51 protein-coding genes and 5 pseudogenes (1 of these 56 running past the window's edge) are annotated in these 56189 nt (G+C 71.1%); 17 read left to right on the top strand and 39 right to left on the bottom strand.

Features of this window, described 5'->3' with window-relative positions; translation table 11 throughout:
* Positions 1–274: 274 nt before the first annotated feature.
* The gene (locus tag ACIQZN_RS33730) at positions 275–1525 is read right to left on the bottom strand and encodes a glycoside hydrolase family 10 protein (RefSeq protein WP_404002331.1); all 1251 of its coding nucleotides are present in this window, start codon (positions 1523–1525) and stop codon (positions 275–277) included.
* A gap of 235 nt (positions 1526–1760) precedes the next feature.
* On the opposite strand from ACIQZN_RS33730, the gene ACIQZN_RS33735 reads away from it, so the two are divergent.
* Positions 1761–2621: a 3-hydroxybutyryl-CoA dehydrogenase gene (locus ACIQZN_RS33735; RefSeq protein WP_404002334.1), complete on the top strand. Its 861-nt coding sequence runs from the start codon at positions 1761–1763 to the stop codon at positions 2619–2621.
* 433 nt (positions 2622–3054) lie between these two features.
* Positions 3055–3144, top strand: a pseudogene (locus ACIQZN_RS33740) (DUF4031 domain-containing protein); the annotation flags it as partial.
* 194 nt (positions 3145–3338) lie between these two features.
* On the opposite strand, the gene ACIQZN_RS33745 reads toward ACIQZN_RS33740, so the two are convergent.
* Both ACIQZN_RS33745 and ACIQZN_RS33750 read right to left on the bottom strand, forming a co-directional pair.
* Positions 3339–4109 carry a transposase gene (locus ACIQZN_RS33745; RefSeq protein WP_404002337.1) on the bottom strand — a complete coding sequence of 257 codons (771 nt, stop codon included), beginning with the start codon at positions 4107–4109 and terminating at the stop codon, positions 3339–3341.
* Between the two features lie 29 nt (positions 4110–4138).
* Positions 4139–4672, bottom strand: a pseudogene (locus ACIQZN_RS33750) (hypothetical protein); the annotation flags it as partial.
* Positions 4673–4921: 249 nt separating this feature from the next.
* On the opposite strand from ACIQZN_RS33750, the gene ACIQZN_RS33755 reads away from it, so the two are divergent.
* From ACIQZN_RS33755 to ACIQZN_RS33780, 6 genes are all read left to right on the top strand, one after another.
* On the top strand, positions 4922–5260 hold the full coding sequence (locus ACIQZN_RS33755) for a lanthionine synthetase LanC family protein (protein WP_404002340.1): 339 nt from the start codon (positions 4922–4924) through the stop codon (positions 5258–5260).
* 384 nt (positions 5261–5644) lie between these two features.
* A complete protein-coding gene (locus tag ACIQZN_RS33760) occupies positions 5645–6232 on the top strand; it encodes a thiopeptide-type bacteriocin biosynthesis protein (protein ID WP_404002343.1) in 588 nt (195 codons plus the stop codon).
* A 316-nt stretch (positions 6233–6548) separates the two neighbouring features.
* The gene (locus tag ACIQZN_RS33765) at positions 6549–7460 is read left to right on the top strand and encodes a hypothetical protein (protein ID WP_404002345.1); all 912 of its coding nucleotides are present in this window, start codon (positions 6549–6551) and stop codon (positions 7458–7460) included.
* Positions 7457–8683: a hypothetical protein gene (locus ACIQZN_RS33770; RefSeq protein ID WP_404002348.1), complete on the top strand. Its 1227-nt coding sequence runs from the start codon at positions 7457–7459 to the stop codon at positions 8681–8683. Before ACIQZN_RS33765 ends, ACIQZN_RS33770 begins: the two co-directional genes overlap by 4 nt.
* Positions 8680–10455 (top strand): Hsp70 family protein, encoded by a 1776-nt coding sequence (locus ACIQZN_RS33775; RefSeq protein ID WP_404002350.1) that lies wholly within the window; start codon positions 8680–8682, stop codon positions 10453–10455. The genes ACIQZN_RS33770 and ACIQZN_RS33775 overlap by 4 nt, the downstream gene beginning before the upstream one ends.
* A 1-nt stretch (position 10456) precedes the next feature.
* Positions 10457–11794, top strand: a complete 1338-nt coding sequence (locus tag ACIQZN_RS33780; protein WP_404002351.1) for a hypothetical protein — start codon at positions 10457–10459, stop codon at positions 11792–11794.
* Between the two features lie 25 nt (positions 11795–11819).
* Here ACIQZN_RS33780 and ACIQZN_RS33785 read toward each other — a convergent pair.
* From ACIQZN_RS33785 to ACIQZN_RS33805, 5 genes and pseudogenes are all read right to left on the bottom strand, one after another.
* Positions 11820–12059, bottom strand: a pseudogene (locus tag ACIQZN_RS33785) (transposase); the annotation flags it as partial.
* Between the two features lie 252 nt (positions 12060–12311).
* Complete coding sequence (locus ACIQZN_RS33790; protein ID WP_266412414.1) at positions 12312–12662, bottom strand: hypothetical protein; 351 nt, start codon at positions 12660–12662, stop codon at positions 12312–12314.
* On the bottom strand, positions 12659–13825 hold the full coding sequence (locus ACIQZN_RS33795) for a hypothetical protein (RefSeq protein ID WP_404002354.1): 1167 nt from the start codon (positions 13823–13825) through the stop codon (positions 12659–12661). The genes ACIQZN_RS33790 and ACIQZN_RS33795 overlap by 4 nt, the downstream gene beginning before the upstream one ends.
* Before the next feature lie 791 nt (positions 13826–14616).
* The gene (locus tag ACIQZN_RS33800; protein WP_404002460.1) at positions 14617–14973 is read right to left on the bottom strand and encodes a hypothetical protein; all 357 of its coding nucleotides are present in this window, start codon (positions 14971–14973) and stop codon (positions 14617–14619) included.
* 325 nt (positions 14974–15298) lie between these two features.
* A pseudogene (locus ACIQZN_RS33805) lies at positions 15299–15742 on the bottom strand (HNH endonuclease family protein); the annotation flags it as partial.
* Between the two features lie 351 nt (positions 15743–16093).
* Here ACIQZN_RS33805 and ACIQZN_RS33810 point away from each other — a divergent pair.
* Entirely contained in the window at positions 16094–17206 is a 1113-nt protein-coding gene (locus tag ACIQZN_RS33810) for a hypothetical protein (protein ID WP_404002356.1), read from the top strand.
* A 77-nt stretch (positions 17207–17283) separates the two neighbouring features.
* Here the strand turns inward: ACIQZN_RS33810 and ACIQZN_RS33815 are convergent, their stop codons facing one another.
* From ACIQZN_RS33815 to infC, 9 genes are all read right to left on the bottom strand, one after another.
* The gene (locus tag ACIQZN_RS33815; RefSeq protein WP_404002358.1) at positions 17284–17814 is read right to left on the bottom strand and encodes an NUDIX domain-containing protein; all 531 of its coding nucleotides are present in this window, start codon (positions 17812–17814) and stop codon (positions 17284–17286) included.
* A gap of 50 nt (positions 17815–17864) precedes the next feature.
* Positions 17865–19217, bottom strand: a complete 1353-nt coding sequence (locus ACIQZN_RS33820; protein WP_404002360.1) for a transcriptional regulator — start codon at positions 19215–19217, stop codon at positions 17865–17867.
* A 314-nt stretch (positions 19218–19531) separates the two neighbouring features.
* Positions 19532–22042 carry a phenylalanine--tRNA ligase subunit beta gene (gene pheT / locus ACIQZN_RS33825; protein ID WP_404002362.1) on the bottom strand — a complete coding sequence of 837 codons (2511 nt, stop codon included), beginning with the start codon at positions 22040–22042 and terminating at the stop codon, positions 19532–19534.
* On the bottom strand, positions 22042–23169 hold the full coding sequence (gene pheS / locus ACIQZN_RS33830) for a phenylalanine--tRNA ligase subunit alpha (RefSeq protein WP_404002364.1): 1128 nt from the start codon (positions 23167–23169) through the stop codon (positions 22042–22044). Before pheS ends, pheT begins: the two co-directional genes overlap by 1 nt.
* A gap of 155 nt (positions 23170–23324) precedes the next feature.
* A complete protein-coding gene (locus ACIQZN_RS33835) occupies positions 23325–24437 on the bottom strand; it encodes an ATP-binding protein (RefSeq protein WP_404002366.1) in 1113 nt (370 codons plus the stop codon).
* Between the two features lie 120 nt (positions 24438–24557).
* Entirely contained in the window at positions 24558–25400 is an 843-nt protein-coding gene (locus tag ACIQZN_RS33840) for a TrmH family RNA methyltransferase (protein ID WP_404002368.1), read from the bottom strand.
* A 113-nt stretch (positions 25401–25513) separates the two neighbouring features.
* Positions 25514–25897, bottom strand: coding sequence for a 50S ribosomal protein L20 (rplT, locus tag ACIQZN_RS33845; protein ID WP_003970214.1), 384 nt, complete (start codon positions 25895–25897; stop codon positions 25514–25516).
* 107 nt (positions 25898–26004) lie between these two features.
* Positions 26005–26199, bottom strand: coding sequence for a 50S ribosomal protein L35 (gene rpmI, locus ACIQZN_RS33850; RefSeq protein WP_003970213.1), 195 nt, complete (start codon positions 26197–26199; stop codon positions 26005–26007).
* Positions 26200–26319: 120 nt separating this feature from the next.
* Positions 26320–27033 carry a translation initiation factor IF-3 gene (infC, locus tag ACIQZN_RS33855; RefSeq protein WP_404002370.1) on the bottom strand — a complete coding sequence of 238 codons (714 nt, stop codon included), beginning with the start codon at positions 27031–27033 and terminating at the stop codon, positions 26320–26322.
* A gap of 341 nt (positions 27034–27374) precedes the next feature.
* On the opposite strand from infC, the gene ACIQZN_RS33860 reads away from it, so the two are divergent.
* Positions 27375–27737 carry a DUF1844 domain-containing protein gene (locus ACIQZN_RS33860; protein WP_404002372.1) on the top strand — a complete coding sequence of 121 codons (363 nt, stop codon included), beginning with the start codon at positions 27375–27377 and terminating at the stop codon, positions 27735–27737.
* Positions 27738–27821: 84 nt separating this feature from the next.
* Here the strand turns inward: ACIQZN_RS33860 and ACIQZN_RS33865 are convergent, their stop codons facing one another.
* The 4 genes from ACIQZN_RS33865 to ACIQZN_RS33880 all read right to left on the bottom strand — a co-directional run bounded on the left by ACIQZN_RS33865 (position 27822) and on the right by ACIQZN_RS33880 (position 31283).
* Positions 27822–28529, bottom strand: coding sequence for an MIP family channel protein (locus tag ACIQZN_RS33865; RefSeq protein ID WP_404002374.1), 708 nt, complete (start codon positions 28527–28529; stop codon positions 27822–27824).
* Between the two features lie 84 nt (positions 28530–28613).
* Positions 28614–29342: an SseB family protein gene (locus ACIQZN_RS33870; RefSeq protein WP_404002376.1), complete on the bottom strand. Its 729-nt coding sequence runs from the start codon at positions 29340–29342 to the stop codon at positions 28614–28616.
* Between the two features lie 34 nt (positions 29343–29376).
* A complete protein-coding gene (gene mycP / locus ACIQZN_RS33875) occupies positions 29377–30549 on the bottom strand; it encodes a type VII secretion-associated serine protease mycosin (RefSeq protein ID WP_404002378.1) in 1173 nt (390 codons plus the stop codon).
* Entirely contained in the window at positions 30546–31283 is a 738-nt protein-coding gene (locus ACIQZN_RS33880) for a hypothetical protein (RefSeq protein WP_404002452.1), read from the bottom strand. The genes mycP and ACIQZN_RS33880 overlap by 4 nt, the downstream gene beginning before the upstream one ends.
* A gap of 306 nt (positions 31284–31589) precedes the next feature.
* On the opposite strand from ACIQZN_RS33880, the gene ACIQZN_RS33885 reads away from it, so the two are divergent.
* On the top strand, positions 31590–32792 hold the full coding sequence (locus tag ACIQZN_RS33885; protein WP_404002380.1) for an amino acid deaminase/aldolase: 1203 nt from the start codon (positions 31590–31592) through the stop codon (positions 32790–32792).
* On the opposite strand, the gene ACIQZN_RS33890 is transcribed toward ACIQZN_RS33885, so the two are convergent.
* From ACIQZN_RS33890 to ACIQZN_RS33905, 4 genes are read right to left on the bottom strand one after another with little or no spacing between them, the layout of a single operon-like run.
* A complete protein-coding gene (locus ACIQZN_RS33890; protein ID WP_404002381.1) occupies positions 32789–33748 on the bottom strand; it encodes a DUF2510 domain-containing protein in 960 nt (319 codons plus the stop codon). The genes ACIQZN_RS33885 and ACIQZN_RS33890 overlap by 4 nt on opposite strands.
* Before the next feature lie 22 nt (positions 33749–33770).
* Positions 33771–34559 (bottom strand): 3-oxoacyl-ACP reductase, encoded by a 789-nt coding sequence (locus ACIQZN_RS33895; RefSeq protein WP_404002454.1) that lies wholly within the window; start codon positions 34557–34559, stop codon positions 33771–33773.
* A 5-nt stretch (positions 34560–34564) separates the two neighbouring features.
* Positions 34565–35929: an aldehyde dehydrogenase family protein gene (locus ACIQZN_RS33900; RefSeq protein WP_404002383.1), complete on the bottom strand. Its 1365-nt coding sequence runs from the start codon at positions 35927–35929 to the stop codon at positions 34565–34567.
* A gap of 7 nt (positions 35930–35936) precedes the next feature.
* Positions 35937–37304: a glutamine synthetase family protein gene (locus tag ACIQZN_RS33905; protein ID WP_404002385.1), complete on the bottom strand. Its 1368-nt coding sequence runs from the start codon at positions 37302–37304 to the stop codon at positions 35937–35939.
* Positions 37305–37414: 110 nt separating this feature from the next.
* Between ACIQZN_RS33905 and ACIQZN_RS33910 the strand changes: the two genes are divergently transcribed.
* Positions 37415–38098, top strand: a complete 684-nt coding sequence (locus ACIQZN_RS33910; protein WP_404002387.1) for a gamma-glutamyl-gamma-aminobutyrate hydrolase family protein — start codon at positions 37415–37417, stop codon at positions 38096–38098.
* Here ACIQZN_RS33910 and ACIQZN_RS33915 read toward each other — a convergent pair.
* From ACIQZN_RS33915 to ACIQZN_RS33925, 3 genes are all read right to left on the bottom strand, one after another.
* Positions 38095–39054, bottom strand: coding sequence for an aminoglycoside phosphotransferase family protein (locus ACIQZN_RS33915; protein WP_404002389.1), 960 nt, complete (start codon positions 39052–39054; stop codon positions 38095–38097). The two genes, ACIQZN_RS33910 and ACIQZN_RS33915, sit on opposite strands and share 4 nt — an antisense overlap.
* On the bottom strand, positions 39051–39542 hold the full coding sequence (locus tag ACIQZN_RS33920) for a GNAT family N-acetyltransferase (protein ID WP_404002391.1): 492 nt from the start codon (positions 39540–39542) through the stop codon (positions 39051–39053). The genes ACIQZN_RS33915 and ACIQZN_RS33920 overlap by 4 nt, the downstream gene beginning before the upstream one ends.
* Positions 39543–39614: 72 nt before the next feature.
* A complete protein-coding gene (locus ACIQZN_RS33925) occupies positions 39615–40547 on the bottom strand; it encodes a LysR family transcriptional regulator (protein WP_404002393.1) in 933 nt (310 codons plus the stop codon).
* A 70-nt stretch (positions 40548–40617) separates the two neighbouring features.
* Between ACIQZN_RS33925 and ACIQZN_RS33930 the strand changes: the two genes are divergently transcribed.
* Positions 40618–41766: a TDT family transporter gene (locus tag ACIQZN_RS33930; protein ID WP_404002395.1), complete on the top strand. Its 1149-nt coding sequence runs from the start codon at positions 40618–40620 to the stop codon at positions 41764–41766.
* Here the strand turns inward: ACIQZN_RS33930 and ACIQZN_RS33935 are convergent.
* The 4 genes from ACIQZN_RS33935 to ACIQZN_RS33950 form a co-directional block, all read right to left on the bottom strand.
* Positions 41705–42412: a helical backbone metal receptor gene (locus ACIQZN_RS33935; protein WP_404002397.1), complete on the bottom strand. Its 708-nt coding sequence runs from the start codon at positions 42410–42412 to the stop codon at positions 41705–41707. The two genes, ACIQZN_RS33930 and ACIQZN_RS33935, sit on opposite strands and share 62 nt — an antisense overlap.
* A gap of 8 nt (positions 42413–42420) precedes the next feature.
* The gene (locus tag ACIQZN_RS33940; protein WP_018103775.1) at positions 42421–42966 is read right to left on the bottom strand and encodes a helix-turn-helix domain-containing protein; all 546 of its coding nucleotides are present in this window, start codon (positions 42964–42966) and stop codon (positions 42421–42423) included.
* A gap of 173 nt (positions 42967–43139) precedes the next feature.
* A complete protein-coding gene (locus ACIQZN_RS33945) occupies positions 43140–45773 on the bottom strand; it encodes an ABC transporter permease/substrate binding protein (protein ID WP_404002400.1) in 2634 nt (877 codons plus the stop codon).
* Positions 45766–46830 carry a glycine betaine/L-proline ABC transporter ATP-binding protein gene (locus tag ACIQZN_RS33950; RefSeq protein WP_404002402.1) on the bottom strand — a complete coding sequence of 355 codons (1065 nt, stop codon included), beginning with the start codon at positions 46828–46830 and terminating at the stop codon, positions 45766–45768. The genes ACIQZN_RS33945 and ACIQZN_RS33950 overlap by 8 nt, the downstream gene beginning before the upstream one ends.
* Before the next feature lie 320 nt (positions 46831–47150).
* Here ACIQZN_RS33950 and ACIQZN_RS33955 point away from each other — a divergent pair, with 320 nt between their 5' ends.
* Both ACIQZN_RS33955 and ACIQZN_RS33960 read left to right on the top strand, forming a co-directional pair.
* Positions 47151–48059, top strand: a complete 909-nt coding sequence (locus ACIQZN_RS33955) for a 5'-3' exonuclease H3TH domain-containing protein (RefSeq protein WP_404002456.1) — start codon at positions 47151–47153, stop codon at positions 48057–48059.
* An 89-nt stretch (positions 48060–48148) separates the two neighbouring features.
* Entirely contained in the window at positions 48149–48991 is an 843-nt protein-coding gene (locus ACIQZN_RS33960; protein ID WP_404002404.1) for a siderophore-interacting protein, read from the top strand.
* 48 nt (positions 48992–49039) lie between these two features.
* Here ACIQZN_RS33960 and ACIQZN_RS33965 read toward each other — a convergent pair.
* The 4 genes and pseudogenes from ACIQZN_RS33965 to ACIQZN_RS33980 form a co-directional block, all read right to left on the bottom strand.
* A pseudogene (locus tag ACIQZN_RS33965) lies at positions 49040–49153 on the bottom strand (MerR family transcriptional regulator); the annotation flags it as partial.
* Positions 49154–49242: 89 nt separating this feature from the next.
* Entirely contained in the window at positions 49243–50022 is a 780-nt protein-coding gene (locus ACIQZN_RS33970; RefSeq protein WP_404002406.1) for an ABC transporter permease, read from the bottom strand.
* Entirely contained in the window at positions 50019–51029 is a 1011-nt protein-coding gene (locus ACIQZN_RS33975) for an ABC transporter ATP-binding protein (RefSeq protein ID WP_404002408.1), read from the bottom strand. Before ACIQZN_RS33975 ends, ACIQZN_RS33970 begins: the two co-directional genes overlap by 4 nt.
* Positions 51030–51223: 194 nt before the next feature.
* Positions 51224–51859 (bottom strand): PadR family transcriptional regulator, encoded by a 636-nt coding sequence (locus ACIQZN_RS33980; RefSeq protein ID WP_404002410.1) that lies wholly within the window; start codon positions 51857–51859, stop codon positions 51224–51226.
* A 207-nt stretch (positions 51860–52066) separates the two neighbouring features.
* Here ACIQZN_RS33980 and ACIQZN_RS33985 point away from each other — a divergent pair, with 207 nt between their 5' ends.
* Positions 52067–52651, top strand: coding sequence for a sigma-70 family RNA polymerase sigma factor (locus ACIQZN_RS33985; RefSeq protein ID WP_404002412.1), 585 nt, complete (start codon positions 52067–52069; stop codon positions 52649–52651).
* Positions 52648–53409: an anti-sigma factor domain-containing protein gene (locus tag ACIQZN_RS33990; RefSeq protein ID WP_404002414.1), complete on the top strand. Its 762-nt coding sequence runs from the start codon at positions 52648–52650 to the stop codon at positions 53407–53409. The genes ACIQZN_RS33985 and ACIQZN_RS33990 overlap by 4 nt, the downstream gene beginning before the upstream one ends.
* Positions 53410–53443: 34 nt before the next feature.
* Here ACIQZN_RS33990 and ACIQZN_RS33995 read toward each other — a convergent pair whose 3' ends face one another.
* The 3 genes in view from ACIQZN_RS33995 to ACIQZN_RS34005 are tightly spaced (each overlapping or abutting the next) and all read right to left on the bottom strand, a layout consistent with a single transcriptional unit that may run on beyond the window.
* A complete protein-coding gene (locus tag ACIQZN_RS33995) occupies positions 53444–54247 on the bottom strand; it encodes a DUF1295 domain-containing protein (RefSeq protein WP_404002416.1) in 804 nt (267 codons plus the stop codon).
* On the bottom strand, positions 54244–55575 hold the full coding sequence (locus ACIQZN_RS34000; protein WP_404002418.1) for a class I SAM-dependent methyltransferase: 1332 nt from the start codon (positions 55573–55575) through the stop codon (positions 54244–54246). Before ACIQZN_RS34000 ends, ACIQZN_RS33995 begins: the two co-directional genes overlap by 4 nt.
* Positions 55572–56189: the 3' portion of a class I SAM-dependent methyltransferase gene (locus ACIQZN_RS34005; RefSeq protein ID WP_404002420.1), read on the bottom strand. The gene runs 666 nt beyond the window's last position; the window shows 618 of its 1284 coding nt (coding positions 667–1284); its start codon lies off the right edge, out of view; it ends in the stop codon at positions 55572–55574. The genes ACIQZN_RS34000 and ACIQZN_RS34005 overlap by 4 nt, the downstream gene beginning before the upstream one ends.

Below are 56189 nucleotides of genomic sequence, written 5' to 3' on the forward strand. Positions count from 1 at the left end.
GTCGCAATCCACACCGAACCCGGAAGGCCCTCACCCGTTCAAGATCCCTCAGCCGAGATATGACTCACCCGTCCACAACCTCCTCGGACAGAACAGCTAGGGCCTGTCGTCACATTCCCGTCGTCCGCCCGGAGGGCGGGCCGGGCGGCGTCAGGTGCGTGCTCTCGGCGTGCCGGCCCCAGACCCCAGTACTGGACGTACTGGGGTCTGGGGCCGGTGCGGCGAGAGTGCGTGCATGGCGTCGCCCGGCAGACGGGAATGTGACGACAGGCCCTTAAAGCGGCGGCCTCGCGCGCGACCGGTAGTGGTCGGCGACCACCCGGTCCATCGCGCCGATCCGGTCCGCCGCCACGCTCTTCGCCGAGAAGTACGCGTGGCCGCGGACCTGGTCGTGCCGGGCGGCGAGGTCGATGTGGCGGGACAGCTCCGCCGGGTCCTGCCAGGCGGCGGGCTGGGCCGGGTCGCCGCACTTGTACAGCGCCTCGCCGATGAACAGGTCGACGCCCGTCCCGCGCACGGTGTCGGACCACCACGGCACGAGCTCCGCGTAGTCGGCGGCGGCGTTGCCGATGTGCCAGTACAGCTGCGGGACGACGTAGTCGAGCCAGCCCTTCTTGATCCAGCCGCGCGTGTCCGCGTACAGATCGTCGTACGTCTGCACCCCCGCCCTCGTCCGCGAGCCCGCCGGGTCGGTGTCCGCGTTGCGCCAGACGCCGAACGGGCTGACGCCGAAGCGGACGCCGGGCTTCAGCGCCTTGACGCGCTCGGACATCTCGCGCACCAGCCGGTCCGTGTTGTAGCGGCGCCAGGCCGCCCGGTCCGGGAAGCCGGCGCCGTACTTCTCGTAGGCGGCGCCGTCCGCAAAGCTCTGGCCGGCCACCGGATACGGGTAGAAGTAGTCGTCCCAGTGCACGGCGTCGATGTCGTAGCGGCGGACCGCGTCGAGCATCGCGTCCTGGACGAAGGTCCGGACCTCGGGCAGGCCCGGGTTGTAGTAGAGCTTGCCGCCGTACGGGAGCACCCAGCCGGGATTGCGGCGCGCGGGGTGGGCGGAGGTCAGCCGGGACGGGTCGGTGTGGTTGGCGACCCGGTACGGGTTGAACCAGGCGTGCAGTTCCAGGCCCCGGTCGTGCGCCTCCCGGACGGCGGTGCCCAGCGGGTCCCAGCCGGGGTCCTTGCCCTGCGTCCCGGTCAGGCACTCGGCCCAGGGCTCGTACGCGGAGGGCCAGAGCGCGTCGGCGGTCGGGCGGACCTGGAGGATCACCGCGTTCAGCTTCCGCTCCACGGCCCGGTCGAGGAGGGCGGCCAGCTCGTCGCGCTGCGCGGCGGCGGACAGGCCCGGCTTCGACGGCCAGTCCGTGTTGGCCACGGTCGCCACCCACACCCCGCGCAGCTCGCGTCGCACCACGTCGCGCGCGGCGGCCGGCCCGGGCAGGGCCCGCGCCCGCCCGGGCCCCGCGACCGCGTCACCGGCCATCGCCGCCGCTCCCACCACCCCGGCGACCGCACCGGCCGCCCCCGTCACGAACCCTCTCCGGTCCCTGCCTCGCATCGCGTCGCACCCGCTCTCTCTCCGTACACGTCGAAGCCCCGCCGTATCCCCGCATTCCGGGCACAGGGGGTGTCCAGAGCCGAGCATGCACGCCCCGGCCTGCTATCCCTGGTAAGGCGCGGAGTAACGTCGGGGAGTCGTGGTGGAGCCCGGAACCAGACGGAAGCCGCCGAACGGGAACAGCGAAAGGCACGAGGTGACGGACTCTATGGCCGACATTGCACGCGTCGGAGTGGTGGGCTGCGGCCAGATGGGCGCGGGCATCGCGGAGGTGTGCGCGCGCAGCGGCCTCGACGTCAAGGTGGCCGAGACGACCGGCGAGGCGCTGGAGATCGGCCGGACCCGGCTCCACAACTCCCTGTCGAAGGCCGCCGAGCGCGGCAAGATCACGGCGGAGGAGCGGGACGAGACCCTGGCCCGGCTCAGCTTCACCACGGACCTCGGCGAGTTCGCCGACCGCGACCTCGTCATCGAGGCCGTCGTGGAGAACGAGCAGGTCAAGACCGAGATCTTCCAGGTGCTCGACCAGGTGGTGACCCGCCCGGACGCGATCCTGGCCTCCAACACCTCCTCGATCCCGCTGGTGAAGCTGGCCGTCGCGACCTCCCGCCCGGACCAGGTCATCGGCATCCACTTCTTCAACCCGGCGCCGGTGCAGCGGCTCGTGGAGCTGATCCCCGCGCTGACCACGTCGGACGAGACGATCAAGCGCGCGGAGGCCGTGGTCCAGGACATACTGGGCAAGCACCCGATCCGCGCCCAGGACCGCTCCGGCTTCGTCGTCAACGCGCTGCTGATCCCGTACCTCCTCTCGGCGATCCGGATGTTCGAGTCGGGCATCGCCAGCCGCGAGGACATCGACAACGGCATGGAGATGGGCTGCGCCCACCCGATGGGCCCGCTCAAGCTCGCGGACCTCATCGGCCTGGACACGGTCGCCTCGGTCGCCGACTCCATGTACGCCGAGTACAAGGAGCCGCTGTACGCCGCTCCCCCGCTGCTCCAGCGCATGGTCGACGCGGGCCGGCTCGGCCGGAAGTCGGGGTCGGGGTTCTACCCGTACGCATGACCGCCCGTCGGCGGGCCCGGCGCGCACGCCGCCGGGCCCGCCAGAACACGTTCTCCGAGGTAAGGACCGTGTGCGGCCCCGAAGGGCCTCTTCTTCTACTGCCGACCCGGTGCCCTGCCGGAGCGCTACGGAGCGACTGCGCGGATGCGCGAGCCCGAAGCCCTGAGCCTTTCAGCGCTGTCGCAGCCTTCCGTGCTTGTACTGCGAAAACGCCCTCGTATGTCCCTCAGACAAAGCTGAAAGTCCCTGAAAAGTCCCTGGCAGCTTCGCCTCGAGACCAACGCATTACAAGAGCCGTGAGCGATCACGTCACTGGGTGCTGCGTGGTGCCGCCGAGTAGCATCGTGCCTCGTCAGAGGACTTGTGGCAGGTTGCCCCCTGCGACCTCGTGCTGCTCCGTCCGAAGGCATCCGGCCACTGGATCGGGCACTCCCGAAGCGGGGCGTGGGAGATCGGCTCGAAGGAACTGCTCCGCCGCATCACTGAGGCGGGGCTGCGCCGGCCGAAGGGACGACCCGCGCCGGGCGCGGCGCGGCTCGAATCATCGAGGTTGTTGGACTCGGACGAAGCCCCCACCCCACAACTATCTGAGCCAGAGGCGCCCGAAGCTGACGTCCCGGCAACATGGTCAATCCGGGTTCCCTGCGGCGCTAAAGAGGGCTAAGCGCTGTCCCGTAAATGATCTACGGGATGCCGGTTGACCAGCCTGTCTACCTGTCACCCGGCGAGGGTGAGGTTGTGCAGGCGCGCGATGCCGAGCATCGCGTGGTGGACGCCGTCGCCTTTGAGGCGGCAGTCGCGGAGGATCTTCCAGGTCTTCATGCGGGCGAAGGCGTGCTCGACACGGGCCCGGACCTTGCGGTGGGAGGTGTTGTGCTCCTCCTTCCAAGCCGGGAGTTCGGCCTGGCCGCGCTCCCGGCGGTGCGGGATGACCAGGCCGGTGCCCCGGTACCCACCGTCCGCGATCACCGTCGTCTTGCCGACGGCGGCCTTCGCACCGGACAGTTCCCACGCCTTGCAGTCGTTGCGGTTTCCGGGCAGTGGCCGGCCGACGGCGATGATGAGGCGGGTGTCGGCGTCGATGACGACCTGGTGGTTGGTGGAGTAGCGGTAGTTCTTCGACTGCTCGGCGACGGCGTGATCGCGGGTGGGGACCAGGGTGCCGTCCACGATCAGCACGGTGTCCTTGCGGAACCGCTTGCGGGGCTGGAGCGCGAGCGCAGGGCCCAGGTGGTCGATGATGCGGCCGGCGGCCGACTTCGACACCCCGAACAGCGGGGCGAGCTGGCGCATGGTCAGGTTCGTCCGCCAGTACGCCGCGACCAGCAGGACCCGGTCCTCCAGCGACAGGCTCCAGGGCCGGCCCTTGCGGACCGGGTCCGCCCCCTTGCGCCGCAGCGCAGTGATCAGCTTGCTGAACTGCCGTGGGCTCAGCCTGGTGAACGGGGCTATCCAGGACGGCTCGGACGCCGTGATCACACCAGCCACAGGAAGATCATCTCACCCGTGGCCAGCAGTTACGGGACAGCCCTTAGCTCGAGCACGTCTGGAGCAGCGGGCCAGTCGATCGACGCGGCCACAAGTCGGTCGTTGGCGGCAGACATCCACCGGAGGTATACGTCGTAGCGGTGGGAACTCCAGCCACGGTCGCACCAGATCCGCTTGGTGATCGCCTCGGACCACTCGTAGCCAACTGCACGCCCCACCTTCGTGGCATGCCGACGCAGGACCCCGGCGAGCACGCTGTCGAGGATGAGCGGGCGCGGGCCCTTCACCTCTGGCAGCGCCAAGCCCGCAAAGTAGAGGAACTTTGTGAGGAACGCTGGCCCGAGACCATCGACAGTACTCAGCACCTCGTAGGCTGCGACCGCACCCTCGTCGACGAGCAAGGACACCGCCTCGGTGAGGACGGACTCAGCACCAGGCTGGGCAAGCACCCGACAAGTGCGATACGGGCCGTAGCCCTTAACACCGTAACCCCACACCTGCGTGGCCACGAATGCCTGTGCCCAGCTCTCGGCCTGCTCTGCAGCCCGGACCGCGGCCACGACCTCGGCTCGGCTCGGCTCACCGAAGCTGTATTGGTCGCTGCCCGGTCAGCGAAGGTCGTGGGCCACTGTGCTGCGTCGATCCACGTGGACGGCACGTAGCAAATGATGTGAGGGCCACTGCCGTTTGCGTACCGCCGACCACGCTCTGGGTCGGCCAGCCACTGCCCTAGTGACTCCACTGCGCTTTCCGACAGCAGCGATTCGAGCATCGCCTCATCGAGCTGGTCCGCCCGGCTCTGGTCGTACCTCATGGCGTTCGTCGCCCCGTCTCTTCATGTGCCGCGTCACGCCCTGTACCGCGCCCTGACCGACCCCAAACAGCTCGCCCACGTCACCGACTCCGGTCTGTGCCACGGCTGGGCAGGCATCTACCAGACCACCACCCGCGCCGCCGCCGACGCCCTCGACCACCGACTTCAGCACCTCCCGAAGCACCTCGGCGACGCCCTCGTCGCACAAGCCCAACCCGGCAGCCACCCCACGACCGGGCTGGTCAACGGCGACGTCGGCACCGCGCTCGCCCTCACCACCTATGCCGCACAGCAGGCCTCGATCACCGGATGGGACTCATGTCTCCTGATCAACTGACCCAGGCGGAACCACCCCTGACCCCGAACGCGGTCCTCGCCGTCCTCACCAGGCTACCGATCGCCGACGCCGCGCGCCGGTACGGGATGGACGCCGTGGCCCTGTCCAGCGCCGTCGAGGTTTACGACCAAGTCGGCCGAGAAGCCCTGGACCGTCGCTCCGCCACCACCGACTGGTGGCACGCATACCTCCACTTCACCGACTGGGCGAACGCCGACACCACCTTCGCCACACACTTGCTACCTGTCCTGCAAGACGCTGAAGCCACCGGCGCCATCGACGGCTGGTGGTACACCGGCAAGCACCCATGCTGGCGCCTGCGTCTACGCGTACAGCACACAGTCGGGGACAAGTTGGCTGTCGGCAACGACTTGGACCGCCTCGTTGCCGAAGGGCAACTCCACCGATGGTGGGCCCGGCATCTACGAGCCGGAGACCACAGCATTCGGAGGGGCAGCCGGCATGACAGCCGCGCACGCCCTGTTCATCACCGACAGCCGCGAGGCACAGCGGCTTCGGCAGCGCGGCGATCTGGCCGTGGGACCACGCGAGTTGTCCGTCCTCCTCTGCACACTCATGATGCGCGCGGCCAAACTGGAGTGGTACGAGCAAGGGGATGTCTGGCACCTCGTCATCACGGAAGAACACCGCTCGGCCATCAACAACGTCCCGACCACCAGCCTCGACACCCGCGCCCGGGAGATCCGGCCTCTGCTCTTCGCCGACACCAACGCCCTGCTGCGCCCCGGCGGACTGCTGGCGCCCGTCGACGAGTGGGCCACCACCTTCCGCGACGCGGGAAAGGCGCTCGGCCACGCCGTCCAGGACGGAACCCTCGACCGCGGGCTACGGCAGGTGCTCAGCTACCACGTGATCTTCCACTGGAACCGCCTCGGACTGTCCATGCGGGGACAGAGCATCCTCGCCTGGGCGGCCAGGGCAGCGATCCTCCGCGGAGAGAACGGGGCGTGACCCGCTACGAACAGAGCCTCTTACCTCGCAAAGTCCCTGCGCTCCGACTAGCCTTCCTAAGGCGTAGGGGACGCGGATCAGGCAGCGACAGGTGGGGTTCGTGGGGTTCTGGCACACCGGCTACATGGAGTTCCATGAGCCAACCGGATTCGAGTCGGTCGGACTGCAAGCCCCGCCAAAGCCCCCTGATTTTCCCTGCACTGAGTGTGGACTCGTCTTCTCGTCCGAGCGCGCCCGCCGAGCGCACCACTTCGACGGTCATGCGACTAAGCGGCCTACCCTCCTCTTCAGGGGACGAGAGTGCGGGCGCACGCGCTTGATGGTCACGAGCTCCAGTGTCTTCGCCGATTGGGTGACTTCGGATGCCGAATCCATCACCGTCAACGGCCGCGAGACCTCGACATCTGAAGCCGCCGGCTACCTTGCCTCGGTGAAAGTTGGCGTCCAGACAGTGGCAGTTTTCAATGGCCCGCTGGAGCGAACGTTCGAGTTCGATTTCTGCCTTGCAGAGGAAGAGGACCTCTGCCTCGTCGACCAGGCCTTGGAGAAGCTCATCTCCAGTCGCGAGTTGAGTCGCAACGCAATCGACACCTTCATCGTGCGTGCCGGCCGCGGGGTGACGGCCCGCCGTTACCGCGAAGGTCTGGCGGCATACCTGTACGGCGTGCTTGCGCGGGAGGCGGTCGAGGACCCCGGCCGGGTAGATGCGTCGGGTGCGCCGCTGTACGAGCAGCGGTACAACGGTGCTGTCTCTCTGCTGTCGACCTTTGACCGGTCCGCGGCGGAGGCGATCTGCGGTTTGGTCGCGTTGCACTACAACCAGTTCGAACTCGCCGTGCGCAAGACCAACAGCCACCGCGTCTCCGATGTTGCGGCGCGGTTCCGTTCCCTCCTCGCAGGCGGCGACTTCGTCACGACAAGTCTGGCCGACCGGTCGCACGGAAGCCTCGATCAGGCGTTGAGTGACTCCGTTACCGAAAACCTCCTGGACGTCGGTGCAACGGCTTTGGACGGGACCCAGTCACCCGTGGTTACCCAACTGTTGCCCTTGCTGGGCGAGCTCCGGCCCCAGGACCAGTTCAAGGTCCGGCTCATCGCCGCTGAGGCGCTGCTCGCTGCGGGAGACACCGAGGGCGCATCACGACAGGGCGAGGCGCTCAGGCACTCTAATGAGACCGGCGCCTGGTACGCAGGATTTCGGACCCGACTGCAAGAGGTAGGACGTTGAGCGACGAGACCATTCCAGAGCCCGGCGCGGAGTCGGGGCCGAGCGCTCCCGCGCCGGCAACCGCTACCGGCGACGGCACGGCCTCGGCCGCACCTACTGACAATGCGCCGACGGCATCCGTTGTGGAAGAGGGCTCGCATCGGGCCACATCCAAGACGAAGACAAAGCCGGTCATTACCTCGATCGGCGACCTGCTGACGTTCGCCTACAAGTCGAACGCTCGACTGCTTGACCTCCCAAAGGAGACCCTCAAGAAGCTGGCGATCACCGACGAGGGCATCGCATCGGAGAGTGCGCTGGTCGCGGATCTCGCGCCGACGGACCCAACGTTGTCGGCCCCGTTCAAGCTGCTTCAGTATGTGGCGCGCCAGGGGATCCCGCTCAAACGCGCCGAGAATGGTGACCTCGCACCGGCGTTGAACCGGCTCTTTGACCTCGCGGTAGTCGCACTGGGCCACAGCCCGGTGTTCCGGGTCTGGGTGAACCAGCTGGTCGATCCCTGTAGGGGTCCGCAGCTCTCGACCGAACACCTTCGCAGCATGGCCCGGCAGGTCTGCGCCGACGATCTTGGGCTGTCCCCGGAGCAGTTCAAGACCGCTGACAGTGAGCGCCTCGTCAAGAATGCGATCGCGTGCTACGGCCTCCTCCGCGTGCTCCAGCGTGAGTGGACCCTGGATCAGTTCCTCGATGCATCGTACGGCTCTGTCTGGAGGTACGAGGCCCCGGAGGTAACAGGGCTAGAGCGAGCCGCCAGCGAGGTTGTGGCAAGCCGCGATCTCGACGTGCTCGGGATCGTCGGCGAGAACTACCTGGCCCGGCTCGCCCGCTTGGAGCACCAGGTCACACAACTCGAGCATGAGGCTGGCGCTGCTCAGAATCGCGAGACTCGGCTCCGCAGTGACCTTTCGGCCGTCGAGGAGCGCGAGCAATCTGCGATGGCTCGCGCCGACGCGTTCTCTGCCGACGTGGTGCGACTACAAAAGGAGCTCGCGGCTGAGCGCGATAACAGAGTGGTCGACAAGAGCCACATGACGGACGACTACGAAACGCTGCGAACGCGCATCATCCGGCGTCTCGGGGGTGAGATCGATCTGCTTACCGATGGCCTGCACGCACTCCGGAACGGTGCGCCCAACGTCGCGGAGGAGTTCCTCGACCGTTCCCTGCTTGCCCTCACCCGTGAGGTCGAGCAGCTGAAGAACGCGTCCGGAGGCTTCGCATGATCGTCGGGTTCGACTTCGGAACGACCAACAGTCTGGTTTCGGTAGTAGTTGGTGACCGCGTGATCGACGTGATGGATGTCGAGACTGGCCGACCACATCCCTCGATCGTCCGGTACGAAGGCGAGCAGGTAGTCGTCGGCCGCGAAGCCAAGGACGCGTTGGGTGCGGCGGGCATCGGGGTGCACGGCAACACGGTGAAATCGCCAAAATTTCTCCTCGGCGAGGAAGTAATCGCCGTCGGAGGCGTCGACCGGAGCCCGGTGGACGTCGTTGCGGACGTCGTGCGGCACGTCCGATCGGAGTCCCTGCGCAGTCCGCAGCGGAAGGTGCTTGGCAGCCTCGACAGCGCTGTGGTCACGATCCCCGTGACAATGAATGGGCACCGACGCGCGGCCCTGCGAGAGGCGTTCGCCGGGGCCGGGATGCGTGTAGCCCAGTTCGTCCACGAGCCGCTAGCCGCCTTGTATGGGTTCATCCGGGGAGCAAACGACCCAGAGGAGATGGCGCGGCGGCTTGCACGACGAAACGTTCTGGTTGTCGACTGGGGCGGCGGAACGCTGGACCTGACTCTCTGCCGGGTCGACGAAGAACAGGTGAGACAACTTCGCAACGGTGGCTCGGCCCAGGTCGGCGGCGACGAGTTCGACAGGGTGATTTGCGACGAGGTCGTAAAGCGCGTTCGGGCTCGCGGCAGTGCCACTGACCGTGACCTTGCGATCCCTGAGGCTGAACTCCGGCTTCTCCAGGACGCGGAACGGAACAAGATCGAGCTATCGGCGGACCGCGTTGACGTGACATTCTACCGGCCAAGCTATTTCCAATCAGGGGCCACGTTGCAGTACCAGCTCACACGTCAGGAGCTGGAAGAGATCACACGGCCACTCGTGACGGCAGGTATTGATGAGATCGAGTCGCTGCTCGGCAGCTTGTCGATGGCACCCGGCCAGGTCTCGCTAGTCGTCGTGGTCGGCGGGATGGCGGCCATGCCCGCGATTCGAAGCCGGCTGTACGAGTTGTTTGGTCCGGACCGAGTTGAGGTGCCGACGAACAGTGCCACATTGATCTCACAAGGGGCTGCGTGGATTGCACATGACCAACAGAGGCTCCGACTGGCAAAGCCTGTCGAGCTCGAGCTCGCCCGTGGGTCTTTGATGCCACTCCTCGCTGCGGGCACAGAAATGCCTCTCGGTGGAGAGGCCAAGCACGAAACTCTCCACCTGTACTGCGCGGATCCGACGGACGGGAAGGCTAAATTCCCGATCGCCACTCCGACCGACTTGTCATCGCATCCGCAGGCGAGCGAGCGTCGAACGTCGCTGGGAATGATCACAATCGGCGTCGATGAGGCCGCGCCGCCACTTCATGAGCGCCTCGAACTGAAGGTTCTTCTCGACGACGACTTGGTGTTGTCGGTCGAGGCGTCATCGAGCCAGAAGCACAATCGAGTCAAGGCGTCGTACTACGACCTGGAGTTCGGCCTTGGCCTCCCGGCTTCTGCTATGCCCGGAGGTGGTGCCGCAGGCCCAAAAGCACCTGAGGAGTCCATAGTCGTGCCACAGGCAGGACTGGTCGTCCGTGCGAATGTGGCGAGGTACACGGACAAGGCGGCTATTCCCGGCGACGTGCTATATCGGCACAACTCAGGGGCATTCGCCCGCCACGTGCGCGACGGAGCGACAGAAGCCCAGGTGCGGGAACACCTGTACTACCAGCCGTGCTCCGTCTGCAAGCGCCAGTGGGGGCACCCGAAGTGCCGATGCGGATCGGCGTGACGTGGCGAGCGCCAAGGCACTCGTGCGAGTCCTTGACCACGGAACGGAAGTCGAGTCGGGAGTCCGCCGTCCGATTCGTCTGACCCCCGATGGATATGCGGGCGTCGCGTACGCGGGCGCCGTCTACCCACTCCGGCAGGGCGATCTCATCGACTTGGGCGGATCGAGTTGGGAACTTGCGGACTGCGATCGTTTCCTGTTCGCCGGAGCAGAGGTTCCGTACGCTCCCCTTGTCGATGAACCGCTGGAGAAGGCCGGTGGTTTCGACGTCGAGTGGCCCCTCGAGACCAATCAGTACGGGCATTACGTCGTCTTCAACGCGCCAGAGCGCGTCGCCAGCAGTTTGGTGTCAGCACTTGAGGGCGCAGATCTCAGCGTCCAGCGCTGGGACGTAAGCCATCGCCCAGCAGCCGACGGCAATTTCTACGACTGGTTCGCGCGTCTTCGGTTCAAGGGCAGCCAGGCCGAAGCACTTGCGCTCGTCGGGGCTGTCATCGCGCCGCCGTCGTCTCTTGCGCCGACGGTGCCAGTCACGGATCCGACTACCGCTCGACTCGCTGATGCAGAGGCGCGAATCGAGGAACTGCTCAACCAGCTTTACGTCGCGACACGGAAGGGCGAGGCAGCTGAACGTGAGCTCGCGCAGCTCCGTCACGATCTCGCGAACGCCGAAGCGAGCGAGCATCGATATCGAGAATCCGTTGCCCTTACAGAACGCCATCATGCAGATCTACACGAGCAACTCTCCGTGCTCCGACAAGGCCTGGGAGGCCTGACTGACGCGGCGGAGCTGGTAAGGAGCCTCTCTGACGCCGAGGAGCTTCGAGAACTAGCTCTTGCCGAGAACTCCTTGCTGCTGGAGCTTGTGCGAGCGGCCGAATCGGAAGTCACAGAAAGCGGAGCATGCGCTGGCGGCTTGGCGGCGCAGGTAGACGCACTCCTTGGGAGGGTGTCGGAACTTGAGGCGCTGGAAACTGAGCGACTTCGCGCCGCGACCGCGCAACGGCCCCGGCGAGGCGGTGTCATTGAATTCCTGCCTCAGGCGTTCAGCCGCCTCGAGTTCGTTCTCGATGCAGTCGACGTGATCGCCAACCTCGACTCGCCGGCGTCCACGATGAGAGCACTAGCTGAGATCGACTCTGGGCGCCTTGTTGGAAAGGACCTTGAGGGAATGTGTGGCTGGTTCGAGGTGACGAAATTGGCAACGGGCATCGCGGGAAGGGAGCGACTTGGCCGCATCTACTACAAGCCTGACGGCCGTAGAGTGCTTGTCAGCGTGCACATAAAACAGGACGACAAACAGCAGCGACACCACATCGAGAGGCTACGAGCCCTCTAACGCCTGGTCGGCCTAGCGCAGTTCATGCTTTCGCCCAATCGGTGAACCGGCGGTGAGTCGTAGCCCCCGACGGACCGAGCGACGCGGAGGGAACCTGCTGCCACGTGCATCCCGATGTCGCCACGAACACGATCGCGGCCAGCACCTCACGGTGGCCGTGACGGCGCCGACCGCCACCCTGAGGTCGCGACGGCGCCTCCGGCACCACTCGCGGAAACAGCTCCCACAACTCCTCCGGCACCAGACGCTCAACAATCCCCGCCATGGACAACAGGCTACCGAGTCAATTGAGATGACTTCTAACCACGTGTCAGAACGAAGCGACGTCGGCACCGCGATCGGAATAGGCCTCATCATTGCTCTCTGGGCAGCCGTGGACATCATTCTGGACATCACCTAAGGCGTCTATCGCCTCGCCCGCAGGCAGGCAGGCAGGCAGGCAGGCAGGCAGGCAGGCAGGCAGGCAGGCAGCGAGCGTGACGCGACTCACCGCCCGGCGGCAGCGGCAATTGTGTCGCTAAAGTCCCTCGCCGGGCGGGGGCGGCTCGGGCATTTCCCAGATGCGGCTGAATACGTCGGCAACCTGGGGCCAGACCAGCTGACGAGCACACTCGACCGAGTCGACCTCATTGGCCAAGGGCCCGAGGACAACGAACTCGTGGGGGATGATTCTGCCGGCCCTGTCCTTGCGTCCCAAGGGATCCGGGAAACGCAGCGCCCCCTTCTCGGCGACGCGCCACCAGACTTCCGGCTCGTCCCCGACATCCGAGAAGGCGTCGTCGTAGACCTGGAGTGGATCCCCGAATCCCCCGTCTCGGAGAAACCGGAAACCCCAGGTCCGCCCACGCGTGGCCCAGATGAGGCTCACTTGACGCTCCTAAGAAAGACCTGCTCCTCTTCTCCCCTGTCCAGGTCCATCCGGAAGCGGGACAACGTGGCGGTGAGATAGTTCTGTTTGGCCATCGCTTCGGAGTTGATGTTTTTGAGTTTATCCCCTGCCACCTTGGCCGCCTCGTTCAAGACTTCCTTCGAGAGCACGAGGCCGACGACGTTCCGCAAAAGACCTACCGCACCAGGCAGCTTGACCTTGCTACCGACCAGCGCAGCGGCCAAAGCTCCCGCCCCGCCCAGTAGACTCTCCGCCACCTTCACAGGGATTTGTTTCAACTGGGCCCATCGGACGTGGCGCTCGAATGGAAGCATGGCGGCCAGCGGGAGGATCAACTCCAGGCCGACGCGCTTGGTCACCTCAATCTTTTCTGCACCGAACTTCGCTGACGAAAGCAGCACGAAGTCCTCACCCACGGACAACGCGTCACTGGCCTCCACCAGCCCAGCGATCACCCCACGCAATTCGACTATGTCATCGCCGGCCTTCTCCACGAGGAGATCCCTGAAATTGAACACGTCCAGGTTCGGCAGCAGATCGGACTTTGACAGTGCCATGATCCAGATACGCGGAAATTCAACGAGGGGCTTGCCGTCCTTCAGTAGATCGCTCTTGATCGACAGCAGTCCGTTACGGAAATTGGTCAGCAGCGACTTCAGGTACCGCTCTTCCTGTCCGGCGTTGTCCAGCAACCGCTGACCGTCCACCAGTAGGAGAGCGACATCAGAGTTCAGCAAGGACATGAACGTGTCGACTCTGCGTTGGGCCTCCTCCGGCCCACTCACGTCCTCCTCGAACCACTCACCCGGGTAATCGTGCCAGACAAGGCGCAGGGCGTCGAAAGGCCTGGCCTTATTGGCCTTAGCGTCGGACCCGTCCTTCAGCCTGATCGAGAAAGAATAGGACGTGGCGGAGAAACGGTTGGTTGCGGGCAGTCGCGCCGACTCCCTCATACCAAGGTAGTTTCGATGCAGCCGAGTGCCCTGTCCCATTTCGTCCGCCACGACATGGAACAGACTCTTCTGCAGGTACTGAGGCTCCTGCGTCGCTCCATAGAAGGAGGAGAGCATGACGGTCTTCCCGCTGCCACTCTCGCCGAACACTGCAATGTGCTGCTCCAGCGCTGCTTTCTTTACTTGCATATGAGGAGCATACCGAGGTTCCCCTCGCAGCGTGAAGACCGTGACTGCAGGGGAATTTAGAGCGTGCGTGTGCCGCTGACCGTTACCAAAGGTCGCCAGCACCCCTGCCCACTCTCCTGAAGAAGAGCGTTGAGACGTGCCACTTGCTGCGGCGTAAGATAGGCTGTGTCGGGCTCGAGGTTGAGGGAGTAGTGGGCCTCGAACCACACGAGAATTTCCGGCCAGCTCCAGATCTTGGTGGCAGTCCGCCCCTGACCCACCTGGGCACGGGGAGCCGGGAACGGTTCACCCTTGGTACGCCTCTTCCCTGCTGCCCACAGGCGCAAGCTTCATGGCTCAGACCGGCCCGCGCGGCGATGTCGGCAACCGAGACGAACTGCTCGTCGACGCGCTCTACAGAGGCCTGTGGCAGCACGCGTCCGATGCGGACTGCTGCGGCCGCAACCGCAGCAGTCCGCATCGGACGACGTGGTGATGAACGTGGCGACTACCTGTTCCCCGGTCGCGTGTCAGGCGCAATCGACCAGGCGAACAGCGAGCTGCTCGGCCATCCCGTTATCGTCGAGGTCAACCCCGCGGACGATCAGCGGAATGTGCCCATACTGCTTCTGACCAGGCCGTTTGCGTCGTAGCGCTTCATACGGAGCCAGATGATCTCCCTCTGGCGACGTAGGAGCGGGTTCGAGTCCAGGGTCCCGCATGAATGGTCGACGCACTGAGATAGAGCTCCGCATCTCAGCTCGAATACGCGACACCCTCAACATGCGAGCCCACCAGTCCCGGGGCCGGATTCAGAGCTCAGGACGCAGCGCGTCGCGGTTGCCGTCCTTCTCCAGCAAGGCCAACCGGAAGTTGGGACGCAAGTCCAGCTTCCCCTCCGGAATGTCGACGCCGTCCAAGCCGTTGACGCGGCCGAGGAGCTCCGTACGCAGCGGGCGGTCGGTGAAGGGCTCGCGGGTGGCGAGGTACTGGAAGACCACCTCCGCCGAACCACCGCGTCCGCCGCCGGGGTAGAGCACCAGCGGCCAGATCCCGGCGCCGGGGAGACCTGCCGCACCCAGCATCAGGAAGGCGCTGGTGGTGACCTGGCCGACCCCATAGCCGACCCAGCCGCCCAGCTCCTCCCACCGGGCGAGGAGAGTACGCACCGCGCCCACGGTCTCGGGGGTGTCGTCCGCGGTGAGCTGGGCGGAAGAACCGCTCGGCCCGGGTTTCTTCCTCTGGCTCCGCTCCGTCGCGCCCCGCCGCCACCGCGCCCTCCGAAGACTGCTCCTGGTCGGGGACGGCCAGCAGCAGTGCCAGGTCACTGCTGGTCAGTCGTTGGGCGGGGTCCGCAGCCCCGGTCTGGGTGAAGTGGATGCCGTCGGCGTTCAGTCGCGCCCGTACGTCCTCGCCCTCCGGCTGCGGGCCGGCCCAGCGGAAGCCGTCGGCGATCCGCCCCTCCGCATTGAGGACGCGGTAGGCCTGCACGACGCCTGCGGTCTGGGCGAGGTGGTTGCCCACCGCCTGGGCGCCGGAGCCGATGTACGCGGCGAGGTCGCCGTACGAGGTCCAGGCGTCGTGCGGCAGGGCGGCGAGGACCTGGTGGACGAGCTGCCAGTCGCGGCTCCGCTCGGCCAACTCGGCGGCACGGGCGCCGATTTCGCGGGCGCCCCAGCGGTCGGTGGCGGCGATGCGGCGGTTCAGCTCCAGGTGGCTGCTGTGCAGCAGGTCCTGCTTGCGGTCGAAGGGGTGGTTGGAGAGCTCGGAGTTCTGAGCGGTGAGGGTCAGGTTGCCCAGGGTGTGCTGGAGTCGGGCGTGCACGTCCTGTGGGGTCTCGCCGTCGATGGCGTCCTCGGCGAGAACTTGGCCGGCGACAGTCCTGGCCCGGGCCCGGCAGCACCAGGACGGGGACCGAGCGGGAACGGCCTCCCTCATGGCACCGGGCCACCCCCTCCTCGCGATCCAGTCCACTTTCGGCAACCAGGCCGCGATCGTGGCGGTGCAGCGCGCCGGCGGGAGTGCCGAGGGGAAGCAGCCGGAGAGCGCCGCCCCGCCCCCCGGGCCGAAGAGCTACCGCGACCGGATCGCCGCGATCCTCGACAAATTCAAGAAGAACCTCGAACTCATCGACACGTTCGTCAAGGGCGTCCATGTCCCCGCCAACGCGGGCTTCGCCCAGCAGGCATCCGCGACGGCGAGCGAGGGCCTCAAGCACTCGGCGCGTCCGGGTCCGCCGCCGCGTCGGAGAACCTCCTCACGGAGGCCACCGGCGCCGTACTCAGCGGCATGGAGGCGGTCAAGGCGAGCAAGGACGCCGCGAAGCACAAGGACGGTGCCGCCTTCCACACCGCGGACAAGAAGGCCAACTCCAAGATGGCCGACGCGGTCATCGGTGCCGCCGGCTCGGGGAACTACGCCCTCGGCATCGCCAAGGAACTGACCAAGGCGCGGATGGCGGCGCACGCCGCGGCGGCATCCGAGGCGAGCGGCATCGGCTCCAGCGTCGTCGGAGCGGTGAAGGGTGCCCGCGCGGCGACGCGCGGCGGGCTGACCGCCCGCAAGTACCACGCCCTGAAGGGGCTCGAGAAGCACGACCGTACCGACGACGGGGCCATGGCCCGGCTGAACCGGGCACGGCAGGAGGCCGAACGGGCCGCCGACGACGCGGACGTCGCGCTGGACGGCCACTGGGACCACGAGGGCGAGGACCGGATGGCGCGCGTCTCCGAGGCCATCGACGCGGCCTGGGCGGCGACGGGCGCCGCTCGTGACGCGGCGACCGACATCCGGCGCGCCGAAGACGCGAACACGATGAACACCGTGCACTCCTACGCGCTGGGCAAGCAGCGCAACAAGATGGGCAAGCAGGCCCTCACCGCCGTGGGCGAGTCCACCAAGGCCGCGGGCGGCATCGTGACGGCGATCGCCGCCACGGCGGGCGGCGCCGGGCCGGCGAGCAATCCGGTCTGCTGGGGCCTGGCCGCAGGGGCGGCCGGCCTCATCCTCGGTGTCACCGCCTACAAGGCCGGCCGCGCGGGCGTGAAGCGTTACGAAGGGGCCCGCCACCCGGAACGCTGGGCGGCGGACGAGACCCCGGCCGAGCCCGCCTCCCGGCCGGACGCGCTCAAGGAGGCCCTGAAGTTCTGGAAGAAGGTGGAGAACGGTGAGCGCCAGGCCATGGCGCGCAAGATCTACGGCTTGGCGGCCGGCCCAGGGATCGACGGGAGTGGCGAGACGTCCGCCGCCGTGCGGGAGTCGGCCAGAGCCCTCCTCGTCGCACTCAAAGCGGGCCCGGCCAACCACCGCCGGACCCCGCAGGAATGGGCCGACTCCCTCGACGCCCCTGCGAAGAGCGCCGCGTGGATCAAGGAGATCGCGGAGCAGCTCTCCTCGGCCTGATGCGTGAGAACGGCGTCCGGGGGCCCGCCGGACGTGCGTGCGAGAGCCACGCGGCCCCCGCACGCACGGGACACGGCTCAGCCCAGTCGTAAGTGGTGCAGCATCAGCAGGGCGGCCGCCATGCCCGCCGCCGGGATGTCGCCGGTGGCTATCAGGTCCGGGATCAGCTTCAGGGGGACCCACTCGCGGCGTGAGGATTCGAAGGCGTCGTGCGGCTCGCCCGTCCGGTTCGCCTCCTCGGACCAGTAGAAGTGGTGCCGGGCGTCGGTGAGGCCGTTGGACGGTTCCACCGTCAGGAGGGGGTGGAGCGGGCCGGGGCGCCAGCCGGTCTCCTCCTCCATCTCGCGGGCGGCCGCCGCCGGCAGGGACTCGCCGTCCTCGACCACGCCCGCCGCCAGCTCCCAGCCCCAGCTGTCGGTGATGAAGCGGTGCCGCCACAGCAGCAGCACCTCGTTCGCCGCGTTGACCACGGTGGCGGCCGCCACCGGGCGCAGCCGGATCACGAAGTGATCGAGCCGGCCGCCGTCGGGGAGCTCGACATCGGCCAAGTTGACCCGGAACCACGGGTTCTCGTACACGGGTTGTTCGTTCAGGTTCGCCCACTGCACAGTTCTGCCACCTTTCGATCGTTGGTGGCGGTATCGCAGCAGACTTCGGCTCACAGCGGTACGCGCAGTGCCCCCTCCACGCGTTCGGCGGCCCGTTCCGCGTCGGCGCTCCCGCTGGCGGCCAGGTCCGCGCGGACCGCCCGCAGCCGGTCGCGCAGCCGCTGCGACTCCATGCCCCGGGCCCGGTCCGCCATCTCGACCGCCGTGGCCGCCGCCCGGTCCGCCTCGCCTCGGCGCAGCTCGACCGTGGTGAGCATGGCGAGGCGGTGGACCCGGCCCCGGTCGTGCGCGGGGGTCCGGACCGCCGCCACCGCGTGCTCCCGGGCCGCCGGCAGGTCCCCGAGGCTGAGCAGCGCCTCCGCCACCTGCACATCGACCAGGCCCGGCTGCACATAGCCCGTCTCGTCCGGCTCCCGGCCCGGCCGGATGCGGGCGGCCTCGGACTCGGCGCGGCCGATGCACGCCAGCGCGCTCGCCCGGTCCCCGAGCCTCGCGTACGCCTTGGCCTGCATCGCGTGCAGGTCGGCGGCGAGCGCGGGGGTGATCTCGCGGCCGGCCGCGCGCAGGGCCGCCTCCGCGAAGGCGACGGACTGGCGGAACTCGGCGAGGAACAGCGACTGGTTGACCAGCAGCGCGATCACATAGCCGCCGAGCGCGCGGTCCCCGCTCGCCTTGGCCAGCCGCAGCGCCTGGTGGAAGTAGCGCTGGGCGAGGCCGTGCGCGTCGGAGTCGTAGGCGCAGATGCCCGCGACGGCCACCAACGCGCCCGTCGCGCGGTGCAGCTGACGGCCCGTCGCATCGCTGTAGCCGCCGCGCAGCAGCGGGGCGGCCCCGGCGTTGAGGAAGCCGACGACGCGCGGACGCGTCGCGATTCCGCCCGCCTTGCGGTACATCAGTTCGTAGTGGTCACGGGCGGCCCGCAGCGTCGCTATGTCCGCCACGCCGACCCCGGCCGGCCCGGTCCGTGACACATCGGCGTCCTCCGGCGGGTTCTCCCACTCCCAGACCGGCATCACGGCGCCGGTCCCGGTGACGGCCGGGGCGGCGACCACATGGGGGCGCTGCTGGGCGTCGCAGCGCCACACCGCGGTGGCCCGTTCCACGAAGCCGGTGAGCGAGGAGCCCTGGGCCGGCGGGTGGCCCCCGTCGGGGCCCGCCATGCCGATGTCGTCCAGCGAAACGGCCCGGCGCAGGCGGTTTCCCAGCACCTCGCAGATCAGGTCGGGCACCTGGCCGCGCGGGCGCTGGCCCTTCAGCCAGCGGGCGACGGCGGTGTGCTCGTACCGCAGTCCGAGACCGCGCGCACGGCCGGCCCGGTTCACATGGGCGGCCAGTCCGGCCCGGGAGACGCCCGCCTCCTCGATCAGGGCCTCAAGCGCGGTATTGGGCTCTTTGGGCCCCATGTCCCCCTCCGGTGGTTCGGCACGCCTGGACGTGTCGCCCCAGTGGAGCACGATTCACACGGGGTGTGAACGGAATGCCCGAACCGTCCCGCCGCGCACGCTGCCGCGGCGGCCCCGGGCTCGCTTGAATGATTCCCCTCGCAGGGCGCGGACGGGCCGTCTGCTCCCCCTCGTACAGCAGGGCGGCCCGCATCCGCGCAGTCCACCCCGCCGGCCTGCCCGACACTCCACGGCGGGGACGGACGGCGAGCACACAGGAGGGGCGCATCCGGTGGCCGGACGCGCCCCTCCTTCTCGTGCTTCCCGCGGGGTGATTACGCTCCGCGCAGCACCGCGCCCGTACGCTCGGCGGCCAGGGCCACCGCCGCGTCGCGGGCGGCGCTCGCCTCGTCGACCGTCAGGGTGCGGTCGGCGGCGCGGAAGCGCAGCGCGTACGCCAGGGACTTGCTGCCCTCGCCGATCTGCTCGCCCGTGAAGACGTCGAACAGCCGCAGCGACTCCAGGAGTTCGCCCGCGCCCTCGCGGAGCGCGCGCTCCACGTCGGCGGCGGGCACGTCCTGGCCGACGACCAGCGCGACGTCCTGGGTCGCCACCGGGAAGGTGGAGATCCTCGGCGCCCGCAGCACGCCGTCGACGGCCCGCTCCAGGATGTCGAGGTCGACCTCCATGGCGCAGCTGCGCTCGGGCAGGTGGAGCTCCTTGATGACGCGCGGGTGCAGTTCGCCCGCGTGTCCGAACAGGGTCTCCTCACCGGCCACCGTCACGTACAGCGCGGCGCAGCGGCCCGGGTGCCAGGGGGCGTGCCGGTCGGCGCGGACGGTGACCTCGACCCCGGCCTCGCGGGCGATGGTACGCGCGGCCTCGACGGAGTCCGCCCAGTCGGCCGGGCGGCCCTTGCCCCACCAGCCGGCCTGCTCGCGGGCGCCCGCGAGGACGACGGCGGCGTGGCGCGGCTGACGCGGGAGCGCGGCGTCGAGCGAGGCGATGTCCTGCTCCGAGGGGCGCCGGTCGACGGGCAGCCGGACGGGCTTGGTCTCGTCGCCGGTGGGCCTGAAGACGAGGCCGGTCTCGAAGAGGGCGAGGTCGTGGCTGCCGCGTCCGTCGTTGCGCCGCAGTGCGCCGAGGAGGCCCGGCAGCAGCGTGGTGCGCAGCGAGGGCTCCTCGTCGGAGAGCGGGTTGACGAGCTGGACGGTGCGGCGGCGGGCGTCGTCCGCCTCCAGACCGAGCTGGTCGAGGACCGCCTCGCCGATGAACGGGTAGTTCAGCGCCTCCACGTACCCCGCGCCCGCGAGCGCCCGGCCGACGCGGCGGTGCAGCCGCTGGCGGTCGGTGAGGCCGCGGCCGGAGGGCGGCGTCGGAAGCGTGGAGGGCAGGTTCTCGTAGCCCTCCAGGCGGATGACCTCTTCGGCCAGGTCGTTGGGCTCGTTGAGGTCGGGGCGCCAGGACGGCGTGGTGACCAGGAGCTCGTCCTGCCCGTAGACGTCGCAGCCGACCTCCTGGAGGCGGCGGACGACGGTCTCGCGGCCGTACGCGACACCGGCGACCTTGTCCGGGTGGTCGGCCGGCATCGTGATGGTGCGGGGCGCAGACGGGGCGGCGACCTCGGTGACGCCCGCCTCGGCGGTGCCGCCGGCCAGGAGGACCAGCAGGTCGACGGTGCGCTGCGCGGCAGCGGCGGCGGCCTGCGGGTCGACGCCGCGCTCGAAGCGCTTGGACGCCTCGGAGGGCAGCTTGTGGCGGCGCGCGGTGCGGGCGATCGAGATCGCGTCGAAGTGCGCGGCCTCGATGACGACCTCGGCGGTGTGCGCGCCCTCGGCGGCGTCGGCGATCTCCGTGTCGGCGCCGCCCATGACGCCCGCGAGGCCGATGGGGCCGCGGTTGTCGGTGATGACGAGGTCGCCGGAGTCCAGGACGCGGACCGCGCCGTCGAGCGTGGTGAGCTTCTCGCCCTGCTCGGCACGGCGGACGCCGATGGGGCCGTCGATGCGGGTCCGGTCGTAGGCGTGCAGCGGCTGGCCGAGTTCGAGCATCACGTAGTTGGTGATGTCGACGGCGAGCGAGATCGGGCGCATGCCCGCCTTCTGGAGGCGGCGCTGCATCCAGATCGGGGTGCGGGCCTCGGGCTGGAGTCCGGTGACGGTGCGCGCGGTGAAGCGGGAGCAGCCGATCGGGTCGGAGACCTTGACCGGGTAGCCGTACGCGTTGGGCGCGGGCACGTCCAGGAGGGCCGGGTCGCGCAGCGGCAGGCCGTAGGCGATGGCGGTCTCGCGGGCGACGCCGCGCAGGGACAGGCAGTAGCCGCGGTCGGGCGTGACGGCGATGTCCAGGACCTCGTCGCGGAGCTCCAGGAGCTCGATCGCGTCGGTGCCCACCTCGTACTCGGGCGGGAGCACGATGATGCCGTGGGTGCCGTCGTCGCCCATGCCGAGTTCGTCGGCGGAGCAGATCATGCCGTGCGAGGTCTTGCCGTACGTCTTGCGGGCGGCGATCGCGAAGTCGCCGGGGAGCACGGCGCCGGGCAGGACCACGACGACCTTGTCGCCGACGGCGAAGTTACGGGCGCCGCAGACGATCTCCTGCGGCTCGCCGGTGCCGTTGGCGGTGCCGACGTCGACCGTGCAGAAGCGGATCGGCTTCTTGAAGCCCTCCAGCTCCTCGATGGTCAGCACCTGTCCGACGACCAGCGGGCCGGTGAGGCCGGTGCCGGTCTGCTCGACCGTCTCGACCTCCAGGCCGACGGCGACCAGCTTGGCCTGCACGTCACGGCCGGTCTCGGTGGCCGGCAGGTCGACGTATTCCCGCAGCCAGGAAAGCGGGACGCGCATCAGATCTCCATCCCGAAGGGCCGGGTGAACCGGACGTCACCTTCGACCATGTCTCGCATGTCTTCGACGTTGTGGCGGAACATCAGCATCCGTTCGATGCCGAACCCGAAGGCGAATCCGCTGTACTTCCGGGGGTCGACGCCGCAGGCGGTGAGCACCTTGGGGTTGACCATGCCGCAGCCGCCGAGCTCGATCCAGCCCTCGCTGCCGCAGGTGCGGCAGGGGCGGTCCGGGTTGCCGACGGAGGCGCCGCGGCAGACGTAGCAGACCATGTCCATCTCGGCGGACGGCTCGGTGAACGGGAAGAAGTTCGGCCGCAGCCGGGTCTTCATGTCCGGGCCGAAGAGCGCCTGGACCATGTGGTCGAGGGTGCCCTTCAGGTCGGCCATGGTCAGGCCCTCGTCCACGGCGAGCAGCTCGATCTGGTGGAAGACCGGGGTGTGCGTGGCGTCGAGCTCGTCGGTGCGGTAGACGCGGCCGGGGCAGACGACGTAGACCGGGGGCTCGCGGTCGAGCAGGGTGCGGGCCTGGACCGGGGAGGTGTGCGTACGCAGCACGACGCCGGACTCGTCGTTCTTCGCGCCGTCGGCGCCCTGGACGAAGAAGGTGTCCTGCATCTGCCGGGCCGGGTGGTCGGGCACGAAGTTGAGGGCGTCGAAGTTGAACCACTCGGCCTCGGCCTCGGGGCCCTCGGCGATCTCGTAGCCCATGGCCACGAAGACGTCGGCGACGCGCTCCATGATGGTCGTCAGCGGGTGGCGGGCGCCGGCCGGGGTGCGGTCGTAGGGCAGGGTGACATCCACCGCCTCCTCGACCAGGACCCGGGCGTCGCGCTCGGCCTCCAGCTCCGTCTGGCGGGCCGCGAGGGCACGGCCCACGGCGGCGCGGGCCTGGCCGACGCGCTTGCCGGCCTCGGCCTTGGCCTGCGGGGGCAGTGCGCCGATCTCGCGGTTGGCGAGCGACAGGGGCGAGGTGCCACCGGTGTGCGCCGTCTTCGCGTGGGCGAGCGCTTCGAGGTCACCCGCGGCGGCGAAGGCGGCGAGCGCCTCGTCCCGGATGCGCTCGATCTCTTCCGGTTTCAGTGCCTCGACCTCGACTGGGTCGTACGACTTGTTCGGTGCCGACATCTCTTCCCGTACTTCCGATTGGCTGAGTGCTGCGCTTACCGGGGGATACTCCCGGACCCCCGTGACCTCGCTCGAAGACCGGAGGACGCAAAGGTGCCAAGGGTCGAGTCTAAGGGTCGCGGGGCGGGTGGGGCGCCCGTGGGCCGCTCGGGGCCTCAGCTGAGATAGGCCGGCGTGCTCACGGGCAGCATAAATCGGAACTCCGCGCCGCCTCCGGGGCCGCGGCCGACCGTGATGGTGCCGCCGTGGGCCTCGACGATGCCCTTGACGATGTAGAGGCCCAGGCCCGTGCCGCCGCGCTTGCTGCCCCGCCAGAAGCGGGTGAAGACGCGGCTCATCGACTCCTCGGGGATGCCGGGACCTTCGTCGCTCACGGTGACGGCCGCTCCCCTCTCGTCGCTCTTCGCCGGTGCGGGTGCCACATCGATGGTGACAGTTCCCTCGCCGTGCCGCACCGCGTTTTCGAGCAGGTTGCCGAGCACCTGGTCGACCTTGTCCGGGTCGGCCCACACCGCGGGCAGCGGCTGCCGGGTGCGGACGAGGAAGCGGCCGGGGTCCTGGCCGGCCGCGGTGTGCGCCTGGACGTGGCGCTCGACGGCGGCGGACAGGTCGACGGGCTGGCGGCGCAGCTCCAGGCGGCCGGAGTCGATCCGGGAGATGTCCAGGAGCTCGGTGATGAGGCGGGTGACCCGGTTGGCGTCGGCGTACACCGTGTCCAGCATCAGGCGCTTCTGGTCGTCGGTGAACCGCTCCCACTTGGCCAGGAGCGTCGCCGTGAAGCCCTTGACCGAGGTCAGCGGCGAGCGCAGTTCGTGGGCGACGGTCGCGATGAGCTCGGCGTTGCTGCGCTCGGTGCGGCGGCGGGCCTCCGTGCCGCGCAGGCTGACGACCAGGCGGCGGACCGGTCCGGTGGGGGTCTCACGCACATAGCGGGCGGAGACCAGGACCTCGCGCCCGCCGGGCAGCAGCAGATTGCGCTCGGGCTGGCCGGTCCGGGTGGCGAGGCCGCCGTAGGGGTCGGTCAGCTCCCACCAGCGGCGGCCCTTGAGGTCCTCCAGCGGCAGCACCTGCGCCACGGGGCGGCCGAGGGCGGCGGCCTCCGACACGGCGGTGATGCGGACGGCGGCGGCGTTGAAGCAGATGATCCGGCCGGTCCCGTCCGCGACGACGAGCCCGTCGGGGAGGTCGTCGGGGTCCAGCCCGAGGCCGCCCGCCGCGTCCGCGACGCCCGCCAGTGCCGCGCGCGGCCCGCTCGTGCCGACAGCCATTCAGTACCCCCACTCTCCACCGGTGCAGTGGGCCCCCGAGTTCGCCACCCTACTAGTCGTCGGTGACGCAGCGACACCCTGTGGGGGCTCTCCGTCGAAGTGGGAGCGCGCGGAGGGGGCTCAGGCGGTGGTGCGGCGGGGGCGCTGGGCGCGCGCGGAGGCGTAGAGGCAGACGGCGGCGGCGGTGGCGAGGTTCAGGCTCTCCGCCTTGCCGTGGATCGGCACCCGCACCACGGCGTCGGCCAGGGCACGGGTCTCCTCCGGCAGGCCCCACGCCTCGTTGCCGAAGACCCAGGCGGTGGGCCCGCCCATCGTGCCGGCGTCCAGCTCGTCGTCCAGGTCGTCCGTGCCCGCGCCGTCGGCGGCCAGGATGCGGACGCCCGCCTCGCGCAGCCCGCGTACGGCCTGTTCGACGGGGACGCCCACGGCGACCGGCAGGTGGAAGAGCGAACCGACCGAGGCACGCACCGACTTGGGGTTGTACAGGTCGACGGAGGCGTCGGTCAGGACGACCGCGTCGGCGCCCGCCGCGTCGGCGCAGCGCAGCACCGTGCCGGCGTTGCCGGGGTCGCGGACGTGGGCCAGGACGGCGACCAGCTTGGGCCGGGCGGCGAGGATCGCATCGAAGGGCGAGTCGAGGAAGCGGCAGACGCCGATGAGGCCCTGCGGGGTGACGGTCTGGGAGACGTCGGCCAGGACGTCGGCGCCGGCGAGGTGGACGCGGGCGCCGGCCGCGTGGGCGGCGTCGATGATCGCGGTGTAGCGGTCGGCGGCCTCGACGGTGGCGAAGAGTTCGACCAGGGTCGGTTCGCCGTCGTCGCCCCGGTGCTCGGCGGCCTCGCGCACGGCCTGCGGCCCCTCGGCGATGAACCTGCGCTCCTTGCCACGGAAGTTGCGCCGGGCCAGCCGCCGGGCGGCGGCGACGCGCGGCGAACGCGGGGAGATCAGTTCAGGGATGCCCATGATCGGCGGCGAGCCTCTCTGCGTGACGAAGAGTCCTGGTGGTACAACGCACCGGACCCGCAGACGGCGGGCGCCTGCGGGTCCGGCTCAAAAGCCAAGAAGTGCGGCCTGGGTCAGGCGGCCTTCGGGGCGTTGACGTCGCTCGGGAGGGCCTTCTGGGCGACCTCGACGAGGGCGGCGAACGCGTTGGCGTCGTTGACCGCGAGCTCGGCCAGGATCTTGCGGTCCACCTCGATGTTGGCGGCCTTCAGACCCTGGATGAGGCGGTTGTACGTCATGCCGTTCTGACGGGCGGCCGCGTTGATGCGCTGGATCCAGAGCTGACGGAAGTCGCCCTTGCGCTTCTTGCGGTCGTTGTAGTTGTAGACCAGGGAGTGGGTGACCTGCTCCTTGGCCTTGCGGTACAGGCGCGAGCGCTGACCGCGGTAACCGCTGGCGGCTTCGAGAATCGCCCGGCGCTTCTTGTGGGCGTTGACTGCCCGCTTGACGCGTGCCACTTGTTAACTCCTTGTAGCGGGGCCGTGGTCGTACTCACACGGCCCGGAAACGAATTGGTCCCGGTCGGATCGAGGGCGCGTCCCCGGACTCACCGGGGACGACGGCCTCACTTGCCGAGAAGCTTCTTGATCTTCTTGGCGTCGGCCGGAGCCACGACGACCGTGCCGGTCAGCGAGCGGGTCTTCTTGGACGACTTGTGCTCGAGAAGGTGGCGCTTGCCGGCCCTCTCGCGGAGCACCTTGCCGGAGCCGGTGATCTTGAAGCGCTTGCTGGCACCGCTGTGCGTCTTGTTCTTCGGCATCGCGCCGTTCTCTCCTCGTCAGTGGCGCCCCTCTCGGTGCGGGCACCGGACTGCGGGGGCGTCAGATCTTGATGGGGGTTCCGGGGGGACCCGGGGGTGCCTGGCTGGCACCCCCCGCGGTCACGCCTCGGAAGGTGTCTCGGCCTCGGCCTCGGGCGCCGCCTCGGCCGGAGCCTCGGGCGCCGTCTCCGCGGGCGCGGCGTCGGGGGTGTTGGTCCCCTGGCGCTCCGCCTTGCGGGCGGCCTGGGCCTCGCGGGCCTCGGCCATGGCTTCGGTCTTCTTCTTGTGCGGGCCCAGAACCATGATCATGTTCCGGCCGTCCTGCTTCGGGTTGGACTCGATGAAGCCGAGTTCCTCCACGTCCGAAGCGAGCCGCTGGAGCAGTCGGAAGCCCAGCTCGGGCCGGGACTGCTCACGACCGCGGAACATGATCGTGATCTTGACCTTGTCGCCCTGCTTGAGGAACCGGACGACGTGACCCTTCTTGGTGTCATAGTCGTGCGGGTCGATCTTCGGCCGGAGCTTCATCTCCTTGATGACCGTGTGCGCCTGGTTCTTGCGCGCCTCACGGGCCTTCATGGCCGACTCGTACTTGAACTTCCCGTAGTCCATGAGCTTGCACACGGGCGGACGGGCGGTTGCCGCCACCTCGACCAGGTCGAGGTCGTACTCCTGTGCGAGTTCCAGGGCCTTGGCAAGCGGCACAATTCCGACCTGCTCGCCACTGGGACCGACAAGTCGCACCTCGGGCACGCGAATCCGGTCGTTGATGCGGGGCTCGGCGCTGATGGATCCTCCTCGGTAGCACCACGCGACCGCCTGGCGGACAGCCACGTAACGTCTGTTTCAGACAGACCAACCGCATCGGAGCAACAAAAATGCCCCGGACGGGACACAGGCGGGGCTCCTGGAAAACCGGAACACCGCCACGGTGAACCGCGGGGCGCATCGGGCGGTTCCATCGTCCGTACGGAACGATGGTGACCGCCTGACCGGTGACCCGCCGCCCTGAGGGCGGTCAGGTGGGAGAACGGAGCCTCCACTTGTGGGCCGGGCACATAGCTGTCCGGCCGGTCGTTACACAAGGTTAGCAGCTCGCCGAGTGGTGCGCGAACCACGTGTCTCATCGACTCCCGCAGAACGGGGGCCGTCGCCGTGGGCCTATCGTAAGGCGCATGAGTGACGCGACCCCCAGCAGTGATTCCCCCGGCTTCGACGAGATGGCCCGCGACATCGCGGAGGTGCCCGCCGTCGAGGTGATCGTGACGGTCGCCGTCAACCTGATGAGCGCCGCCGCCGTCAAGCTCGGCCTGACCGAGGACGGCGACGCGCACAAGGACCTGGACGAGGCCCGCAAGCTGGTCCACGCGCTGGCCGGCCTGCTGGACGCGAGCACCACCGAGATCAGCTCCTTCCACGCCGCCCCGCTGCGCGACGGCCTGAAGTCCCTCCAGCTGGCCTTCCGCGAGGCGTCACTCGTCCCGGACGAGCCGGGCAAGGGCCCGGGCGAGAAGTACACCGGCCCGGTCTTCGGCTGAGCCTCCCGCCCCTCCTTCTTTCTCCGTACGCGAAGAGCCCCCGCCGGTCCTCCCGGCGGGGGCTCTTCGCTTCGCGGGTACGGGTCAGACCTCCGCGGCCGTCTCGCCGCCGCGCATCGAGGGGTGGGTCAGCCGGTGCGCGAGCGCCGCGAGCAGGCCGCCGGCCAGTGGGGCCACGATGAACAGCCACAGCTGGGAGAGGGCCGCGCCGCCCGCGAACAGGGCCGGGCCGAGGCTCCGGGCCGGGTTGACGGAGGTGCCGGTGAGCGGGATGCCGACCAGGTGGATCACCGCGAGGGAGATACCGATGGGCAGCCCGTCGAAGCCGACGATCGCCACCTTGTGGGTCACCGCGAGGACCACGAAGACCAGCAGGAAGGTCAGCACCACCTCGGCGAGGAAGGCGCCGCCGATGTTGATGTGCACGTCGGAGCGGTCGCCGTAGCCGTTGCTCCCGAAGTGTCCGCTCGTCTTCAGCCCCGGCACCTGCTTGGCCAGCAGGAACAGCAGCGCCGCACCGGCGATGCCGCCGAGGAACTGCGCGATCCAGTACGTCACGGCCGTGCGCACGTCGATCCGCCGGGCGGTCAGCATGCCGAGGGTGACCGCCGGATTGATGTGGCAGCCCGAGATCGGGCCGAGGGCGTAGGCGAGTGCGAGAAGCACGAAGCCGAACGAGAGCGCGATGCCCACGACGCCGATGAACTGAGTGCCCAGCACCGCCGAGCCAACACCGAAGAAGACCAGCAGCAGGGTGCCGAGGAACTCCGACACGGCTGTCCGCGTCTGCATACAACCACCTCGCGAAGATCGTTCCTTTTCTTCGCAATTCTCCGGCTGTGTACGGCTTCGCGCGCGCCGAGCCGTGCGGGTGATTCAGCGCGTGAACAGGGGCTCACCCGGTGTGTTCGCCCCGGCCGGGAGCAGCGCGAGGTCCAGGCCCCGGACCAGCCGGGCGCGCAGCACCTCGTCGGCCGCCAGCGCCCGGGCGACCCGGCCCGCCGCCTCGGCCGGGTCGGCGTCGGGGGCGAGGACCAGGGCGAGGGTGCCGTCGGCGCTGCCGGGACCGAGGTGGGCGCGGAGCACGGCGGGCTCGGCGGCGACCGCCGCGCGGACGGCGGCGGTGACGGCGGGGTCGTCCAGCGGGTCCGCGCTGGTACGGCCCTCGGCGAGGGCGCGCAGGGCGGCCCCGGTCAGCTCGAAGGCCACAGGTCCGGCGAGGTCGAGCACCACCGTGTCGGCCTTCTCGTGCGCGGCGGCCTGGAGCGCCTGGTGCAGGGGTACGGCGACGGGGCGGGCCTGCGGGTCCCAGCGGGCCAGGGACGCAGTGGAGGTGAAGGCGGGCAGGGCACGGCGGTCGCCGGCCTGGAGGGTGGGCACTGCCATGTCGCTGGTCTTCTCGCGCCGCAGCCCGTTCTCGTCCACTTCCACCTCACCGAGGACGGCGACGACGGGGACGAGGAGCCGGGCGCCCTTCAGCGCTTCGAGGACCGGCGCGACGGCGCCGCGGTCCTCGGCCCAGGCGGCGAGCGCCGAGGCCAGGGCGGGGTCGGCGGTGCCGTCGTCGTCGGAGAAACCGGGGTCCGGGATGTTCTTCTGCGCCACAGGGCGAGCGTAGTGCCTGGCCGGCGGGGCCAGGTCAGCGGTTCCGGGTGAACGGGGAGCGGCCGCGCCACAGCAGCACGCCCGCCGCCAGCAGGAGCGCGCCGAGGCCCCCGGCCGCCGGGGCGAGCCAGCCGGCCGGCCCGTCGTCCCCGGGCTCGGGCGTGGGCCCGGCGCCGAAGTACCGCTTGCGGTAGCCGGCCGGAGCGGGGTCGTCGCGCGCGTCGGTGGAGCGGAGGCCGCCGCCCGCCTCGATGGCCGCCGCCGGGTCGACGATCCCGTGGCCGCGCGCGTCGTCGCGGCCGCCGGCGGGGGCGTCGCGGGCGGTGTCGGTGAGCAGCGTCCTGATCTGCGTGGGCGTGAGCCCGGGGTGCGCGGACTTCACGAGGGCCACCGCGCCGGAGACGAACGCGGCGGCGGCGGAGGTGCCCCACTCCACGTAGTACTTGTGGTCGGGCGCCGGTACGACGATGTCGTCGCCGGGGGCGCTCACGGTGGCGTACCAGCGGCGGGTGGAGAACGAGGCGTGGGTGCCGTACCGGTCCACGGCTGCGGCCGCGATGACCCCGGGGTAGGCGGCGGGGTACGAGATGTGGTCGCCCTTCTCGCCTCCGTTGCCGGCCGAGGCGACGACGACGGCGCCCTTCTTCAGCGCGTACTGGACGGCGGCGTCCTCGCCTGGTTCCGGGTGCGCGGACTCGCTGTCGTCGCCGAGGGAGAGGTTGATGACGTCGGCGCCGTGGTCGGCGGCCCAGCGGATGCCGTCGGCGAGCGCGGTGCCCCGGATCCTGCGGGCCTCGGCGCGGTCCGGGTCGCTCGCTTCGAGGATGACGCGGACCGGGAGGATCTTCGCCTCGGGCGCGATGCCGAGGACGCCGTCGGCGCGTCCGCTGCCGTGGCCCCGGCCCGCGATGATCCCGGCCATGGCGGTGCCGTGCCTGGCCCATGCCTTGTCGCCGCGCCCGGCGCCGAAGCCGATGAGGTCCTTGCCGGGCAGGACCTGGCCCGCGAGGTCGGGCAGGCTGCCGTCGACCCCGGTGTCGACCACGGCGACGGTGACGCCCTTGCCGCGCGTGGTCTCCCAGGCCCGGTCGGTGTGCATCGCGGCCAGGCCCCACTGCTGGGCCCGGATGGTGTCGGCCCCGGCGGGGGTCGCGGGGAGCAGGGCGAGGGCGGTGGCCGCGCAGAGGACGCCCAGGGCGTGTTTCATCGTGGCTGCTCCGTGAGGTCGGCCACGTGGGTGCGCAGCGCGCGTTCGACGCCGTCGGACAGGCCCTTGGCCTCGTGGCCGAGGCCGGCCTGGGCGGCGGGGGTGGTGGCGCCGTTGGCCATGGCCCGGTCGGCGGGCTGGGGCGGGGTGCTCACGCGTCCGTCGGCGAACCCGGTCACGGCGAAGGCGACGACCGGGATCTCGGTCAGTACGTGGACGGACCAGCTGGCGCGCTGCCGGGCGCCGAAGGAGGCGGCCGGGCTGTCCTTCACGGGGTAGGTGCGGGGCAGCAGGTCGGTGCGGCGGTCGAGGTGCTGGTCGGCGAACCGGGCGCCGAGGGCCCGCATCGCGTCGGTGTCGGCCTCGGTGAAGGCGAGCCCGACGGTGGTGACGCTGCTGGCGGTCGCGTCGGTGTACGTGGCGCGCAGGACGTGTGCGCAGCCGACCGTACGCAGGGTCTTGGCGAGGAGCGGGTCGAGCGCGTCGGCGCAGCCGCTGTCGGGGGCGACGGCGAGCCTGGTCCAGACCCGGTCGGCGCCGCCGGGTCCGGTGCCGTCGCCCTTCAGGGTGCGCGGGAAAAGGGTGTCCACGGGGATGCTGTGCCAGGCTTCCCGGCCCACGGTGTACGCGCTGCGGGCGGCGGGATCGTCGTCGGCGCCACCGGTGAGCCAGCTGCCGGCCGCGGCCCCGGCGATCAGCCCGAGCCCGAGGACGGCGCAGACGCCGGCGGCCACGGCCCGGCGGGGGCGGGCGGGGGCCTCGGGGGGCGGCCGGTCGGAGGGCGACGGTGCGGGCTCGTAGGGCGGTGGTACGGCGGGGCGGGGTGGTACGGGGGAGCGCCGTGCTTCGGTGCTCATCCGCCCCCCCTGGTCCGTTCCGTACCGCGCGTCCCTCCGCCGCGTGGGCGGGACCCCGTTCGGCGCGTGGGCGTCACTCTACGGGCTGGGGGGACCCGGGTGGGAGCGGGCGGTCCGCGCACCCGCCGATCTGCACGGATCTTCCCCCTACCCAGCGGTAGAACCGTCTGGCAAGCTGCGGCCATGACTGCCCGAGCCACTGACCGGGCCCGTTACGACCGGGCCACCGCCCATCTCGACGCTCCCGTCGCCGTCGTGGATCTGGAGGCGTTCGACGCCAACGCGGACGATCTCGTACGCCGGGCGGCGGGCAAGCCGATCCGGGTGGCGAGCAAGTCGGTGCGTTGCCGCGCCCTGCTGGAGCGGGTGCTGGCCCGGCCCGGGTTCGCCGGGATCATGTCGTTCACGCTCGCGGAGTCGCTGTGGCTGGCCCGGGCCGGCTTCGACGACGTACTGCTGGCGTACCCGTCCGCCGACCGCCCGGCGTACGCGGAGCTGGCCGCCGATCCGAAGCTCGCCGCCGCCGTGACGGTGATGGTCGACGACCACGCCCAGCTGGACCTGATCGACGCGGCGCGGGCGGGCGGCACGCAGGAGATCCGGGTCTGCCTGGAGCTGGACACCTCGCTGCGGATGCTCGGCGGCCGGGTCCGGATCGGGGCCCTGCGCTCGCCGCTGCGCTCCCCCGCCCAGCTGGCCGACCTGGCCAGGTCCGTGGTCCGGCGCCCCGGTTTCCGGCTGGTCGGGCTGATGGCGTACGAGGGGCACATCGCGGGCGTCGGGGACTCGGTGGCGGGGCGTCCGCTGCGGTCCCGGGCGATCCGGCTGATGCAGGCCACGGCCCGCAAGGAGCTGGCGGCCCGGCGGGCCGAGGTGGTGCGGGCGGTCCGTGCCGTGGCGCCGGAGCTGGAGTTCGTGAACGGCGGCGGCACGGGCAGCGTGCAGCACACGGCGGCGGAGGACGCGGTGACGGAGATCGCCGCCGGTTCGGGGCTGTACGTGCCGCGTCTGTTCGACAACTACACCTCGTTCACGGCGCGCCCGGCGGCCCTGTTCGCGCAGCCCGTGGTGCGGCGGCCGGGGGTGGGCGTGGTGACGGTGCTCGGGGGCGGATATCCGGCGTCGGGCGCGGCCGGGGCGGACCGGCTGCCGGTCCCGTATCTCCCGGAGGGGCTGCGCTACGACCCGCAGGAGGGCCCCGGCGAGGTGCAGACCCCGTTGCTGGGCGCCCCGGCCGACGATCTGCTGATCGGGGACAAGGTGTGGTTCCGGCACGCGAAGGCCGGTGAGCTGTGCGAGCGGTTCGACGCGCTGCACCTGATCGAGGGCGACCGGGTGGCGGCGACGGTTCCGACGTACCGGGGCGAGGGCCTTACGTTTCTTTAGCCGGGGTGCTCGACCGCGCTGCCGACGCCGCCGTCCGTGGCTTTCTCGCCGATGGGGCGGATGCCCTTGGTGAGCGTGTCCATGAGGGCCAGGGGCGGTCCATCGGGTCCCGCGTCGAAGGCGTAGCGCACGATGACGGGCGACTCGCTGCCGAGGGGTGCGGGGAAGGCGAGCGACTGCACGTAGCCGCCGGGGCCCTTGGCCGTGGTGACCTTCCAGCGGATGTAGTAGCCGGTGCGGCCGGCCACGGTGACCTCGCCGGCGGCGGTCTGCCGGTGCGCGGTGATGCCGCCGTGCATGCGCCGGCCGACGATGTCCTCCTCGTAGGCGCGGTCGGCGGCCTCGGCGATGTCCTCCTTGGCGAGGGCCTCGGGTGTGGTGGCGTCGGTGCCGCCAGGGGTCCGGGTGGTGACGGTGCCGGGGTAGCAGTACGAGGAGGACGCGCCGGGGCACTCGTACGAGTCCTTGGTGCGCATCGTGAGGAGCTGGCCCGAGGTCCGCTCCGGCCGCTCCCAGCCGTCCGGGATGGGCAGCGTGATGCCGTTGAGCTGGTCGGTGAGCACGTGCGCGTCCTCGTGCGCGGGGGTGGCGTCCCGTGAGGGGTCGTCGCCGCCGGGGACCTCGTCGGTGCCGGTCCGGGTGGGCGACTGCGAGGCGTGGGCGGTGGGGGCCTCCGGGGCCTCGTTCCGGGTGAGGAGCACGGCCCCGGTCACGACCGCGCCGACGAGGACCGCCCCGGCCGCCACGAGCGCGACGGCCCGGGCGCTGCCGCCGCCCCGCTGAGCCGGAGCCCGGACCGGAACGGGTGCCGGGACCGGCACCGGTATCGGCATCGGCGCCGGGACGGGCGCGGCGGGTGCCCGGGTGTGGGCGGTCCACGCCGTCCCGTCCCACCAGCGCTCGGTGCCGGGCGCTGCGGTGTCCGGGTACCAGCCGGGCGGCGTCGGATAGCTCATCGCCCCACTCTAGGAGAGAGGCCTACAGCGGTGTGACGTAGGCGCCCGAGATGCCGCCGTCCACGAGGAAGTCGGTGGCGTTGACGAACGAGGAGTCGTCGCTCGCGAGGAACGCGACGGCGGCGGCGATCTCGGTGGCCTCGGCGAACCGGCCGAGCGGGATGTGCACCAGCCGGCGGGCCGCCCGCTCCGGGTCCTTGGCGAACAGCTCCTGGAGCAGAGGGGTGTTGACCGGCCCCGGGCAGAGCGCGTTGACGCGGATGCCCTCACGGGCGAACTGGACGCCCAGTTCGCGGGTCATCGCCAGCACCCCGCCCTTGGAGGCGGTGTACGAGATCTGCGAGGTGGCGGCGCCCATCCGGGCCACGAAGGAGGCGGTGTTGATGATGGAGCCCCGGCCCTGGCGGCGCATATAGGGCAGGGCGGCCTTGCAGCAGAGGTAGACGGAGGTGAGGTTGACGTCCTGGACGCGCTTCCACGCCTCCAGCTCCGTGGTGAGGATGGAGTCGTCGTCGGGCGGTGAGATGCCCGCGTTGTTGAAGGCGATGTCGACGGATCCGTAGGTGTCGTCGGCGGTACGGAACAGCTCGGCGACCTGTCCGGGGTCGGTCACGTCGACGCGTACGAAGGTGCCGCCGACCGCTTCGGCCGCCGCCTCGCCGGCCTTCGCGTCGATGTCGCCGCAGACGACGTGCGCCCCTTCGGAGGCGAGCCGGTGGGCGGTGGCCAGGCCGATGCCGCTGCCGGCGCCGGTGATGACGGCGGTGCGGCCGACGAGGCGGCGGCAGATGATCTCGTGGTCCGTGCTCATTCCGGTCATGCCTCCGTGCTCAGGAAGACGTTCTTGGTCTCGGTGAAGGCGGTGAGGGCGTCGGGCCCCAGCTCGCGCCCGACGCCGGACTGCTTGAACCCGCCGAACGGGGTCCAGTAGCGCACCGCGGAGTGCGAGTTGACGGAGAGATTGCCCGCCCGGACGGCCCGGGACACGCGCAGGGCGCGCCCCACGTCACGGGTCCAGAGCGAGCCGGCGAGCCCGTAGTCGGTGGCGTTGGCGAGCCGTACGGCGTCCGCCTCGTCCTCGAAGGGCAGCACGACGGCGACGGGCCCGAAGACCTCCTCGGTGGCGACGGGCGCGTCCGCCGGAAGGCCGGTGAGGACGGTCGGCGGGAACCAGAAGCCGGGCCCCTCGGGCGCGCTCCCCCGGATCGCGGTCGCGCCCTCGGGGACGTAACCGCGTACGCGCTCCAGTTGCGTACGGGAGATGAGCGGGCCCATCCGGGTCTTCTCGTCGGCGGGGTCGCCGACGGTGTACGCGGCGACGGCCGGGGCGAGGTGTTCCAGGAAGCGGTCGTACGCGGAGCGCTGGACGAGGATGCGGGTGCGGGCGCAGCAGTCCTGGCCGGCGTTGTCCAGGAAGGAGTCGGGGGCGGCGGCCGCGGCGGCCTCGATGTCGGCGTCGGCGAAGACGATGTTGGGGCTCTTGCCGCCGAGTTCGAGGGTGACCCGCTTGAGCCGGTCCGCGCACGTGGCCATGATCCGCTTGCCGGTGCGGGTGGAGCCGGTGAACACGATCTTGGCGACGCCCGGGTGCTCGACCAGGGCGTTGCCGGCCTCGTCGCCCGCGCCGGGCAGGACCTGGAAGAGGTGTTCGGGCAGGCCCGCCTCCAGGGCGATCTCCGCGAGGCGGAGGGCGGTGAGCGGGGTGGTCTCGGCGGGTTTCAGGATCACCGCGTTGCCGGCGGCGAGGGCGGGGGCGGTGCCCCAGGCGGCGATGGGCATCGGGAAGTTCCAGGGGGCGATGACGCCGACGACGCCCAGGGGTTCGAGGATCGTGAGGTCGATGCCGCCGGGGACGGGGATCTGCCGGCCGTTGAGCCGTTCCACTCCCCCGGCCGCGTAGTCGAGCAGGTCGCGGACGTTGCCGGCCTCCCAGCGGGCGTTGCCGAGGGTGTGGCCGGCCTCCCGGACCTCCAGCCGGGCCAGCTCCTCGGTGCGGGCGTCGACGGCCGCGGCGAACCGGCGCAGCAGCCGGGCCCGGTCGGCGGGGGCGAGCGCGGCCCAGGTGCGCTGGGCCGCGGTGGCGCGGACGACGGCGGTGTGCACGCCGGAGGCCGGGGTGGCGGGGACGGTGGCGACGACCTCTTCGGTCGCCGGGTTCAGGACGTGGTGCTCGTGGATCACGTGGTCCTCACAGGCGTTCGAAGGAGCGGCGCAGTTCCCAGTCGGTCACGGCCGCGTCGAAGGCGTCGAGTTCGACGCGGGCCATGGTGCGGTAGTGGGCGACGACGTCCTCGCCGAACGCCTCGCGGGCGATCGCGCTGTCCTCCCAGAGCGCGGCGGCCTCGCGCAGGGTGGCCGGGACGTGGTCGTACGCGGCGGTGTAGGCGTTGCCCTCGCAGGGTTCGGGGAGTTCGAGCTCGTGCTCGATGCCGTACAGGCCTGCGGCGACGAGTCCGGCGACGGCGAGATACGGGTTGACGTCGCCGCCGGGGAGCCGGTTCTCGAAGCGCAGCGAGGCGCCGTGGCCGACGACGCGCAGGGCGCAGGTGCGGTTGTCGTGGCCCCAGGCGACGGCGGTCGGGGCGAAGGAGCCGGGGCGCAGCCGCTTGTAGGAGTTGATGTTGGGCGCGAAGAGGAGGGAGAGGTCGCGCAGGGCGGCGAGCTGGCCGGCCAGGAAGTGCCGCATCACGGGTGACATCCCCCCGTCCTCGGCGGCCATGACGGAGCGTCCGGGGTCGGTGGTGGAGCGCAGCGAGAGGTGGATGTGGCAGGAGTTGCCCTCGCGTTCGTTGAACTTGGCCATGAAGGTGAGCGCCATGCCCTCCTGGGCGGCGATCTCCTTGGCGCCGGTCTTGTAGACGGCGTGCTGGTCGCAGGTGACCAGGGCTTCGTCGTAGCGGAAGACGATCTCGTGCTGGCCGGGGTTGCACTCGCCCTTCGCGGACTCGACGGCCAGGCCCGCGCCCGCCATCTCGTTGCGGATGCGGCGGAGCAGGGGCTCGACGCGGCCGGTGCCGAGGACCGAGTAGTCGACGTTGTACTGGTTGACGGGGGTCAGCTCGCGGTAGCCCCGGTCCCACGCCTGCTCATAGGTGTCCTTGAAGACGATGAACTCCAGCTCGGTGCCGGCGTGGGCCGTGTAGCCGTGCTCGGCGAGGCGTTCCAGCTGGCGGCGCAGGATCTGCCGGGGCGCGGCGGTGACGGGTGCGCCGTCGGCCCAGGCGAGGTCGGCGAGGACCAGGGCGGTGCCCTCGTGCCAGGGCACCCGGCGCAGGGTGGTGAGGTCGGGGCGCATGGCGAAGTCGCCGTAGCCGTTGTCCCAGGAGGACATGGCGTAGCCGTCGACGGTGTTCATGTCGGTGTCCACGGCGAGGAGGTAGGCGCAGCCCTCAGTGCCGTGGCGGACGACCTCGTCGAGGAAGAAGGGCGCGGCGAAGCGTTTGCCCTGGAGCCGTCCCTGCATGTCGGGGAAGGCCAGGACGACGGTGTCGATCTCCCCGCTGTGCACGAGGCGGCGCAGGTCTTCGAGGGCGAGCGGGGCGGTGCGGTCGGACACGGACGGGTCCTCTCCTCGCGGGCCGGCTGGCGCGTAACAATTTATGGGCAGGGCGGCGGTTGTGGGTACGGTGCCGGGGTGTTCCGCGCGCCGTACGAGGGAGGGCACCGGTGAATCGTCCGCTGGTCGGGATCAGCACCTACCTGGTGGATTCGGCGCGCTGGGGCGTATGGGAGCTGCCGGCGGCGCTGCTGCCCGCCGGGTACGCCCGGATGGTGCGCGAGGCGGGCGGGCTCGCCGTGCTGCTGCCGCCGGACGCGCCGGAGCTCGCGGCCGCGACCGTGGCCCGGCTGGACGCGGTGGTGGTGGCGGGCGGCCCCGATGTGGACCCGGCGCGGTACGGGGCCGGGCGCGATCCGCGCACCGGGCCGCCGGCGCCGGAGCGGGACGCCTGGGAGTCGGCGCTGATCGGGGCCGCGTTGGAGTCGGGGACGCCGTTGCTCGGGGTGTGCCGGGGGATGCAGCTGCTGAACGTGGTGTGCGGGGGCACCCTGACCCAGCATCTGGACGGCCACGGCGGGGCGCCGGGCGTGTTCGGCTCGCACCCGGTGACGCCGGTCCCGGGCACCCGGTACGCCTCGCTGGTGCCGGAGACGTGCGAGGTCCCGGCCTACCACCACCAGGCCGTGGACCGGATCGGCACGGGCCTGGTGGCGTCGGCGCACGCGGCGGACGGCACCGTGGAGGCGGTCGAACTCCCCGGCGACCACTGGGTCCTGGGGGTGCAGTGGCATCCGGAGATGGGCGAGGACTTCCGCGTGGTGCGGGGGCTGGTCGAGGCGGCGGGAGCTTAGAGCCTCCGGCGCAGCCAGGTCAGGGCGGCGGCGCCCTGGGCGGCCTGGAAGGCCCGGAGCGTCGGCAGGCCGGGCGGGTCGGGGCGCAGCGCGTGCTCAGCGAAGTACCCGGCGACGGCGGCGAGTACGGCGGTGACGGCGTCGGGGTCCGCGTCCCGGCCGAGCGGGTGGGCGGTGAACAGGGCCTCCGGGTCGGGGCCGCCCGTTCCGGAGGCGTAGCCCTGGGCCGCCACGCACGGGAGCATCACCAGCAGGTCGAACCAGGGCGCGGCGCGCACCGCGTGCGGCCAGTCCACGAAGACGGTCCGGTCCTCGGTGAGCAGGATGTTGTCGGCGCGCAGGTCGCTGTGGGCGAGGGTGTCCCCCGCGCCGGCCTCGGGCCAGCCGGATTCCAGCTCCGCGAGGGCGGCGAGGTGCGCGGCGGCCCAGGGGTCGAGGCGGGCGTGGCCGCCGGCGGCGTGCAGGGTGCGCCAGCCGTCGAACATCGAGGACTTGCCCCAGGCGGCCGCGGCCACGTCGGCCGGGGCCGGGGTGAGGGCGCGCGAGAGGTCGCCGACGGCCGTCAGGACCCGGTCCAGCTCCGCCCGGTCCCAGGGCACCCGGGGCTGGCGGCCGTCGATGTCCTCCAGCACGAGGGCGACGCAGGTGCCGTCGTCGTACGAGCCGAGCAGCCGGGGCACGGGGGCGTGCGCGGGCAGCGAGGCCGTGACGCGCGCCTCCGCGCGGTGCATGTCCGGGCTGTCCGGGTTCACCTCGGCGCTCACCGCCTTGACGAAGGCCCGGCCGCCGTTCGCGAGCCGGACCCGGGCGGCGACCCCGGGCGAGAAGCCGCCGTTCTGGCTGCGGGCCTCGGTGACGGGCGCGCCGAGGATGTCCTCGACGGCCGCGCGTACGGAGGTGGGCAGGCCGGACCAGGGGTGGCGGACGCCCTGCGCGGGCGGTGCGGTGGCGGTCATCGACGTGTGCCCTCCAGTGCGGGTGCGGCCGTCCACGTCAGCGGCGTGGGCCCGCTGGGGTCTCCGTAACCCAGCGAGCGGTACAGGCCCTCGCCCTCGGGCGTCGCGGTCAGGTTGATCCGGGAGCACCCGGCCTCGACCAGGTGGTCGTGGACGGCCCGGAAGGTCAGGCGGGCGTATCCCTGCCGCCGGTGGGCGGGGTCGGTGGCGACCGAGGCGATGTGCCCGACGTACGGGGCGCGGCCCGGCCGGGGCAGCGACCACATGTACTGGCCGACCGTGCTGGACAGCAGCCGGTCCCCGGCGTCGATCACATAGGCGACGAAGTGCGGGTCGGTGGCGAGCCGTTCGCGGAAGTACGCCTCGCACACCGGGGTCCAGTCGGCTTCCGGGACGTCGCCCATGGAGGCGAGCATGACCAGGCGCAGCCGGGTGACCTCGGCGGCGTCGTCCGCGCCGGCCCTTCTCAGGTACGGCGAAGTGCCCATGGATCGTCCTTTCGCTGGGGGTGCCGTGCCCAGCAAGGGTGTCGTGCCCGGCCGGGCGGTGTCGCCCCGTTTTCAGAGGCCGGCAGGTTCCGACCGGGTCAGCGCGAGCAGGTCGCGGGCCGGGCCCGTGGGGCGGTGGCCCGAGGGCCAGACCGCGCGCAGCTGGCGGCGCAGCCGGGCCCCGGCGATCGGGACCTTGACCAGGCGGCGGGCGGACAGCTCCTCGCCGAGCGCGAGCTCGCTCAGGACGCAGGGGCCGGCGCCGCTCTCCGCCGCGCCCTTGAGCGCGGTGGTCGAGGAGAACTCCAGGAGCGGCGGGGCCAGCGGGCCGTGCACGGCGAGCGCGGCGTCCAGGACCTGGCGGGTGCCGGAGCCGTGCTCGCGCAGGATGAGCGGGGTCGCCGCCAGTTCGACCGGGGTCAGCGGGGTGCGGCGGCGGGCCCAGGGGTGGGACGGGGCGACCACGACGACGAGGCGGTCGTGGGCGATGACCGTGCCGTCGAGCCCCGCCGGGACCGACAGGCCCTCCACGAAGCCCAGGTCCGCATCGCCGCTCAGCAGCCGCTCGGCGACCACCGCGGAGTTCCCGGCGAGCAGCGAGACGGCGGTGCCGGGGCGTTCGGCGCGCAGGGCGATGAGCCAGCCGGGGAGCAGGTATTCGGCGATGGTCATGGAGGCGGCGACCCGCAGCCGGGAGTCGCGGCGGTCGCGCAGCGCCTGGGCGCCCGCGTCGAACGCCTCGGCGGCCTCCACGACCCGGCGCGCCCAGTCGGTGACCAGGGCGCCGGCGTCGGTGAGCCGGGAACCCCGGGGCGAGCGGTCGAGGAGGGCGAGGCCGAGCTGCCGTTCCATGGAGCGGACCCGGCTGCTGGCGGCGGGCTGGGTGATGCCGACATCCCGGGCGGCCCGGCCGAGGCTGCCGTGCCGGGCGACGGCGAGGAGCAGTTCCAGCGCGCCCAGGTCGGGCACCCGGTGGGACAGGGGGGCGGACGGTTCGCTGGCCATAAGTCCACTTTATGACCTCATAGAGCGGTGCTCCCTGGTGGGGTCCTCCCGCGCCGCAGAAGATCGTGGCATGGCCATCCATCTGCGGACCCGCACCTCTCCCCCGTACCCCAATACCGTCCGGCGGCCCGCGCTGCGGCACTTCGGGCCCAACTGGTACGCCACGGTGATGGGCACCGCGATCGTCGCGAGCGCCGGTGCCGCGCTGCCGGTGCACGTGCCCGGGCTGCGGGGCGCCTGCACGGTGGTCTGGCTGTTCTCGGCGCTGCTGCTCGCCGCCGTGCTGGCCGCCCGCGCCGGGCACTGGGCGGCCCACCGCGACCAGGCGCGCGCCCATCTCGCGGACCAGGCCGTCGCGCCGTTCTACGGCTGCCTCTCGATGGCGCTGCTGGCCGTCGGGGGCTCCGGCATGACCGTGGGCCAGGACCTCATCGGACACCGGGCGGCGCTCGCGCTGGACGTGGTCCTGTACACGGCGGGCACGGTGACCGGTCTGGTGGCGGCCGTGGCGATCCCGTATCTCATGATCACGCGCCACCGGCCGGAGCCGGGCACCGCGTCCCCGGTGTGGCTGCTGCCGGTGGTGGCGCCCATGGTGTCGGCCGCCCTCGGCCCGCTTCTCGTGGCGGAGCTGCCCCCGGGCCAGGGGCGCGAGGCGCTGTTGCTCGGCTGCTACGCGATGTTCGGGCTGAGCCTGTTGGCGACGCTGGTCGTGCTGCCGCTGGTCTTCGGCCGGCTGGTGCACGGGGGCCCGCTGCCGCTCGCTCTGACGCCCACCCTGTTCCTGGTGCTCGGCCCGCTGGGCCAGTCCACGACCGCGGTCAACGCGCTGGCCGATGTGGCGCCGGGTGCCATCGGGAGCCCGTACGCCTCGGCGCTGCGGGCCTTCGCCGTGCTGTACGGGGTGCCGGTGATGGGCTTCGCCCTGATGTGGTTGGCCCTGGCCGTGGCGCTGGTGGTGCGGGCGGTACGGGGCGGGATGACGTTCTCGATGACCTGGTGGGGCTTCACCTTCCCCGTCGGCACCTGTGTGACGGGCGCGGCGGGCCTGGCCCGGCACACCGGTCTGACCGCGTTCAGCTGGCTGGCCGTCGCGCTGTACGTGTGTCTCGTCGCCGCCTGGGCGGTGGCCGGTGCCCGTACCGTGCGCGGGCTGCTCAGCGGAGCGCTGCTCGCAGCGCCTCGGGGGCCCGTACCAGCGACGGCCCGTACCAGGTGAGGTACCGCCCGTCGACCAGGGCGGCGGGCAGGCCGGGGAAGGCTTCCGGTCCGTCGTCCCGGGTGAAGCGGTAGGGCTCGTCGGGCAGGACCACCAGGTCGGCGCCGGCCGCGTTCAACTCGTCGAGCGGGACGCGCGGGTAGCGCTCGGCGTGGTCCGCGTACGCGTTGACCACGCCGAGGCGGGCCAGCAGGTCGCCGGCGAAGGTGTCGCGGCCCAGCACCATCCAGGGCCTGCGCCACACCGGGACGATCGCGCGGCGCGGCGGCCCGGGTGGCGGGAGGGACGTCCAGGCGGCCTCGGCCTCGTCCAGCCAGCGCGGGCGGGGCAGCCCGCAGGCGCCGGTCAGCAGCCGGTCCAGCTCGCCGAAGGCGTCGTCCAGGGTGCGCACGGTGGTGACGAGGACGGCCGCGCCGCCGTCCCGCAGGGCGGCGAGGTCGGGGGCCCGGTTCTCCTCCTCGTTGGCCACCACCAGATCGGGGCGCAGGGCCAGGATCGCGTCGACGTCCGGGTTCTTGGTGCCGCCGACGCGGGCGGCGTCGAGTCCGGCCGGGTGGGTGCACCAGTCGGTGGCGCCGACGAGCAGCCCATGGGCCGTCTCGGCGACGGCCTCGGTGAGGGAGGGGACCAGGGAGACGACGCGCACGGCGGCCCTCAGCGCCGGGGGTCGGACGTGGCGTCGATGTGTTCGGCGACCGCGACGCACAGCAGCCGGGTGCCGGGGAGGGTGGCCCGCCAGCGGTGGCGGACCCCGCCGGACAGGAACAGCGTGTCGCCCTGGACCAGCCGGTAGGCCCGGCCCTCCGCCTCCACCTCGGCGGCGCCCTCGGCGACGTACAGGAGCTCGTCGTTGCGGTGCTGGAACTCGCGTCCGAGGTCGAGCTCCCCGGTGAATTCCAGGGCGCTGAGCTGGTGGCGTCCGCGCACCACCCGGTGCACCCCGTCCTCCTGGGCGGCGCGCACGACGTCGACCGCGCGTGCGGAGTCCGCGGCGGCGCGCAGCCGGGCGGTGGTGGTCTCCAGGGCCTCGGCGACCCGGTCGAGCGACCGGGCGCTGGGTCTGGCGCGCTCGTTCTCGATCTGGCTGAGGAACGGTACGGAAAGGCCGCTGCGCGAGGCGACGGCGGCCAGGGTGAGTCCCAGGGATCTGCGCTGTCGGCGGACGGCGGCGCCCACCCGAAGTGTTTCCTTCTCGTCCATGTCAGGCTCCCTCCCGAGTCGCCATCCTTCCGGTTGTGGGCCCTTCGCGCACACCGTTACGGCAGGACGGCCCGGAAAGTGGGCACACCGGAACGCCGGAAGGGGTGGGTCGCGCCGTCGGCGCGACCCACCCCTTCACTGGCTGCGGCCCTGGTGGGGGCCGGTGACGGCTCCTACTGGGGAGCCATCTTGTCCGCGATGCCCGGGTTCTTCTCCATCCAGGCCTTCACGGCTTCCTCTTCGTGTCCTGTACCGAGCTTCTGGATCTGGTTCTCCAGACCGGCGAGCTGGTTCTCGCTCAGCTTGAAGTTCTTGAACCACTTCGTCAGCTGCGGGTAGTTCTCCGGGAACTCCTTGGAGGCGATGGTGTGCAGCCGGTCGCCCTCACCGAACGCCTTCTTCGGGTCCTGGAGCTTGGTCATGCCGTACTCGCTGTACGCCCAGTGCGGGGTCCACAGCAGGACGGCGATGGGCTCCTTCTTGGCGTACGCGCGCTTCAGCTCGGCGAGCATGCCGGGCGTCGAGGAGTCGACGACCTTGTACTCGTCGTCCAGGCCGTAGGCCGGGAGCACGTTCTTCTTCAGGTTCTCCATGGTGGCGGTGCCGGGCTCGATGCCGACGATCCGGCCCTTGAACTTCGAGCCCTTGCCCTTGAGGTCGGCCAGGGACTTCACGTCCTTGACGTAGTCGGGCACCGCGACCTCGATGGAGGTCGGGCCGTACCAGGAGCCGACGTCCGTGAGCTTGGAGCCGTACTTGTCCCAGTAGTTCTTCTGGGTGAACGGGAGCCAGCCGTCGAACTGCACGTCGATCTGGCCGCGCGACATCGCGGTGTACATCGGACCGACCTCGAACTGCTTGAGGTTGATCTTGTAGCCGCGCTCCTCCAGGACCGCCTTCCACAGGTACGTGGCGGCGATGTCCTCCTCCCAGGGGAACCAGGCCATCTCGACCGGGCGGTCGCGCTCGTCCTTGCCGTTCGCACCCTTGGCCGGGGCGGACTTCTTCACCGGGGTCCACTTGTCGGCGACGTCCGGGTTGGCCTTCAGCCAGGTGCGGACGGCCTCCTGCTCCTTGCCGGAGCCGCTCTTCTGGATCTGGGCCTCAAGGCTGGTGAGCTGGTCCTCGCTCATCTTGAAGTCCTTGAGCCACTTGGCGACCTCGGGGTTGTCCCCGGTGAAGCCCTTGCGGGTCAGCGTGTGGATGCCGTCGCCCTTGCCCCAGAGGTTCTTGGTGTCCTTGAGCTTGGTCAGGTCGAACTGGTTGTACGCCCAGTGCGGCGACCAGAGCGGAACGACGATCGGTTCCTTCTTGGCGTACGCGCGCTTCAGCTCGGCCAGCATGGACGGCGTGGAGCCGTCGACGACCTTGTACTCCTTGTCCAGGCCGTAGCCCGGCAGGATCTTGTCCTTGAGCAGGCCCATCTCACCGGCGCTGGGCTCGATGCCGACGATCCGGCCCTTGAAGTCGGACGCCTTGCCCTTGAGGTCGGACAGGGACTTCACGTCCTTGACGTAGCTGGGGACGGCCAGCTCCAGCGAGGTGGGGCCGTACCAGGAGCCCATGTCCTCCAGGCGGTCCTTGTACTTCTTCCAGTACGTGGCATGGGTGACCGGGAGCCAGGAGTCGGTCTCGAAGTCGATCTGGCCGCTCGCCATGCCGGTGTACAGCGCGCCGGCCTCGTACTGCTTGACGTCGACCTCGAAGCCGCGCTGCTCCAGCAGCTCCTTCCACAGGAAGGTGGAGGCGATGCCCTCGTCCCACGGGATGTAACCCATGCTGATCTTCTTGCCGGCACCGATCTTCGTCGTGTCCGAGGCGGTGGCGGAGTCGTCGTCCGAGGAGCCGAAGATCCCCATGCCGCCGGCGACGAGCGCCAGGGCGACGACGCCCGCGACGGCGACGACGGGCTGCGGGCGGTGGTGCCAGATCTTCAGGCCGCCGGCCACCGACTGCGCCTTGGCGAGCGCGCGGCGGGCGAGCGGGGAGACCTCGCGGCCCAGGGCGCTGGTCATCCGGTCCAGGTACATGGCCAGGATGACGATGGAGACACCGGCCTCGAAGCCCAGGCCGACGTCGACGTTGCCGATGGCCCGGTAGACGGAGCCGCCGAGGCCGCCGCCGCCGACCATGCCGGCGATGACCACCATGGACAGGCCCAGCATGATGACCTGGTTGATGCCCGCCATGATCGTGGGCAGCGCCAGCGGCAGCTGGACCCGCAGCAGGGTGTTCCGGGAGGTCGTGCCGAAGGCCTCGGCCGCCTCGACCAGCTCGCCGTCGACCTGGCGGATGCCGAGTTCGGTCATCCGGACGCCCGGGGGCAGCGCGAAGATGATGGTGGCGATGATGCCGGGAACGACACCGACACCGAAGAAGATCACGCCGGGGATCAGGTAGACCATGGCGGGCATGGTCTGCATGAAGTCCAGGACCGGCCGGGTCACCGCGCTCACCGTCTTGGAGCGGGAGGCCCAGATGCCGAGCGGCACGGCCAGCACCAGCGTCACGATCGTCGCGACGAGCACCAGGGTGAGCGTGTCCATCGCCTCGTCCCACAACTCGACCGAGTCGATGAGGGCGAAGCCGACGAACGCGAGGATTCCGGCGAGCAGACCGCGCAGCCACCAGGCGATGACGGCGACGATGCCCGCGAAGAGCAGGGGCGCGGGAGCGGAGAGCACGGCGGCGATGCCGTCGAACATGCCGCTCACGACGGAGCTGATGAAGTCGAAGAGCCAGGAGAGGTGGTTCTGGAGCCAGTCGACCGCGGAGTCGACCCAGTCGCCGAGATGGAGCCTAAACACCGGCCACCTTCTTCAGCGTGGTCGCGGCGTCCTGCGGAGCCTGGGCGGGGGTCATCGGCTCGCCGAGCACGGCGAGCAGCCGCTCGCGGGGCACGACGCCGAGGAGCTTGCCCTTGTCGTCGGTCACGGCGACCGCGACGCGGCTCTGCGAGCAGGGCGTGAACAGCTCGATGATCGGAGTGGCCTCGGTGACGGTGGCCGGGGTGGCCGCCAGCACGTCGTCGGTGTTCCGGATCTCCGTGCCCTTGTCGCAGAGCGTGCCGATGACGGTGTCCGTCTCGGCCATGATCGCGCCGGCGGTCAGCACCCGGGCACGGTCCACGTCCTGGGTGAAGGAGGCGACGTACTCGTTGGCCGGGGTGACGAGGATGTCCTCGGCGGTGCCGAGCTGGACTATCTCGCCGTCGCGCATCACGGCTATGCGGTCGCCGAGGCGCATGGCCTCGTTGAGGTCGTGGGTGATGAAGACGATGGTCTTCTTCAGCCGCTTCTGGAGTTCCAGGAGCTGGTCCTGCATGTCGCGGCGGATCAGCGGGTCGAGCGCGCTGAAGGACTCGTCCATCAGGAGCAGGTCGGCGTCGGTGGCGAGCGCGCGGGCGAGGCCCACGCGCTGCTGCATGCCGCCGGACAGCTCGTCGGGCCAGGACTTCTCCCAGCCGGCCAGGCCGGTCAGCTCCAGGGCCTCGGTGGCGCGGCGGTTGCGCTCGGCGCGCGGGACGCCCTGCACCTCCAGGCCGTACGCGGCGTTCTCCAGGACGCTCCGGTGGGGGAAGAGCGCGAAGTGCTGGAACACCATGCTGATCTTCGTGGAGCGGACGCGGCGGAGCTCGGCGGGGCTCAGGGCGGTCAGGTCCTGGCCGTCGAAGAGCACCTGGCCGGAGGTGGGCTCCAGCAGGCCGTTGAGCATCCGCAGCAGGGTGGACTTGCCCGAGCCGGACAGACCCATCACGACGAAGATCTGGCCCGGTTCGACGGTGAACGATGCGTCGATCACCGCTGCGGTGGTTCCGTCGGCGCGCAGCGCGTCGCGGCCGGTGCCGCTCCGCAGCTTCTGCACGGCTTGATCGGGTCGTCTGCCGAACACTTTGTACAAGTGCTCGGCTTGCAGCCTGGACACATACACCTCACGCGTTGAACCGAGAACGGTCTGCCACCCCCGTCGGCAGACCGTGGAGCGGCACGGATTCCGTCCGCATGGCACGTGCACTAGTTGAAAATGCGACGTGGTCCGCTCCGATGGCGCGCCTGCCCCCGCTTATCCGGAGCAAACGCAAGAGTGACCTGGATCACATGAAGCAGTCTGGTTTTCCGGGAACCGCGTCCGCGGCGGCCACTGTCGGTGCCGTGCGGCATCATCGGCGTGTGACGCGACGCCTGATGCTCCTCGACACCGCCTCCCTCTACTTCCGCGCCTACTTCGGCGTGCCCGACTCGGTGCGCGCGCCGGACGGCACCCCGGTCAACGCCGTACGCGGGCTGCTGGACTTCATCGGCCGCCTGGTGCAGGACCACCGGCCGGACGACCTCGTCGCCTGCTGGGACGTGGACTGGCGGCCGCAGTGGCGGGTGGACCTGATCCCGACGTACAAGGCGCACCGGGTGGCCGTCGAGACCGGGGCGGGCGTGCCCGACGAGGAGGAGACGCCGGACACGCTGGCCCCGCAGGTCCCGGTCATCGCGGATGTGCTGGACGCGCTGGGCATCGCCCGGGTCGGCGCCGAGGGGTACGAGGCGGACGACGTGATCGGCACGCTGACCGGGCGCGCGGCCGGCCCGGTCGACATCGTCACCGGCGACCGGGACCTCTACCAGCTGGTGGACGACGCCCGAGGGGTGCGGGTGCTCTACCCGCTGAAGGGCGTCGGCACCCTCCAGGTGACGGACGAGGCGTGGCTGCGCGAGAAGTACGGGGTGGACGGCCCCGGGTACGTGGACCTGGCGCTGCTGCGCGGTGACCCGAGCGACGGGCTGCCGGGCGTGCCCGGGATCGGCGAGAAGACGGCGGCGAAGCTGCTGGACGCCTTCGGCGACCTGGCCGGGATCATGGCGGCGGTGGACGATCCGGCGGCGAAGCTGACGCCCTCGCAGCGCAAGCGGCTGGACGAGGCCCGCGCCTATGTGGCCGTCGCGCCCAAGGTAGTCCGGGTCGCCGGTGACGTACCGCTGCCGGACTTCGACCCGGCACTGCCCGCCGCGCCGCGCGATCCGGCCGCCCTGGACGCGCTCGCGGCCCGGTGGGGTCTGGGCGGAGCCCTGGGGCGCCTCCACTCCTCTCTGCAACGCTGAGGTGTTAAGTTAGGTGACCCTAAGGCCGATGTCGGCAGCGGGGGCATCGGTTGGCGGTTTTCCAATTCCGGCAGCAGGGAGCAGACCTCGTGGCAGAACGACCGGAGCGGCGGGCACCGAAGGCTCAGGGGGCGCAGGTCCTGCGCACCGAGCAGATCACTCCGCACATGATCCGGGTGGTGCTCGGCGGCGACGGTCTCGCCGAGTTCGCGCTCGCCGGCTTCACCGACCATTACGTCAAGCTGTGCTTCGCCCCCGAGGGCGCGGACTACAGCCACCCCTTCGACACGGCCCGCATCCGCGAGGAGTATCCCCGCGAGCTGTGGCCCACCACCCGTACCTACACGGTGCGTTCCTGGGACCCGGCCGCCCGGGAGCTGGCGATCGACTTCGTGGTGCACGGCGACGAGGGCCTCGCCGGGCCCTGGGCCGCGGGCGCGAAGCCGGGCGACCAGGTGACGTTCCTGGGCCCCGGCGGCGGTTACGCCCCCGACGCCTCGGCGGACTGGCACCTGCTGGTGGGCGACGAGAGCGCGCTGCCGGCCGTCGCCGCCGCGCTGGAGCAGATGCCGGCGGGTGCGGTGGTGCACGCGTACGTCGAGGTGGCGGACGCGGCCGAGGAGCAGAAGATCGCCACGCCGGACGGCGTCGAGGTCACCTGGCTGCACCGGGCGGGCCGCCCGGTCGGCAAGGCACTCACCGAGGCGGTGACGGGGCTGGAGTTCCCGCCCGGCCGGGTCCAGGCGTTCGTGCACGGCGAGGCGGGCTTCGTCAAGGACATCCGCCGCCACCTGCGCCTGGAGCGCGAGATCCCGGCCTCCCAGCTGTCGATCTCCGGCTACTGGCGGCTCGGCCACGACGACGAGGCGTGGCGCTCCGTCAAGCGCCAGTGGAACGAGCAGGTGGAGCGCGAGCAGGAGAGCGCGGCCTGACCTTCGCACGCCCCGCTGTGCCCCGGTCCGGCGGACCGGGGCACAGCCATGTCGCTCGTCGTAACTCGCCTGGTTGGGGCTCGTCAGCCGACCCGCGGGCAGCAGCCCCTCCCGTACGTAGAACTTGATCGTGGGTACCGGCACCCCGGTCCTGCGGCTCAACGTCCTCGCGGCGGGCACGGCCGCCGGTGTGTGGGCGGCGCTGCGCCCGGGCCGGGAGCGGACCCCCGGCCCGGGCGACGGGCCGTCCGTCACACCGACTTCTGGTAGGAGCGGAACGTACGGGTCGACAGCGCCACGGCGGCCACGGCGAGCAGCAGCAGCCCGCCGCAACGGGTGACGACCAGCTGCCAGTCGGGATCGGCGCCCAGCGCGGAACGTCCGGCCACCATCGCCCAGTTGACCGGGTTGAAGGCCGCGATGTCCCGCATCCAGCCGGGCATCTGGCTCGGCGCCATGAAGGACGTCGACAGGAAGGTGAGCGGCATCAGCAGAAAGGTGTTGATGCCGATGATCGACTCCCGCTCCCGCACGATCATGCCCACGGCGTTCGAGAGCGCCCCGAAGACGGTGCCGAGCAGCACCGAGGCGGCGACCAGGATCAGCAGGCCGGCGGCGCCGCCCGGATAGCCCGCGCCCGCCGCCCAGCCGAGCAGCAGGATGGCCACGGACTGGACGGTGTTGGCGATGCCGTTCTGCACGACGTTGGCGTTCATCAGGGCGTTCCGGCTGACGGGCGTGGTCAGGAAGCGGTTGAGCGTGCCGCGCTCGATCTCCTCCAGGGTGCCCATCCCGGCCCACATGCTCGACCCCAGCGCGCTCATCACGACGATGCCGGGGACGAGGTAGTCCAGGTAGGAGGTGGTGCCGAAGCCGCCGAGTTCGACCACCTTCCGGAACAGGTTGCCGAAGAGGAAGAGCCAGATCACCGGCTGGATCAGGGCCATCGCCAGGAAGACGGGCTGCCGGAGGATCGCCATCAGCTGGCGCTGCGTCATGTACCAGGTGTGGGACAGGGCCTGAGCGCTCATCGGGCACCTCCCACGAGGGCCGGCTCGGGGGCGGTCGTCGCGTCCCCGGATTCCGCTTCCTGGAAGCGGCGGCCGGCGTACCGCAGATAGACGTCGTCCAGCGAGGGCCGGGCGACGGTGGCCGCCGCGACGGTGGCCCCGGCCCGTTCGAGGGCGGCCAGCAGCACGGGTACGGCGGCTGCGCCGTCCTCGGCCCGGACGCTGACCCGGCGCCCCTCGGCCACCGCCTCGTGCACCCCGGGCAGCCCGGCGAGCGCGGTGACGGCCTCCGGACCGGCGTCCGCGCGCAGCTCCACATGGACGGCGTCGCCGCGCAGCTCGCCCTTGAGCTCGTCGGGGGTGCCCTCGACCACGATCCGGCCGCGGTCGACGATCGCGATGCGTTCCGCGAGCCGGTCCGCCTCCTCCAGGTAGTGCGTGGTGAGGACGATGGTCAGGCCCTCGTCGCCGGCCAGCCGGGAGATCTCGTCCCACATCGCCGTACGGGCCTCCGGGTCGAGCCCGGTCGTCGGCTCGTCCAGGAAGAGCACCTCCGGGCGGTGCATCAGCCCGAGCGCCACGTCCAGGCGCCGCAGCATGCCGCCGGAGTACCCCTTGACCAGGCGCTTACCGGCGTCGGCGAGGGTGAACCGCTCCAGCAGCTCATCGGCGCGGCGCTGCACGGCGGCCCCCCGCATCCCGTACAGCCGGCCCTGGAGGAGCAGGTTCTCGCGGCCGGTGGCGACCGGGTCGGCGCCGGACTTCTGGGCGACGACACCGATCGCGCGGCGCACCCGGTCCGGGTGGGCGAGGACATCGTGCCCGGCGACGGAGGCGGTGCCGGAGTCGGGGCGGGCGAGGGTGGTGAGGATCTTGACGGTGGTGGACTTCCCGGCGCCGTTGGGCCCGAGGAGCCCGAAGACGGTGCCGGCGGTGACGGAGAGGTCCATGCCGCGCAGTGCGGTGACCCCTCCCGGATAGGTCTTGACGAGTTGTCGCGCCTCGACAGCGGGCGCACGGGTGCTCATGACGGAGCTCTCCTGTGGTCGGCCGGGCGCCCGGTTCTTCCGGGCGCCTCGGGGCCGGTCCGTGTGAGGAGTGCCGGGCTATCCTGGGTGTGCCGCACCTCGATCGCCCGGGCCGCCTCCACGGTCGTCCGGCTTTGGGGTTCGAGACCCCGGCGCGGACTGCTGCAACAGTCCCGCCGGGGTCTTTTTTCTGCCTACTCCCGGTCTTCGAGGTCCTGCCAGTCCTGCGGGACCTCACCGGTCTCGTGGAACGACCTCCACTCCTCGATGCCACTGATGGCGGCCTCGCCGATCTCCTTGCGGAACGTGCGGATCCACTCCAGCTGGGCCTCCAGCATGTGGAGCTGGTACTCCGTCTCCACGACGAAGACCCGGGGCACCGAGTCCCCGAGCTGGGCGAGCACCCCGCGCAGCGCCGCGGCCCGCACGGTCTGCGCCTGCTCGCGGTCCGCGAGGAGTTCCCCCACCTCCTCGGGGGGCAGCGCGGGGAGCAGGGCCAATGCCGTGTCGAAGACCGGGTACTCCTCGGCCGGCACCGCGATCAGGTCGGACAGCCAGTGCAGCATCTCGGCGCGCCCGGCCTCGGTGAGCCCGTACAGCGTGCGCTCCGGGCGGTTGCCCTGCCGCTGTACGCCCGCCACCTCGACGTAGCCGTGCTTCTCCAGGTTCTGGACGACGGTGTACAGCGAGCCGAAGTTGATCTTCACGCTGTGCTGCTTACCGCGCCTGCGGAGGGTCTGAGCGATCTCGTACGGATGCATGGACCGCTCGGCGAGCAGCACCATCACCGTGAGCGCCAGCGGATTGCTGAGCTTGCGCCGCTTGGCCACCCCCGCCCCCTTTTGAACCTTCGCTCGTTCCCGAATACTCGTGGACGAACATAGCTCGATTTCCGAAGGCGCGTCAACCACGATGTATCGCGTTTCTCGATCCTTTCTCCGGGAAGGCGTGGAAGGATCTCCGGCTTCCGGCCAATCCGCCCGGTCACCGGCTCCGAATCACCCCCGGAGAGCGATGACCACCGAAGGGAACCCCGCGTGAAAGAAGCCGTGTACATCAGCGGAACGGCCTCGGCGGGGCCCGATCTCCAGGAGCTGATGGGGCAGGTCGCCCGGGGCGACCAGGACGCCTTCGCCCAGGTCTACGACGCGGTGAGCGGCCCGGTGCTCGGGCTCGTCCGCAGCGTGCTGCGCGACCCCGCCCAGTCGGAGGAGGTCGCCCAGGAGGTCCTGGTGGAGGTGTGGCGCACCGCGTCCCGCTTCCAGGCCGCCCGGGGCAGCGCCATGAACTGGGTGCTGACCCTCGCCCACCGCCGCGCCGTGGACCGGGTCCGCTCGGCGCAGGCGTCGGCCGCCCGCGAGCACAAGGCCGCCCTCCTCGAACGCACCCCCGCCTTCGACGAGGTCACCGAACAGGTCGAGACCCGGCTGGAGCGCGAGCAGGTGCGCCGCTGCATGCGGACGCTGTCCGAGCTCCAGCGGGAGTCCGTCACCCTGGCGTACTACCGGGGGCTCACCTATCGCGAGGTGGCCGAACTCCTCGCGGTACCGCTCGGCACGATCAAGACTCGACTGCGCGACGGACTGATCCGGATGCGCGACTGCCTCGGGGTGACCTCATGAGCGACGCCGGACTGCACACACTGACGGGCGCCTACGCCCTGCACGCGCTGCCGGACACGGAGCGCCGCGACTTCGAACGGCACCTCGGCGACTGCGAGGCCTGCTCCGTCGAGGTGCGCGAGTTCTCCGAGACCGCGACGCGGCTCGGCCTGGCCGCCGCCGCCCCGGCCCCCCGGGAGCTGCGGGAGCGGGTGCTGCGGGAGATCACGACCGTACGCCAGGAGCCGCCGGCCGTCTCCCGCCGCGAACGCGCGTCGGAGCGGCGGTCCGGGGCCGCGAGATGGTCCCGGTTCGCGCTCGCCGCCTGCCTGGCCGGAGCGGTGGGCCTCGGCGGGATCGCCGTGTGGCAGCACCAGGAGGCGCGGGACGCCCGGCAGCGGGCGGACGCCACCCGGCTCCAGGCCGATCAGGTGGCCCGGGTGCTGGCCGCCCCCGACGCCAAGACCTCGTCCGGCACGCTGGAGGACGGGGCGACGGGCACGGTGGTGGTCTCCCGGAGCGAGGACCGGGCCGTGTTCCTGGCCACGGGGCTGGCCGAGGCGCCGGGCGGCAAGGTCTACCAGCTGTGGTTCGACGACGGCGGCACGATGCGGTCGGCGGGCTTGATGCGGGCCTCGGGCCCGTCCTCGACGACGTACACGACCCTGCTCGACGGACCCGTGGACGGGGCGACGGGCATGGGCATCACCGTGGAACCGGCGGGCGGCTCCGCGCGGCCGACATCGGACCCGCTGGCACTGATGAAGCTGCCGGCGTGAGCGGCCGGCCCGGGGCCACCCCGGGCCGGCCCCCTCAGCCCCGGCGCGGCGGGCGCGGGAAGAAGCCGCTGGTGCGCGCGGCGTACGCGGCGAAGCCCGGGCGGTCGGCCATGTGCCGTTCCAGGAGGGCCTTGCCGCTTCCGCCGATGAGCAGATACGTCATCAGGGCGGGCGCCACCAGCGTGGCAGCGGCGGCGGCCGGGGCCTGGCAGACGATCAGGAACAGGCCCCACCAGACGCAGAAGTCCCCGAAGTAATTGGGGTGCCGGGTCCAGGACCACAGCCCCCGGTCCATGATCTTCCCCCGGTTGCCGGGGTCGGCCTTGAACCGGGCCAGCTGGTGGTCGCCCACCGCCTCGAAGAACATGCCGACCGCCCAGAGCGCCGTCCCGGCCCAGGCCAGGGCGTTCACCGGCCCGGTGAGGTATCCGGCCGCCTGCACGGGCAGCGAGATCAGCCAGACCAGGGCGCCCTGGAGGAGGTACACCTTCCGCAGGGCGTACAGCTCCGGGTTGCCCGGCGCCCGGGCGAGCATCTTCTCGTAGCGCGGGTCCTCGCCGTGGCCGCGTCCGCGCCGGGCGATGTGCCAGGCCAGGCGCACCCCCCAGACCGCGGTGAGCACCGTGACGAGGAGGCGGCGGGTGGCGTCCCCCTCCCCCGCCGACAGGCCGTACGAGATGAGGGCGACGGCGGCGAAGCCCAGCCCCCAGGCGACGTCCACGCCCCGGTGCATGCCCCGGCGCACCCCCGCCGCGAACGCGACGAGCAGGACGGCGAGCGCGGCGCCCGCGCAGGGTGCGAGACCCCGCGCGAACGCCTCCCAGGCGAAGCCGCTCATGCCGGGTCCCCGGCCGTGCGCAGCGCCTCACGGGTGGCCGGCATCCCGGACTCCCCCTCACCGGCGGGCCGTACGGCGAGGATCTGGTCCACGCCCATCCGGCGCTCGGCGAACGCGAGCGCCCCGCCCGCCAGATACAGCCGCCACACCCGTACGGTCTCCTCCCCGACCAGGTCCGTGAACCGCGCCTCGTTCTCCTCCAGGGTCCGGCGCCAGGCGTCGACGGTCCGGACGTAGTGCTCGCGCAGCCCCTGGACGTCGCGCACCTCCAACCCGGCGCCCTCCAGCAGCGCGACGGTCTCGCCCAGCGGGCGCATGTGCATGTCGGGCGCGATGTACGCCTCGATGAACGCGCCGCCGCCCGGCGCGTTCCGCCCTCGTGACATCTGCTGGACGAGCACCCGGCCGCGCGGCCGGACCATGCCGTGCAGGGTCGCCGCGAACGCCGGGTACTGGGCGTCCCCGACGTGCTCGCCCATCTCGATGGTGGACACCGCGTCGTAGCCGCCCTCGTGGTCCGGGGCGGCCGCGATGTCGCGGTAGTCGCAGCAGCGCACCTCGACCAGGTCGTCCAGGCCGCGTTCGGCCACCTGCCGGCGCACATGGGCGGCCTGTTCGGCGGCGAGGGTGACGGCGGTGACGCGGACGCCGTGCCGCTGGGCCGCGTACAGCGTCAGCGAGCCCCAGCCGCAGCCGATGTCCAGCAGCCGCGCACCAGGGCGCAGCCCCAGCTTCCCGCAGATGAGCTCCAGCTTGTCGCGCTGCGCGTCGGCGGGCCCGTAACCCGGCTCGTCGCTGGTCCAGTAGCCGCAGGAGTACGCCATCGTGTCGTCCAGGAGGAGGGCGTAGAAGGCGTTGGAGAGGTCGTAGTGGTGGCTGATCGCGGCCCGGTCGCGGGCCTTGCTGTGCAGGGCGCCGTCGAGTCCGGTGGCCCGGGCGGCGGGCACGGGCGGCCGGGGCCCGGCCGCGCCCAGACGCACGGCGGTGCCGGCGGCGCGCAGCCGGTCGGCGAGGCGGGGCCGGGGTGCGGCGAGTCCGCGTTCGCGGACGGCGCGGCGCACGGCCCGCAGGCCCTCGGCGAGGTCGCCCTCGATGTCGATGTCCCCGGTGATGTACGCCTCCGCGAGGCCGAGTTCGCCCGGTTCCCACAGGAGGCGGCGCAGGGCGCGGCGGGCCCGGACGTGGATCAGGGGGCCGTCGGCGGCGCCGGTCTCGCTGCCGTCCCACATGCGGACCCTGACCGGGAGCCGGCCGCCGAACAGCTGCTCGGCCAGGGGTTCTACGCGCTGGGCGGCCCCGTGGACGGGGTGCTTGGCGGTGAGTGTCATGCCGTTTCCTGTTCCCGGCGGGTCAGCAGCAGCTGCCGCACATCGAGGTAGCCGGAGCGGAAGCCCGCTTCGGAGTAGGCGAGGTAGAGGGTCCACATGCGGCGGAAGGTCGCGTCGAAGCCGAGGGTGTCGACGGCTTCCGCCTCTTCGGTGAAGCGTTCGCGCCACAGCCTGAGCGTTTCGGCGTAGTGCGTGCCGAAGCCGTCGGACCGTTCGACGCGCAGCGTGGTGTGGTCGGCGGTGACCCGGTCGACGGCCTCGGTGGACGGGAGCTGGCCGCCCGGGAAGATGTACTTCTGGATCCAGGTGAAGGTGGACCGGCCCGCCCGCATGCGGTCGTCGGGCATGGTGATGGCCTGGAGGGCGATCCGGCCGCCGGGGCCGAGCAGCCGGTCCAGGGTGCGGAAGTAGACGGGCCAGAACTCCGCGCCGACCGCCTCGATCATCTCGACGCTGACGATCGCGTCGTAGCTCCCCCCGATCTCCCGGTAGTCGCACAGCCGGACGTCGACCCGGTCCGCGTGGCCCGCCGCCGCGATCCGCCGGAGCGCCAGGTCGCGTTGTTCGCGGGAGAGCGTGACGGAGACGACCCGGGCGCCGCGGGCGGCGGCGCG

Source organism: Streptomyces sp. NPDC097595 (genome assembly GCF_044761525.1).
GTDB lineage: Bacteria > Actinomycetota > Actinomycetes > Streptomycetales > Streptomycetaceae > Streptomyces > Streptomyces drozdowiczii_A.

Bases quoted from the DNA above. Each gene is read 5' to 3' on its own strand.
- ACIQZN_RS33975 (WP_404002408.1), bottom strand. From the start codon at position 51,029: ATGAGCACCCGTGCGCCCGCTGTCGAGGCGCGACAACTCGTCAAGACC.
- ACIQZN_RS33890 (WP_404002381.1), bottom strand. From the start codon at position 33,748: ATGAGCTATCCGACGCCGCCCGGCTGGTACCCGGACACCGCAGCGCCC.
- ACIQZN_RS33835 (WP_404002366.1), bottom strand. From the start codon at position 24,437: ATGGCTGTCGGCACGAGCGGGCCGCGCGCGGCACTGGCGGGCGTCGCG.
- ACIQZN_RS33915 (WP_404002389.1), bottom strand. From the start codon at position 39,054: ATGACCGCCACCGCACCGCCCGCGCAGGGCGTCCGCCACCCCTGGTCC.
- ACIQZN_RS33920 (WP_404002391.1), bottom strand. From the start codon at position 39,542: ATGGGCACTTCGCCGTACCTGAGAAGGGCCGGCGCGGACGACGCCGCC.
- ACIQZN_RS33885 (WP_404002380.1), top strand. From the start codon at position 31,590: ATGACTGCCCGAGCCACTGACCGGGCCCGTTACGACCGGGCCACCGCC.
- pheS (WP_404002364.1), bottom strand. From the start codon at position 23,169: ATGTCGGCACCGAACAAGTCGTACGACCCAGTCGAGGTCGAGGCACTG.
- ACIQZN_RS33865 (WP_404002374.1), bottom strand. From the start codon at position 28,529: ATGCAGACGCGGACAGCCGTGTCGGAGTTCCTCGGCACCCTGCTGCTG.
- ACIQZN_RS33925 (WP_404002393.1), bottom strand. From the start codon at position 40,547: ATGGCCAGCGAACCGTCCGCCCCCCTGTCCCACCGGGTGCCCGACCTG.
- ACIQZN_RS33970 (WP_404002406.1), bottom strand. From the start codon at position 50,022: ATGAGCGCTCAGGCCCTGTCCCACACCTGGTACATGACGCAGCGCCAG.
- ACIQZN_RS33795 (WP_404002354.1), bottom strand. From the start codon at position 13,825: ATGCAAGTAAAGAAAGCAGCGCTGGAGCAGCACATTGCAGTGTTCGGC.
- ACIQZN_RS33895 (WP_404002454.1), bottom strand. From the start codon at position 34,559: ATGAGCACGGACCACGAGATCATCTGCCGCCGCCTCGTCGGCCGCACC.
- ACIQZN_RS33940 (WP_018103775.1), bottom strand. From the start codon at position 42,966: ATGGACGAGAAGGAAACACTTCGGGTGGGCGCCGCCGTCCGCCGACAG.
- rpmI (WP_003970213.1), bottom strand. From the start codon at position 26,199: ATGCCGAAGAACAAGACGCACAGCGGTGCCAGCAAGCGCTTCAAGATC.
- pheT (WP_404002362.1), bottom strand. From the start codon at position 22,042: ATGCGCGTCCCGCTTTCCTGGCTGCGGGAATACGTCGACCTGCCGGCC.
- ACIQZN_RS33930 (WP_404002395.1), top strand. From the start codon at position 40,618: ATGGCCATCCATCTGCGGACCCGCACCTCTCCCCCGTACCCCAATACC.
- ACIQZN_RS34000 (WP_404002418.1), bottom strand. From the start codon at position 55,575: ATGACACTCACCGCCAAGCACCCCGTCCACGGGGCCGCCCAGCGCGTA.
- ACIQZN_RS33775 (WP_404002350.1), top strand. From the start codon at position 8,680: ATGATCGTCGGGTTCGACTTCGGAACGACCAACAGTCTGGTTTCGGTA.
- ACIQZN_RS33810 (WP_404002356.1), top strand. From the start codon at position 16,094: ATGGAGGCGGTCAAGGCGAGCAAGGACGCCGCGAAGCACAAGGACGGT.
- ACIQZN_RS33840 (WP_404002368.1), bottom strand. From the start codon at position 25,400: ATGGGCATCCCTGAACTGATCTCCCCGCGTTCGCCGCGCGTCGCCGCC.
- ACIQZN_RS33995 (WP_404002416.1), bottom strand. From the start codon at position 54,247: ATGAGCGGCTTCGCCTGGGAGGCGTTCGCGCGGGGTCTCGCACCCTGC.
- ACIQZN_RS33990 (WP_404002414.1), top strand. From the start codon at position 52,648: ATGAGCGACGCCGGACTGCACACACTGACGGGCGCCTACGCCCTGCAC.
- ACIQZN_RS33955 (WP_404002456.1), top strand. From the start codon at position 47,151: ATGCTCCTCGACACCGCCTCCCTCTACTTCCGCGCCTACTTCGGCGTG.
- ACIQZN_RS33735 (WP_404002334.1), top strand. From the start codon at position 1,761: ATGGCCGACATTGCACGCGTCGGAGTGGTGGGCTGCGGCCAGATGGGC.
- ACIQZN_RS33820 (WP_404002360.1), bottom strand. From the start codon at position 19,217: ATGGGGCCCAAAGAGCCCAATACCGCGCTTGAGGCCCTGATCGAGGAG.
- mycP (WP_404002378.1), bottom strand. From the start codon at position 30,549: ATGAAACACGCCCTGGGCGTCCTCTGCGCGGCCACCGCCCTCGCCCTG.
- ACIQZN_RS33755 (WP_404002340.1), top strand. From the start codon at position 4,922: ATGGCGTTCGTCGCCCCGTCTCTTCATGTGCCGCGTCACGCCCTGTAC.
- ACIQZN_RS33860 (WP_404002372.1), top strand. From the start codon at position 27,375: ATGAGTGACGCGACCCCCAGCAGTGATTCCCCCGGCTTCGACGAGATG.